This is a genomic window from Paenalcaligenes sp. DL 309, assembly GCF_057475285.1.
The window spans coordinates 518,080-568,490 of sequence record NZ_JBYBKW010000001.1; the positions used below are offsets into that span (position 1 = coordinate 518,080).

At 45.2% G+C, this 50,411-nt stretch carries 50 protein-coding genes, 2 tRNA genes, 1 rRNA gene and 1 pseudogene (1 of these 54 running past the window's edge); 30 read left to right on the top strand and 24 right to left on the bottom strand.

The window, feature by feature from the left end:
• Positions 1-849, bottom strand: the 5' portion of a protein-coding gene (gene murB, locus AC2UZJ_RS02430) for a UDP-N-acetylmuramate dehydrogenase (RefSeq protein WP_486948521.1). Its footprint begins 174 nt before the window's first position; 849 of the gene's 1,023 nt are visible here — the first part of the coding sequence; the start codon lies at positions 847-849; its stop codon lies off the left edge, out of view.
• 242 nt (positions 850-1,091) lie between these two features.
• On the opposite strand from murB, the gene AC2UZJ_RS02435 reads away from it, so the two are divergent.
• The 4 genes from AC2UZJ_RS02435 to AC2UZJ_RS02450 all read left to right on the top strand — a co-directional run bounded on the left by AC2UZJ_RS02435 (position 1,092) and on the right by AC2UZJ_RS02450 (position 3,918).
• Positions 1,092-1,167, top strand: a tRNA-Gly gene (locus AC2UZJ_RS02435).
• A gap of 171 nt (positions 1,168-1,338) precedes the next feature.
• Positions 1,339-3,105, top strand: a complete 1,767-nt coding sequence (gene ggt, locus AC2UZJ_RS02440) for a gamma-glutamyltransferase (protein ID WP_486948522.1) — start codon at positions 1,339-1,341, stop codon at positions 3,103-3,105.
• 158 nt (positions 3,106-3,263) lie between these two features.
• Positions 3,264-3,455 (top strand): YqaE/Pmp3 family membrane protein, encoded by a 192-nt coding sequence (locus tag AC2UZJ_RS02445; RefSeq protein ID WP_486948523.1) that lies wholly within the window; start codon positions 3,264-3,266, stop codon positions 3,453-3,455.
• Between the two features lie 4 nt (positions 3,456-3,459).
• On the top strand, positions 3,460-3,918 hold the full coding sequence (locus tag AC2UZJ_RS02450) for a hypothetical protein (protein WP_486948524.1): 459 nt from the start codon (positions 3,460-3,462) through the stop codon (positions 3,916-3,918).
• A gap of 13 nt (positions 3,919-3,931) precedes the next feature.
• Here the strand turns inward: AC2UZJ_RS02450 and AC2UZJ_RS02455 are convergent, their stop codons facing one another.
• Positions 3,932-4,507, bottom strand: coding sequence for a DNA-3-methyladenine glycosylase (locus AC2UZJ_RS02455; RefSeq protein WP_486948525.1), 576 nt, complete (start codon positions 4,505-4,507; stop codon positions 3,932-3,934).
• A 47-nt stretch (positions 4,508-4,554) separates the two neighbouring features.
• On the opposite strand from AC2UZJ_RS02455, the gene AC2UZJ_RS02460 reads away from it, so the two are divergent.
• The 5 genes from AC2UZJ_RS02460 (at position 4,555) to AC2UZJ_RS02480 (ending at position 7,811) form a co-directional block, all read left to right on the top strand.
• Positions 4,555-4,628: transfer RNA gene (locus tag AC2UZJ_RS02460), tRNA-Cys, on the top strand.
• A gap of 105 nt (positions 4,629-4,733) precedes the next feature.
• Complete coding sequence (locus AC2UZJ_RS02465) at positions 4,734-5,312, top strand: NUDIX hydrolase (RefSeq protein WP_486948526.1); 579 nt, start codon at positions 4,734-4,736, stop codon at positions 5,310-5,312.
• Between the two features lie 18 nt (positions 5,313-5,330).
• A complete protein-coding gene (gene aat / locus AC2UZJ_RS02470) occupies positions 5,331-6,065 on the top strand; it encodes a leucyl/phenylalanyl-tRNA--protein transferase (RefSeq protein ID WP_486948527.1) in 735 nt (244 codons plus the stop codon).
• Positions 6,059-6,763 (top strand): arginyltransferase, encoded by a 705-nt coding sequence (locus tag AC2UZJ_RS02475; RefSeq protein ID WP_486948528.1) that lies wholly within the window; start codon positions 6,059-6,061, stop codon positions 6,761-6,763. Before aat ends, AC2UZJ_RS02475 begins: the two co-directional genes overlap by 7 nt.
• A 1-nt stretch (position 6,764) precedes the next feature.
• Positions 6,765-7,811, top strand: a complete 1,047-nt coding sequence (locus tag AC2UZJ_RS02480; RefSeq protein WP_486948529.1) for a quinone-dependent dihydroorotate dehydrogenase — start codon at positions 6,765-6,767, stop codon at positions 7,809-7,811.
• 68 nt (positions 7,812-7,879) lie between these two features.
• Here AC2UZJ_RS02480 and phaP read toward each other — a convergent pair whose 3' ends face one another.
• From phaP to AC2UZJ_RS02500, 4 genes and pseudogenes are all read right to left on the bottom strand, one after another.
• On the bottom strand, positions 7,880-8,461 hold the full coding sequence (phaP, locus tag AC2UZJ_RS02485; RefSeq protein ID WP_486948530.1) for a TIGR01841 family phasin: 582 nt from the start codon (positions 8,459-8,461) through the stop codon (positions 7,880-7,882).
• Between the two features lie 194 nt (positions 8,462-8,655).
• Positions 8,656-9,462 carry an IclR family transcriptional regulator gene (locus AC2UZJ_RS02490; RefSeq protein ID WP_486948531.1) on the bottom strand — a complete coding sequence of 269 codons (807 nt, stop codon included), beginning with the start codon at positions 9,460-9,462 and terminating at the stop codon, positions 8,656-8,658.
• 118 nt (positions 9,463-9,580) lie between these two features.
• Positions 9,581-10,384 carry a competence/damage-inducible protein A gene (locus AC2UZJ_RS02495; protein ID WP_486948532.1) on the bottom strand — a complete coding sequence of 268 codons (804 nt, stop codon included), beginning with the start codon at positions 10,382-10,384 and terminating at the stop codon, positions 9,581-9,583.
• 10 nt (positions 10,385-10,394) lie between these two features.
• Positions 10,395-11,138: pseudogene (locus AC2UZJ_RS02500) on the bottom strand (EI24 domain-containing protein); the annotation flags it as partial.
• Positions 11,139-11,248: 110 nt separating this feature from the next.
• On the opposite strand from AC2UZJ_RS02500, the gene AC2UZJ_RS02505 reads away from it, so the two are divergent.
• Positions 11,249-11,635, top strand: a complete 387-nt coding sequence (locus AC2UZJ_RS02505; protein WP_486948533.1) for a thioredoxin domain-containing protein — start codon at positions 11,249-11,251, stop codon at positions 11,633-11,635.
• On the opposite strand, the gene AC2UZJ_RS02510 is transcribed toward AC2UZJ_RS02505, so the two are convergent.
• From AC2UZJ_RS02510 to AC2UZJ_RS02520, 3 genes are read right to left on the bottom strand one after another with little or no spacing between them, the layout of a single operon-like run.
• The gene (locus AC2UZJ_RS02510; RefSeq protein ID WP_486948534.1) at positions 11,615-12,994 is read right to left on the bottom strand and encodes a DEAD/DEAH box helicase; all 1,380 of its coding nucleotides are present in this window, start codon (positions 12,992-12,994) and stop codon (positions 11,615-11,617) included. The two genes, AC2UZJ_RS02505 and AC2UZJ_RS02510, sit on opposite strands and share 21 nt — an antisense overlap.
• Positions 12,995-13,032: 38 nt before the next feature.
• Positions 13,033-13,368: an AzlD domain-containing protein gene (locus AC2UZJ_RS02515; RefSeq protein ID WP_486948535.1), complete on the bottom strand. Its 336-nt coding sequence runs from the start codon at positions 13,366-13,368 to the stop codon at positions 13,033-13,035.
• Positions 13,369-14,088, bottom strand: a complete 720-nt coding sequence (locus AC2UZJ_RS02520; protein ID WP_486948590.1) for an AzlC family ABC transporter permease — start codon at positions 14,086-14,088, stop codon at positions 13,369-13,371. It lies immediately after the preceding gene.
• A 130-nt stretch (positions 14,089-14,218) separates the two neighbouring features.
• On the opposite strand from AC2UZJ_RS02520, the gene AC2UZJ_RS02525 reads away from it, so the two are divergent.
• Positions 14,219-14,422: a zinc-finger domain-containing protein gene (locus tag AC2UZJ_RS02525; protein ID WP_486948536.1), complete on the top strand. Its 204-nt coding sequence runs from the start codon at positions 14,219-14,221 to the stop codon at positions 14,420-14,422.
• A 28-nt stretch (positions 14,423-14,450) separates the two neighbouring features.
• Entirely contained in the window at positions 14,451-15,542 is a 1,092-nt protein-coding gene (locus tag AC2UZJ_RS02530) for a YheT family hydrolase (RefSeq protein WP_486948537.1), read from the top strand.
• 21 nt (positions 15,543-15,563) lie between these two features.
• On the opposite strand, the gene AC2UZJ_RS02535 is transcribed toward AC2UZJ_RS02530, so the two are convergent.
• A complete protein-coding gene (locus AC2UZJ_RS02535; RefSeq protein ID WP_486948538.1) occupies positions 15,564-17,045 on the bottom strand; it encodes a M48 family metalloprotease in 1,482 nt (493 codons plus the stop codon).
• Positions 17,042-17,890, bottom strand: coding sequence for a cytochrome c oxidase assembly protein (locus AC2UZJ_RS02540; protein WP_486948539.1), 849 nt, complete (start codon positions 17,888-17,890; stop codon positions 17,042-17,044). The genes AC2UZJ_RS02535 and AC2UZJ_RS02540 overlap by 4 nt, the downstream gene beginning before the upstream one ends.
• A 129-nt stretch (positions 17,891-18,019) precedes the next feature.
• Between AC2UZJ_RS02540 and AC2UZJ_RS02545 the strand changes: the two genes are divergently transcribed.
• From AC2UZJ_RS02545 to ruvA, 6 genes are read left to right on the top strand one after another with little or no spacing between them, the layout of a single operon-like run.
• Positions 18,020-19,165 (top strand): FAD-dependent monooxygenase, encoded by a 1,146-nt coding sequence (locus AC2UZJ_RS02545; RefSeq protein ID WP_486948540.1) that lies wholly within the window; start codon positions 18,020-18,022, stop codon positions 19,163-19,165.
• A gap of 5 nt (positions 19,166-19,170) precedes the next feature.
• The gene (gene dusB, locus AC2UZJ_RS02550) at positions 19,171-20,190 is read left to right on the top strand and encodes a tRNA dihydrouridine synthase DusB (RefSeq protein ID WP_486948591.1); all 1,020 of its coding nucleotides are present in this window, start codon (positions 19,171-19,173) and stop codon (positions 20,188-20,190) included.
• 7 nt (positions 20,191-20,197) lie between these two features.
• Positions 20,198-20,437, top strand: a complete 240-nt coding sequence (locus tag AC2UZJ_RS02555; RefSeq protein WP_486948541.1) for a helix-turn-helix domain-containing protein — start codon at positions 20,198-20,200, stop codon at positions 20,435-20,437.
• A gap of 30 nt (positions 20,438-20,467) precedes the next feature.
• On the top strand, positions 20,468-22,063 hold the full coding sequence (gene purH / locus AC2UZJ_RS02560) for a bifunctional phosphoribosylaminoimidazolecarboxamide formyltransferase/IMP cyclohydrolase (protein WP_486948542.1): 1,596 nt from the start codon (positions 20,468-20,470) through the stop codon (positions 22,061-22,063).
• Positions 22,064-22,067: 4 nt separating this feature from the next.
• The gene (ruvC, locus tag AC2UZJ_RS02565; RefSeq protein WP_486948543.1) at positions 22,068-22,613 is read left to right on the top strand and encodes a crossover junction endodeoxyribonuclease RuvC; all 546 of its coding nucleotides are present in this window, start codon (positions 22,068-22,070) and stop codon (positions 22,611-22,613) included.
• A 2-nt stretch (positions 22,614-22,615) separates the two neighbouring features.
• A complete protein-coding gene (gene ruvA, locus AC2UZJ_RS02570) occupies positions 22,616-23,191 on the top strand; it encodes a Holliday junction branch migration protein RuvA (RefSeq protein ID WP_486948544.1) in 576 nt (191 codons plus the stop codon).
• Here the strand turns inward: ruvA and AC2UZJ_RS02575 are convergent.
• A complete protein-coding gene (locus AC2UZJ_RS02575) occupies positions 23,177-24,145 on the bottom strand; it encodes a threo-3-hydroxy-L-aspartate ammonia-lyase (protein WP_486948545.1) in 969 nt (322 codons plus the stop codon). The genes ruvA and AC2UZJ_RS02575 overlap by 15 nt on opposite strands.
• 91 nt (positions 24,146-24,236) lie before the next feature.
• Between AC2UZJ_RS02575 and ruvB the strand changes: the two genes are divergently transcribed.
• Positions 24,237-25,295, top strand: a complete 1,059-nt coding sequence (gene ruvB / locus AC2UZJ_RS02580; protein ID WP_486948546.1) for a Holliday junction branch migration DNA helicase RuvB — start codon at positions 24,237-24,239, stop codon at positions 25,293-25,295.
• A gap of 29 nt (positions 25,296-25,324) precedes the next feature.
• Here the strand turns inward: ruvB and recQ are convergent, their stop codons facing one another.
• From recQ to AC2UZJ_RS02605, 5 genes are read right to left on the bottom strand one after another with little or no spacing between them, the layout of a single operon-like run.
• Positions 25,325-27,142: a DNA helicase RecQ gene (recQ, locus tag AC2UZJ_RS02585; protein WP_486948547.1), complete on the bottom strand. Its 1,818-nt coding sequence runs from the start codon at positions 27,140-27,142 to the stop codon at positions 25,325-25,327.
• Between the two features lie 2 nt (positions 27,143-27,144).
• Positions 27,145-27,747, bottom strand: coding sequence for a hypothetical protein (locus AC2UZJ_RS02590; protein ID WP_486948548.1), 603 nt, complete (start codon positions 27,745-27,747; stop codon positions 27,145-27,147).
• Between the two features lie 32 nt (positions 27,748-27,779).
• Complete coding sequence (locus tag AC2UZJ_RS02595) at positions 27,780-29,555, bottom strand: ClcB-like voltage-gated chloride channel protein (protein ID WP_486948549.1); 1,776 nt, start codon at positions 29,553-29,555, stop codon at positions 27,780-27,782.
• Positions 29,556-29,558: 3 nt separating this feature from the next.
• Positions 29,559-30,608: a cytochrome d ubiquinol oxidase subunit II gene (locus AC2UZJ_RS02600; RefSeq protein ID WP_486948550.1), complete on the bottom strand. Its 1,050-nt coding sequence runs from the start codon at positions 30,606-30,608 to the stop codon at positions 29,559-29,561.
• Positions 30,605-31,804, bottom strand: coding sequence for a cytochrome ubiquinol oxidase subunit I (locus AC2UZJ_RS02605; RefSeq protein ID WP_486948551.1), 1,200 nt, complete (start codon positions 31,802-31,804; stop codon positions 30,605-30,607). The genes AC2UZJ_RS02600 and AC2UZJ_RS02605 overlap by 4 nt, the downstream gene beginning before the upstream one ends.
• A gap of 121 nt (positions 31,805-31,925) precedes the next feature.
• On the opposite strand from AC2UZJ_RS02605, the gene AC2UZJ_RS02610 reads away from it, so the two are divergent.
• The 4 genes from AC2UZJ_RS02610 to minE all read left to right on the top strand — a co-directional run bounded on the left by AC2UZJ_RS02610 (position 31,926) and on the right by minE (position 35,661).
• Positions 31,926-33,683 (top strand): glutamine--tRNA ligase/YqeY domain fusion protein, encoded by a 1,758-nt coding sequence (locus AC2UZJ_RS02610; protein WP_486948552.1) that lies wholly within the window; start codon positions 31,926-31,928, stop codon positions 33,681-33,683.
• 3 nt (positions 33,684-33,686) lie between these two features.
• Positions 33,687-34,397: a septum site-determining protein MinC gene (gene minC, locus AC2UZJ_RS02615; protein ID WP_486948553.1), complete on the top strand. Its 711-nt coding sequence runs from the start codon at positions 33,687-33,689 to the stop codon at positions 34,395-34,397.
• 167 nt (positions 34,398-34,564) lie between these two features.
• Positions 34,565-35,380, top strand: a complete 816-nt coding sequence (gene minD, locus AC2UZJ_RS02620; RefSeq protein WP_486948554.1) for a septum site-determining protein MinD — start codon at positions 34,565-34,567, stop codon at positions 35,378-35,380.
• Between the two features lie 2 nt (positions 35,381-35,382).
• Positions 35,383-35,661 (top strand): cell division topological specificity factor MinE, encoded by a 279-nt coding sequence (gene minE / locus AC2UZJ_RS02625; RefSeq protein WP_486948555.1) that lies wholly within the window; start codon positions 35,383-35,385, stop codon positions 35,659-35,661.
• Positions 35,662-35,768: 107 nt separating this feature from the next.
• Here minE and AC2UZJ_RS02630 read toward each other — a convergent pair whose 3' ends face one another.
• Complete coding sequence (locus AC2UZJ_RS02630; RefSeq protein ID WP_486948556.1) at positions 35,769-35,996, bottom strand: glycine zipper 2TM domain-containing protein; 228 nt, start codon at positions 35,994-35,996, stop codon at positions 35,769-35,771.
• Between the two features lie 113 nt (positions 35,997-36,109).
• On the bottom strand, positions 36,110-37,783 hold the full coding sequence (gene ettA / locus AC2UZJ_RS02635) for an energy-dependent translational throttle protein EttA (RefSeq protein WP_486948557.1): 1,674 nt from the start codon (positions 37,781-37,783) through the stop codon (positions 36,110-36,112).
• 25 nt (positions 37,784-37,808) lie between these two features.
• On the opposite strand from ettA, the gene AC2UZJ_RS02640 reads away from it, so the two are divergent.
• Positions 37,809-38,228 carry a hypothetical protein gene (locus tag AC2UZJ_RS02640; protein ID WP_486948558.1) on the top strand — a complete coding sequence of 140 codons (420 nt, stop codon included), beginning with the start codon at positions 37,809-37,811 and terminating at the stop codon, positions 38,226-38,228.
• Here AC2UZJ_RS02640 and AC2UZJ_RS02645 read toward each other — a convergent pair.
• Both AC2UZJ_RS02645 and AC2UZJ_RS02650 read right to left on the bottom strand, forming a co-directional pair.
• On the bottom strand, positions 38,175-39,182 hold the full coding sequence (locus AC2UZJ_RS02645; protein ID WP_486948559.1) for a glycosyltransferase family 2 protein: 1,008 nt from the start codon (positions 39,180-39,182) through the stop codon (positions 38,175-38,177). The two genes, AC2UZJ_RS02640 and AC2UZJ_RS02645, sit on opposite strands and share 54 nt — an antisense overlap.
• 132 nt (positions 39,183-39,314) lie before the next feature.
• Complete coding sequence (locus AC2UZJ_RS02650; protein ID WP_486948560.1) at positions 39,315-39,443, bottom strand: hypothetical protein; 129 nt, start codon at positions 39,441-39,443, stop codon at positions 39,315-39,317.
• A 144-nt stretch (positions 39,444-39,587) separates the two neighbouring features.
• Here AC2UZJ_RS02650 and uvrA point away from each other — a divergent pair, with 144 nt between their 5' ends.
• The 3 genes from uvrA to AC2UZJ_RS02665 are packed head-to-tail and all read left to right on the top strand — an operon-like array spanning position 39,588 to position 46,826.
• A complete protein-coding gene (uvrA, locus tag AC2UZJ_RS02655) occupies positions 39,588-45,080 on the top strand; it encodes an excinuclease ABC subunit UvrA (RefSeq protein ID WP_486948561.1) in 5,493 nt (1,830 codons plus the stop codon).
• A gap of 5 nt (positions 45,081-45,085) precedes the next feature.
• On the top strand, positions 45,086-46,201 hold the full coding sequence (pabB, locus tag AC2UZJ_RS02660; protein WP_486948562.1) for an aminodeoxychorismate synthase component I: 1,116 nt from the start codon (positions 45,086-45,088) through the stop codon (positions 46,199-46,201).
• Positions 46,188-46,826, top strand: a complete 639-nt coding sequence (locus tag AC2UZJ_RS02665) for an aminotransferase class IV (RefSeq protein ID WP_486948563.1) — start codon at positions 46,188-46,190, stop codon at positions 46,824-46,826. Before pabB ends, AC2UZJ_RS02665 begins: the two co-directional genes overlap by 14 nt.
• Here AC2UZJ_RS02665 and AC2UZJ_RS02670 read toward each other — a convergent pair.
• A complete protein-coding gene (locus tag AC2UZJ_RS02670; RefSeq protein WP_486948564.1) occupies positions 46,804-47,610 on the bottom strand; it encodes a tRNA threonylcarbamoyladenosine dehydratase in 807 nt (268 codons plus the stop codon). The two genes, AC2UZJ_RS02665 and AC2UZJ_RS02670, sit on opposite strands and share 23 nt — an antisense overlap.
• Before the next feature lie 41 nt (positions 47,611-47,651).
• On the opposite strand from AC2UZJ_RS02670, the gene AC2UZJ_RS02675 reads away from it, so the two are divergent.
• Genes AC2UZJ_RS02675 through purU form a run of 3 tightly spaced genes read left to right on the top strand, consistent with a single transcriptional unit; the run spans position 47,652 to position 49,781 of the window.
• Positions 47,652-48,263, top strand: a complete 612-nt coding sequence (locus tag AC2UZJ_RS02675) for a gamma-glutamylcyclotransferase (RefSeq protein WP_486948565.1) — start codon at positions 47,652-47,654, stop codon at positions 48,261-48,263.
• Between the two features lie 2 nt (positions 48,264-48,265).
• On the top strand, positions 48,266-48,895 hold the full coding sequence (gene pdxH, locus AC2UZJ_RS02680) for a pyridoxamine 5'-phosphate oxidase (RefSeq protein WP_486948566.1): 630 nt from the start codon (positions 48,266-48,268) through the stop codon (positions 48,893-48,895).
• A 37-nt stretch (positions 48,896-48,932) separates the two neighbouring features.
• Complete coding sequence (purU, locus tag AC2UZJ_RS02685) at positions 48,933-49,781, top strand: formyltetrahydrofolate deformylase (protein ID WP_486948567.1); 849 nt, start codon at positions 48,933-48,935, stop codon at positions 49,779-49,781.
• 61 nt (positions 49,782-49,842) lie between these two features.
• Here purU and AC2UZJ_RS02690 read toward each other — a convergent pair whose 3' ends face one another.
• Positions 49,843-50,205, bottom strand: a complete 363-nt coding sequence (locus AC2UZJ_RS02690; RefSeq protein ID WP_486948568.1) for a DUF4870 family protein — start codon at positions 50,203-50,205, stop codon at positions 49,843-49,845.
• 104 nt (positions 50,206-50,309) lie between these two features.
• A 5S ribosomal RNA gene (rrf, locus tag AC2UZJ_RS02695) occupies positions 50,310-50,411 on the bottom strand; the annotation flags it as partial.

Here is a 50,411-nt window from a genome sequence, read left to right on the forward strand (position 1 = left end):
GCCCGCCTTATCTATGAGCCACCCCGCCGCCAGTTTAAAATGCTTAGGACCATGTTCATAAGCCACTAAATCAGGATAATCTTGTTTAAGTTGTGCATACTGAGCTGCCGTTACGATGGGGTTTTTAAAAAAGCTGCCAGCATTCGCTAACTCGCGGGGGTGGGGTAATTTTTGTTGACGTACTTGCACCACGGCATCAAAAATACCCTGAGGGGTGAGTTCACCCTGTAAGTCTGGGTGATTTTTTAAATCTGGGTAATGAGTAGTGGGCTGCCATTTTTGTGCTGTATTTAACATAAGCCAAACAGCAGTAATTAAGTAACGCCCGGGTGCACTGCGTTTGAAATAGCTATCGCGATAAGCGAATTCACACTCATCTGTGTGAAAATCACACATTTCTCCACGCTCAAAATCCCAAGCTTGCACTTTGTATATGTGCTGTTCTAGTTCTACGCCGTAAGCCCCTATATTTTGTACTGGAGCCGCCCCCACCGTACCAGGTATTAAGGCAAGATTTTCTAGACCATACCAGCCTTTTTTTAAACAATGCTGTACAAACTGATGCCAGTTCTCGCCTGCTTGAGCTTCTATAATCACTTCCCCTGCTCGTTGCTTTATTAAACGTATGCCTTTATTTTGCGCTTTAATAACTAAGGCATCAATGTTTTCAGCCATCACCACATTACTACCACCTCCTAATATCCAACGCCTTTTATGAGGCTGTTTTCGTACTAAGGTTTGTAAAGCAGGTAATTGATTAGGATCATCAAACACCACCACTCTAGCGCCACGTGCAGGCAGCGCTAAGGTATTAAAGAGGCTTAAATCATAATCACGGTAAAGCAGCATGATAGTAATAGGTATAAAGATAAAAATAACGCTAAAAACAATACATCTATTTTACCTCGTCTGAAAAAAGATGTTGACAAAGATTTGAAACAAGACTATATTTAAATCTTTGGTGCTAGCGGCATACCAGCCAAAGCCATCAAAAGCAGTAAAAAATTTATTTAAAATAAAGCTTGCAATTAATAAAAGATTAGCTTATAATTTTAAATTGTTGGGAAACAAACCCACTAAAAAATAACAATGCGGGAATAGCTCAGCTGGTAGAGCGCAACCTTGCCAAGGTTGAAGTCGCGAGTTCGAGTCTCGTTTCCCGCTCCAAATTTTTAAAAAAGCACTTGTTAATTCAAGTGCTTTTTTTGTTTGTAAGTACTGGGGGCCCGGTCATGTCCCCTTTGCCCAATGGCGACAAGCTAAACTCGTGCTTTTCTCCTTGTTGGTATAGTCTTATGATACAACTCTAAGAACATAAAACCTCAAGGAGACACCAGTATGTCTAAAAAGCTCATTCAGCTCAGCGCTGCCAGCACGGTTATTGCCTTACTTACAGTCGGCTGTGCCCATCAATCTTCTCACCCTGAATTCACCCAAACCGCCTCCACTCAAGCCGTTTCTGCGGCTTATGATCATACGCTTTCTGTTTTTCACCCAGTAACAGCAGAAAATGGCATGGTGGCTACCGAACATGAACTCGCCTCTAACATTGGATTGCAGATATTAGAACAAGGGGGCAATGCCGTTGATGCTGCCGCTGCAGTCGGATTTGCGCTAGCCGTAGTACTGCCTAATGCTGGCAATATTGGTGGCGGTGGCTTTATGATGTATCACGATGCGGCTAGCCAAGGCCAAGTGGCACTGGATTTTCGTGAAATGGCCCCAGCGGGCGCTCATCGCGATGTGTATTTAGACGAAGCCGGCAATGTGATTGACGGTAAATCACTCTTCACCCATTATGCCGTAGGCGTGCCGGGTACAGTCGCTGGCTTAGAACATGCTCTTAATAAATGGGGCAGCATGTCTTTGTCCCAAGTGATTCAACCCGCAATTGATTTAGCAGAAAACGGTTTTGAAGTTAGTGAAACCCTAGCCAAGGTATTAGAACGCTCAGCCAACAACATGGGTCAATGGCCAGCCACTACCGCTATTTTTTGGCGCAATGGCGCCCCCCTCAAAGCAGGTGATTTATTAGTACAAAAAGATTTGGCTAAATCGTTACGACTGATTGCCAATCAAGGCAGCTATGCCTTTTACAAAGGCGACATTGCTAAACGCATTGCGGCTGAAATGCAAGCTTACCCAGGCGCCATCACCATGGCAGATTTAGCGAATTACCAAGCCATTGAACGTCAACCTACACGCGGCACCTATCGGGGCTATGATATAGCCACCATGCCGCCGCCATCTTCTGGCGGACCACATTTAGTGCAAATATTAAATATTGCTGAGCGCTGGCCTCTAGGTGAATGGGGCCATAATAGTGCCAAATCGGTGCACTACATGACAGAAGCCATGAAATTAGCTTATGCCGATCGTGCTGAATACTTAGGGGATCCAGACTTTGTAGATGTACCCGTTTCAGGCTTAGTCTCTAAACACTATGCCGACAACTTAGCACAACGCATCAATGATAAAGCCACACCATCTGCCAAGATCAAGCCCGGTAATCCTTTGCCTTATGAAAGTGATCAAACCACGCACTATTCCATTATGGATAAAAACGGCAATGCCGTGGCAGTTACTTACACGCTCAATACAAACTTTGGTTCCGGTATTGTGGCAGAAGGTACAGGTATCTTATTGAATAATGAAATGGATGACTTCTCTGCCAAACCAGGGGTAGCAAATGCCTACGGCTTAGTAGGCGGGGAAGCCAATTCTGTAGCTCCCGGTAAGCGCCCACTGTCATCTATGACACCCACCATAGTACTTAAAGATAACGAGCCCTTTTTAGTCACAGGTAGTCCTGGTGGCGCCCGTATTATTACTACCGTCTTGCAAACGGTAATGAATGCTATTGATCACAACATGAATCCCGCCGAGTCTGCCGCCGCTTTGCGCGTACACCATCAGTGGACTCCTGATGAGCTGCGTGTAGAACAGGGTTTTAATAGTGATACAGCTCGTATCTTAGAGGCGCAAGGCCATGACGTTAAGGTTAAGGCATCTATGGGCCGCACCCAAACCATTCAGCGCGATGGCACCAGCCTGTGGGGCGCCTCAGACCCTCGTAATCCAGATGGACTAACATTAGGATATTAATACCCCTCACTAATAACCCCACGTCATTTTTAGCTTTACAAATCTTAGCAATCGAGTGAGGTCACTCCTGCAACAATAGCTATAGCTTTGTATCAAGGCAGCGCCCAATAATATTTTCTTTAGATTATAATTATTGCTGTTTTTTTATAAGGATTTTTATGCGTTTACTATTAGCTATATTCTTGCCTTTTGCGGCGTTCTTTACTATAGGACGTCCTTTAGCTGGCATTATTTGTTTAATTTTACAAATCACGTTAATTGGTTGGATTCCAGCGGCTATTTGGGCCACTTATGCACTTAGCCAATACCAAACAGATCAGAAAATTAAAAACTCCATGATGGGACGTTAATTACATGCCAATTATTGCCGCCGTTATTATCGCTTTCGCTGCCTTAGTTTATGCGGGCTATTTAATTTACACTTTCGTTGCCGCTCAGTTTGGCCCAGCCATGGGTGGTGGCGCAGTGGTAATAACGGCGGCGATTCTTATTACGCTAATAGTTATAGCCGTAAATCGCTACTATCGCTTACACGGCAAAACAATTAACAAACAGCGAATTTTAGAAGATGCCTTAAGTGATGGTTCTATTCAAATAGAACCCAATGATAAAAGCGGGGTTATTAAACGTACTTCTCTGCCTGATCTGCCTTTTATTTTTGCGGATATACAGCAAGTACAATCTCAAGGCGATAACACTATAGAATTACAGCTGCGCGGCACTACCGAACCCACTCAACTACGTTTTACCGAAGCCGCTACGGCTACGCTTTGGGTCAAGCGCTTACAAATGGCGGCCGAACAAAAGCTTTGAAGTTAAATTTGCCTTATTTACGAGATATATAAGCGCTGTTTCCGTCATAAAATCGTAAGGGCTTGAGTGCCCACTCCCCTGCATAGTCCACACCTACTCGTGGCTTTGCTATGATGTGCTCCGATTTTACTGAAGGGCTATCTAGTAAATAAATACGCTCGGGCACACAAAGATCCGTACCATAATCACTGCGATCTATGCCCATGGCCTTGCACAACCGCCCCGGCCCATTAGTATTGGTGCCTACGTTTAATACGGGTTCAATGGCTCGCAGTAATACGCCTGAACCACTACCTACCGGCCCAGTCACCGTATTCATGCAATGATGTATACCGTAAATCAAATAAACATACGCATGCCCCGGCTCACCAAACATGGCTTGATTACGGGGAGTAAGACCTCTAGAAGTATGGGCGGCTAAATCGTGTGGGCCTAAATAGGCTTCTGTTTCTACTATACGACCTGCACGCAGCTCACCTTCTTTATGAACAACTATGATCTTTCCTAATAACTGCTGAGCCACCGCTGCACAGTCTTCATTAGCGTAGAAGTCCCGGCTTAAAAGAGGATAATCGGGTATTTTATTCATAACTTGTAAAAAAACCTTATTTTAGCTATAATCATTTATTGCTTAAAGGCGCAATGGCAGATAGGTTATGCACCGGATTGCAAATCCGTGTAGGTCGGTTCGATTCCGGCTTGCGCCTCCATAGATTTTAAAGGCTCACGTTTTTACGTGGGCTTTTTTTATGGCTCGCTACCTAGGCGCAAACATATGTTCTACAATCACTCTATTAACACCTATATAGATGATTATGACTACGCCTTCTGAATTTTACTTCCCTAATCCTCGCACCCTGCACTACTGCACTCAGTGCGCCAATCCTTTAGCAAAAATCATCCCTCCTGATGACACCATAGTACGCGAAGTCTGCCTGCAGTGCGGCTCCGTGCATTATCAAAACCCACGTAATGTGGTGGGCGTGGTGCCTATTTGGGAAGACAAGATCCTACTTTGTAAGCGCGCCATTGAGCCGCGTTATGATACGTGGACCTTACCTGCAGGTTTTATGGAACTCAAAGAAACCACCGCTGAAGGCGCCATGCGTGAGGCTGATGAAGAGGCCGGTGCTAATCTAGAGCTAGGACAATTATTTACCCTCATCGATGTACCCAGTGCCGGCCAAGTACATGTGTATTACTTAGCCAAGGTACTCAGTCCAGAGCTTGATCCCGGTCCCGAGTCTTTAGAAGCCAGATTTTTTGAGTTTGATGAAATCCCTTGGGATAATCTTTCTTTCCGTACAGTTAGTACAACTATAGAACATTACTTAGCCGACAGGGCCAAAGGTGTTTTTTCCATACGCAACTACACGCTTAGTGAAAAAGTTTAAACCAATACTTATACCTGAATGACAGCGATTACTATCCCCTGGCTAGCTACTGAAGACCCTTTTCCCCCAGTAAGCCACGCTTTAGATCAAGGCTTACTAGCAGCGGGAGCAGATCTGAGTGTGCCTCGCCTACTCGATGCATATAGCAAAGGAATATTCCCTTGGTTTAATGAAGGGGAGCCTATACTTTGGTGGTCCCCTAACCCCCGTGCTGTACTGCAATGTAAGCAATTTAAGCTGTCTAAATCGTTAGCAAAAAAATGCAGACAAATAACACGCAAGGATTCCATCATAAAAGTCACCACAAACACCGCTTTTTTACAAGTAATTAGCCAATGCTCAACTACGCGTAAACAGCAAGAAGGCACGTGGATTTCAAATGAAATTATAGAAGCGTATTACCACTTGCATCGCTGTCAGCATGCGCACAGTGTTGAAGTCTGGCAAGGCCAGCAGCTGGTAGGTGGGCTTTATGGCGTGCAACTGGGGCAGTTTTTCTTTGGTGAGTCGATGTTTAGCTTAATGAATGACGCCAGTAAAATCGCTTTATATTATTTAACGCTTTACTTACAAAAGCATCTGAACATTCAATACATAGATTGCCAGCAAGAAACGGCTCATTTAACCATTCTAGGAGCCCAAAGCATACCCCGAAATCATTTTGAAGAACTGCTGCAGCAATACACGTCTCTAGAGACCGCTAACTGGGGTAGAGGCCAGCTGAGCGCGGATGGTGTTTTATTGCCGTGCTAAAAAACATACAATTTTATGCCACATCTACGTATAACTGCAGTTATTTGCCGCCTAAAAAAGCACGTTCTTTGGTGGCGGCACCATCGTATTTAATTGATCGCCCTGCCTATGACGCTCTTATTAACTTAGGCTTTAGGCGCAGTGGCACCTTTACGTATAGACCTCATTGTGATCACTGCAAAGCATGTACTCCTATACGAATTAATACGCAGCAATTTCAACCCAGTCGTAACCATCGTCGCACACTAAAACAATTTCAGTATTTACGTGTCATTCATAAACCCTTAGTCTGGGAAGAAGAGCACTACGCGCTGTATAGAGAGTACCAAGCGATACGCCATAGTGGTTCAGAGATGGATAATGACGATAAGTCACAATATATTGAATTTTTACTCTCTAGCAATGTGAACTCTCATCTCATTGAGTTTAGAGACGGCGAACAACTCAAAATGGTGGCTTTAGTAGATAAAGTCGCCCAAGGTTTATCTGCGGTTTATACTTTTTTTGATCCTTACACCTCAGGCTTAGGCACGTATGGTATTTTATGGCAGCTTAATTACTGTAAAGCAGCAAGCTTACCGTGGCTATACTTAGGTTATTGGATAGAGCAAAATCCTAAAATGTCATATAAAACTCGCTTTACTCCTTATCAATTATTTCTAAATAACGAATGGGTCTATCCCACTGTGGACAAATAACATGTCATTACTGCTCCATACCTACGGCTTGATGCGCCCTTTTTTATTTTATTTAGAGGCTGAAAAAGCCCATGAACTCACGTTAAAGGGCTTAGATAAAGCACACCAAATTGCCGCAACTCTTATACGTCAAGAGCTCTATTTGCCTACCACTTTAATGGGATTACATCTTAAAAACCCCGTGGGTTTAGCGGCAGGCTTGGATAAAAATGGCGCACATATTGACGCCTTAGGCGCTTTAGGTTTTGGTTTTGTAGAAGTGGGCACTGTCACTCCAGAGCCACAAGTTGGAAATCCCAAACCCCGTCTGTTTAGAATCCCTGCCAAAGAAAGTCTGATCAATAGATTTGGCTTTAATAATGACGGCTTAGGGCAGTTTATAAAAAATGTACAACAAAGTCAGTGGCGTAACGATGGCGGCATCTTAGGTTTAAATATTGGTAAAAATGCCAATACGCCCATGGAGCAAGCCACAGACGATTACCTAAAAGGTTTGGATGGCGTTTACGCACATGCGGATTACATCACCGTTAATATTTCTTCCCCCAACACGCAAAATTTGCGTGAGCTACAAGCCGAAAATGAACTATTACAACTACTAGGCGCTCTTAATACACGCCGGCAAGAACTACAGGTAGAGCACGGGCGTTATGTGCCTATAGCGGTTAAAATCGCCCCAGACATGGATGAAGCACAAATAGACAGTATTGCCACCGCTGTGCAGCAATGCAAAATTGATGGCATTATTGCCACCAACACTACCCTTAGCCGCGATTACGTGTCCATGCAGCCACACGCAAATGAACAAGGCGGCTTATCAGGCCCAGCAGTGCATGCGCTTTCTCTACGGGTCATTGAGCGTTTACGTCAGCGATTAGGGCCCGACTATCCCATTATAGGTGTAGGTGGTATTAACTCAGGCGTAGAAGCGGTAGAAAAAGTACAAGCCGGCGCCAATGCTATCCAGCTCTATACCGGTCTTATCTATCAAGGGCCATTATTAATTCGAGATTGTGTAGACGCCCTACGTAATCACCAGCAAAAATAAAAAAAGCCCTTGGATTAAATCTCCAAGGGCTTTGAATACTGTGAGCTACTTTTTAGTAGCTGCAGCTATTACTTAGCTTTACGAGCTTGAGCCATGTTTTTCTCTACAACTTCAGCAGCTTGCTCAGCTGTTTTCATTGCAGCACCACTAGCAGCGGCCATATTGGCTTCACTTAACTCAGCGGCTTGACGGCTAGCTTTTAATACCGTGTCTGTGGCGTTGCTAGCAGCAACTAAACCGGACTTAACTAACGCAACGGCGCTTTCGCTACCAGCAGGTGCGTTTTTAGCAAAGCTTTCTACAAACTCAGCGGCTTGCTGCTGATTATCAGCGATTTGTTTTTCTGTTAGCTGAGTAATTTCTTTTTGTACTTGGCTAACGATTTCAAATACGTCTTTACCGTAGTTTAATACTTGCTCAGCGGAAGGCTTGGATAAATCAGTAGCAAAATTAGCGGCTTGTTGTACGTCTTGTAGACCAGCAACTTGCTGAGACTTAGCAGCGATTTCATCTAAGGAAGATTTGAAAAGCTTAACGTTTAAGTTAATTAACTGCTCGAAACCGTTAAAAATGTGGTTTTGAGCGGCTACTAGGTTGTTAAAGCTACGCTGTTGATTAGCAACTAATTGTTTTTGAGTTTCTGTGTTCATGGTGTTGTCCTTTAAGGGTTTGATTCGAAATAAATTAATTAGCAATTACCGAAAATTACCGAAGGCCTAAACCGCTAGAACACAACGGAAAAACCTTCTATTGGTGCACTGCAACAATACATTCATTGTACCTAGTTATAGACCGGCGTCAAGTGGCGTCTATACATTTATTTGTAAGTTGTTGTTTTTTATTTTTACTTCCTATCCCGCATGGACTCAAAGCCTAGGGCGGTTGAAATCGATTTAGCCGTCTCTCGTAGTACAGGTATCCAGCTATCTTGTAATCGTTCTGCTGGGGCAGATAACGATAAACCAGCCACTAAAGTACCCGTATCATCATAGATACTTGCGGCAATGCAACGCACGCCTAGCTCTAACTCTTCATTATCACGCGCATAACCATGTCTACGCACCAAACTCAATTCATTTTCTAAACTTGCAATTTGTGTAATGCTATTACGCGTGTTCCCTGTTAAACCAGTGCGCATCACATAAGCTCGAACTTGGCGCGCATCCCATTGCGATAAAAACAGCTTACCGCTAGAGGTTAAATGCAAAGGTGCATGGCCACCTATAGCCCGTACCACTTGCATGCCTGAGTTTTCACTCCAAGAGCGCTCCACATACACAATCTCATCACCTTGTTGCAAAGCAAGGTTTACAGTTTGACCGGTAATTTTGTGCAATTCACGCATCGGCTCTACCGCTACTGTGCGTACATTTAAACGCCCTTTAACTAAGGAGCCCAGCTCTAAAAAACGCATACCTAGACTATACAAGCCGTTATCCACACGCTCCACATATCGCCCCACCACTAGATCATTTAAAATACGATGAGCCGTGGAAGTGTGCAGACCCGTAGCTTTCGCCAAGTCTTTAAGAGCCACGGGCTCGGTTTGATGTGCCAACTCATCTAATAAAATCATGGCACGTTCTAGAACTTGTATGGTGACTAAACCGGAGTTGATGCCTGGAGTTGGCATAGTTTTAGCAGCAAGCATAATAATTCGCCTAAATAGTCTTTTTCTGTGTAATAGATGTATATATTAAGTTATTGCATTGCAGCAATTCCATATTATGAAAGTATATACCACAGGGAGCACTTATTTGCGATTTTTTCTACTTCGCTAAGGGGCTTAAAGTCGCGCCTAGGGCCAATGCCTGTTGTTGCAAATACGCAATGGCTTCAGCGCATGCCGTGGGCTCACCCTTAACACCTAACTCTATATGCGGATTATGACCTGTTTCCCCCATGCTGGGTAAGCTAAAAGCTTGTACAGCAGGCCAACGCTGCTCCACCGCCAATAAAGCAGGCACAATGCGTGACTCCGGTATAGAAAAAACCACAAAGGAGTGCTCAGTGTGTTGTTCTTTATGCTGAAATTGCCGGTATTTATTATCCAGCACCCATTCAATCATGGGCCAAGCCATAACAGGAAACCCAGGCGTAAAGGTATGATTATTAATAAAAAAACCTGGGATCTTATTATAAGGATTGGGTACAATTTCAGCACCTACCGGGAATACGCCCATTTCTAAACGTTGTTGATTTTCTGGTGTAGACATATCGACTTTGTCATTGGGCCCAGCTTGATCTTGGGTGCGCTCTGTAATGAGGGCTTTCGCCTCCGGGTGTAAGGCCAACTCCACACCTAAAGCAGCTGCAGCCGCTTGACGAGTGCGGTCATCTGGCGTGGCGCCTATGCCGCCACAGCTAAATACAATATCGTTCGTAGCAAAACTTGCGGCTAAAGTACGCTCAATATCTGCCGGAGCATCAGAAATAATTTGTGCACTCTTTAATTTAAGGCCGCGCACTTTTAAAAGTTCAACCACACGTGAAAAGTGTTTATCTTGGCGACGCCCAGATAAAATCTCATCACCAATAATAATTAGCCGTATAGCAGGTTTTTGCATCGTCATCTCTCAGTCTTCAAAGTGTGAGCTCATTAGCATTTAAAGTAGTTTCTGCCCGCAGCTCAGCTAAAGCAGCTAAATTAAAATGCGCAAAAGCCAGGGCTGAAAAAACGGGTAAAATAAACCAAGCAGGTGGTAATAAATTAAGTAAAGCCATACATAAACCTAGGAGCCAATACGCTTTATTGTAGCGTTTTAATAAAATACTACGCTCTGCTTTGCTGGCATGCTCAACCATAGAGTCCACCCGTAGCAAGCGGGTAAAAGCAAAGGTCCACCAAAACACGGGCAAAATTAAAGCTAGCGGCGCAATAAGCCAAAACGGTAAGGTTAAAAACCAGCCTAAAATAAATAATAACCCCACCCACAGCGCATTGCCTACACTATAGCTAAATGCATTCGTACCCTGTTTTTTTAATTGTGGGTAATGTTTAACTTGCACAAAAGATAAAGCCAAAGGCATCACCATCACAGCAGACACAATTAAACCTGCAATACCGGCCAAAGGTAATAATGCCCCCGCTGCTAACAATGGCACCACAAACACTTTTAAAGCAAATAAACCCGCTCCCACTAGCCAAAGATCTGACTGTGCATTTAATACTCCCCACTGCTCTAGCCATAAGGCAATATGTTCCTTAAGAGGCGTCCAAAACAGCCATAGCAGCACCACGGCCCCCACTAAAGCCACCATAAAAGGTAATAGCAACGCTCCTAACATTTTAGGGCTAAACTGTGAAACAACAGCTTGGCTTAACGCTTGCTGAATTCGTTTTATAGAGCTTTGAGAGCTAAAATAAACGGTAGATTCATTAGGAAGTTGATTCATAAATTCATAGATTTCATAAATTAAATCATTAGGAGTGGACGATGTTTTATCCAGAAAAAAAACTAGAACAATTACAACACAAACTGTCTACGCTTAGCGATGATGAGTATGTAATTGTATGCTTTTGCGCTGCTTGGTGCAGAACCTGCAATGGCTTCAAAGCACAATTCGAAGCCTTAGCGCCTAAACACCCTCAACATGCTTTTGTATGGGTAGATGTAGAGGAGCACGAAGACTTACTTATAGACGAAGACATAGAAGACTTCCCTACTATTTTGATTCAAAATAAAAAAGGGACCTTATTTTATGGTCCCTTATTGCCATTTGCTGAACACATTGAACGTTTATTACAACAAGCTCAAACTAAGGCACAATACATAGATCCGGTGACAAGTTTTGAACAACTGTTAATTACCGCCGCCCAATAACACCCCTACATCACGTTTTTTATTCGTATTGCCATTACCGTTTTTATTGCTCTTTTCTGTAGCAGCTTGTTTTTGAGCGCTAGGAGCAGTAGTTGGCTGATAGGGTTTATAAAAAATCTCATCTTGCGGCTTGTTATGTCGATGACGGCCGCGAGCAGGTCTGGCTACAGATGGCTTAGGTGCTGCAGTATTAGGTAAATCTAATTTTTGTAAGCTCAGTTTGGTACCAATAAGCTTTTGAATATCTACCCACAGATGATTTTCTTCTGCACTCACCAAAGCAATGGCTTCACCCTTGGCTCCAGCACGGCCGGTACGTCCAATGCGGTGTACGTAGTCTTCCGCATTAAAGGGTAAATCATAATTAATTACGCAAGGTACTCCTGCCACATCTAAACCACGTGCCGCTACGTCCGTGGCCACTAAGATTTCAAGCTCATCAGCTTTAAAGGCCTCTAACACCTTCATACGTTCTAGCTGACTTTTATCCCCATGTATGGACTCAGCTTTAAGGCCTTCACGCTCTAATTGGCGCGCTAAGCGTGCAGCTGTCAACTTCCTATTGGTAAATACAATCACTTGGCTGAGTTTTTTACTGCGTACTATGTGGGCTACCGCAATACGTTTTTCATCCCCTTCCGCCGCGTAAGCACTTTGGGCTACGGTGTCTGCCGTGGTGTTACGGCCAGCCACTTCAATACTAACGGGATTATTTAGGAAATTATTGCCTAGTTTACGAATCTCTGGACTAAAGGTGGCAGAAAACAGCAAGCTTTGACGCTGCTTTGGTAGCTGGCGCACAATACGGTCTAAGTCTGGTAAAAAGCCCATATCAAGCATACGGTCTGCCTCATCTAGCACCAAAATACCCACTTGACTTAGATTCACATTTTTTTGCTCTATGTGATCAAGCAAACGGCCAGGGGTGGCAATAAGAATTTCGCATCCTTGGCGTAGTTCATCACGTTGCACTCGTATATCCACCCCACCAAACACAATGGCTGAACGCAGTGGGGTATTTTTACAATAGAGCTTAACGCTCTCACCCACTTGATTCGCTAGCTCACGTGTGGGCGTTAAGATTAACGCCCGCACAGGGTGACGTGCAGGCGAAGCACTGGTAGTAGCAAACGCCATTAATCGATGCAAAATGGGTAATGAAAAAGCAGCTGTTTTACCCGTACCCGTTTGTGCAGCACCCATCACATCTCGGCCTTCCATCACTACAGGTAAGGCTTGCGCTTGAATGGGAGTGGGGGTGGTGTAGCCCGTAGCTACAATGGATGAGAGTAAATCAGGGTGTAATCCAAAACTAGAAAAGCTAAGATCTGTATTTGTATCTGTATTTTTTTCTTTCATTGATGAATTTATATTGCGTTGCGGCGCGAGTCTAGTGGTTAAAACAAGGCTCTAGACAGCCAATACGCCATCATGCCAGCCACCATTAACCACACAGAACTGCCTGTGCGCAGGTAAACCAGCACGGCAACCAAGGCCGCAACCAGTTTATGAGGGTCTAAGCGCGGCATTTCCTGCGCTGACCACGGGAGAATTTCGGGCAATATAATAGCAGTTAGTGCTGCTACCGGTGCATAGCGTAAGGCGCGTCGTACGCTATCAGGTAAAGGTAAATAATCACCAAAGAGAAAATAGCCCGCCCTAGTTAAAAAACTCACTAAAGTTAAACACGCCACTACCCCTAGGATATACCAATCATACTGTGTAAAGGACATTTAGGTGCTCCTTTTGTGCTGTAGTTGCTCAGTCACCACGCCTGCCGCCACGCCTGCTAGTACCGCGGCCACTAAACCTAGACGTAAGGGCAGCAACTGCCCTACCCATGCCACCACGCCAGCAACCACAAGGCACATCAAAAAAGGACGTGTTTTTAGTAAAGGCATTACCACTGCCATCAAAGCTAAAATAGCCGCGTACTCAATTCCCCAGGACTCAGGAATAAATCCGCCTAAAAAAATGCCGCTAAAAGAAGAAAGCTGCCACACAATCCAATTGGGAATAATTAAGCCTAAAAAGTACCAAAGGTGTTGTGTTCTACCTACAGGTTTTTTCTCTTCTTTATGATTACCAAATCGCGACATAAACAACACAAAAGCGATATCTGTAGTGAAGTAACCTAGGAAAAAGCGTTTGCCCCATGAATAATGACGAAAATAAGGCTGCAAAGCGGCCCCAAAAATAATAAAACGTATATTCACCACCAGAGCCGCCGCGGAAATAAGCCATAGTGGTGCCCCGGACTCAATTAAAGGTAAAGCAGTAAGCTGAGCCGACCCGGCATACACAAAAAAAGTCATTAACCCCGCGTAGGTTTCAGACAAGCCCGACTTCAGCATAGCAATACCCGTCACAAAACCCCAAATGCCAGTGGCTATTAATGTGGGTGCAGCATCACGTAATGCCAAGCTAAAATAATGCCGTTGTCGATTAGACAATGCTTTTAAGCGTAGTTTATTTTGTAAAGACACCTTCTACCTTTGTGTTTTGAGATCAATCACGCCAAGTACAGCCTGAGCTTGCTACAATTATGATCTTAGTTACTTATTTGCTCAATAAGGAGTCACCATGAGTGCAACGTCTAGCCACAGTCAAAATATTGAAACCATTACGGTTACCGAAGCCGATTTACCCGTCTATTGTCCAGGACCTAAAGCACCTCTATGGAGCATGCACCCTCGAGTTTACATAGAAATCGAGAAAGAAGGTGTAGCTATCTGTCCTTATTGTAGCGCCACCTATGAGTTGAAAAAGTCCGCCGCCCCCGAATAATTAATTAACTCTACCTACGGCTTTTTTTGTGACCGCTACCATCGATCTTTCTGACTGCCCCACCCCGTTTTGGTTACCGGGTGGTCACCTACAAACCATTTACAGTGCTTACTTGGCCAAAAAGCAGCCTATTGCCTTTGTACGTCAACGCATTGATACCCCTGATGGTGACTTTTTAGATCTGGATTTCAGTGGCCCAGGTTTATTTGCTGATACCTTTGCTTCGGGTACCAAGGCTGCTCGTGAGCCAAAGCTCTCTAAAACCGCAGCTAGGCGCTGGATGCAAGACGAAGATTTAAAAAATCTAACTCAACTACCGCCTCTTAAAGCCATGGTACTTTTTCACGGCCTAGAAGGCAGTAGTTATAGCCATTACGCCCAAGCCACAGCCCAATATTTTCGGGCTCGCGGCTGGCTAGTGGTTATTGCTCACTTTAGAGGCTGCTCGGGTTTTTCTAACCGCATGGCGCGTGCTTACTATTCAGGTGATAGTGAAGAAATTGCTTTCATTTTAAACTGGTTGCATACCTGCTTACCTCAAGCCAATTGGCACGCCGTAGGCGTATCATTAGGAGGCAATGCGCTTTTAAAGTATTTAGGTGAAGCGGCTGAAAAAGCCAATTGGCTTGAGGCGGCAGCGGCCATTTCTGTGCCTATGGATTTAGTGAGCTGTGGTGAGCACTTATCCGACAGTTTGGCGGGTAAGTATATATATAGTCCGCATTTTCTTAAAAGCATGAAACGTAAGACTTTCGAAAAGTCACGACGTTTTCCTGGCATGATTGATACCCTAGGTCTAGGACGAGTAAAGACCTTACGTGACTTTGATGATATATATACCGCCCCCATGCATGGTTACCGTGATGCGCTGGACTACTGGACCAAAGCCTCTAGCCGGCCATTATTAAAACACATCACACTGCCCACCCTCATTTTGAACGCTAAAAATGACCCCTTTGTACCGACTTACTCGCTGCCACAACCTCAGCATGTTTCAGAGAGTGTATTATTACACCAACCTAAAAAAGGCGGTCACGTAGGGTTTACCACCGGTACTTTCCCTGGTAATTTAGAATGGCTACCTAGCCGTATTAATACTTTTTTCAAAACCAAAAAGTAATTTAAAACCTTAAGCCGTTTTTTAACTTTTGAAGCGTTCTAATAATAATCGGTCGCGTTCTAAGCGCTCGCGTAAATCGCGTATTTGCACATCTAAAGTAGATTGCTGGTAAAAATCGGTACTTTGGCTGCGAGCTTGCTGTAATTGATCCACGGCACTCGGCAAAGCTCCCACTAATATATAATATTGCGCCATGGCTTCACGGGCTTCTATAGGCTTATTCGTTTTTTCTAAGCCCTGTGCTAAGAGTTGAAAAAACCGTGGTTCTTTAGGCCATTTTTTAACTAACTGTTCTAATAGCGGAATAGCTTGGTTAGTTTGATTTTGCTTATTGAATGCCTCCACTAAGGCCAAAGCTACTGCCTGATTTTGTGGCCACCTCTGCCATGCAGCTTGTGCTTTTTGTAAAGCTTGGGCATTTTGATTTTGTGACCATAAATTTTCTACTTGCAACACATCCAAGGCCGCTGAGGGCACCCCTACTTGTAAGGCTTTTTGCAAATAATCCTGTGCGATCTTATTATCACGGCGCTTTTGTGCCGCATATGCCAAACCATAATAGGCGGCAGCCTGGGCCACGCCCGTACGACTATGGGCACGACTTTGCAAACGTTGCTGTACCGTTTCTGCCGCTGCTCCGCCTTGCGCCTGCAGCACCATCACTGCGGCTTGCACAAACCAAAACTCATCATTTTCAGTAAATTGGACATTTTTATTGGAATAAGCCCGATTTTCAGCGTCTGCTAAACGCTGCGCTGACAAAGGGTGAGTGGTGGCATAAGAATCCGACGACTCGTTAAGACGGGATTTTTTTTGTAAGAGCCTAAACATCTGTGACATACCCGCCGGATCAAACTTCGCTCCTTGCAGCATCTGATACCCCACCCTATCTGCCTCTTGCTCTGCTTGACGTGAAAACCCCAACTGTCTATCTACGGCAGCGGCTTGCCCAAAAGCAGCCACTCCCATTGCTAAGTCTGCACTGCCTGCTAAACCAGCCAATAAAGAACCCACCAGAGAAGCAATCATTAAGTGGTTTGATTGTGAACCTTGCGTCATCCCTCGTGCCACATGACGCAGAGCCACGTGAGCAATTTCATGCGCTACCACCGACGCCAACTCAGCCTCAGTATCTGCCTCAGCAATTAAGCCCGTATGAATACCTATATAGCCACCTGGCAAAGCAAATGCATTAATACTACGATCTTGTAATGCAAATACCGAAATATCATAATTTAACGGCACAGGGGAATGCTTAGCCAACTGCTCTCCAAGCTGTGTTAAGTACTGAGTCACTACCGCCTCTGAAACATATTGGGGATCTCTACGCCCTTGCTCCATAATGGCATCACCCAAAGTACGCTCTAGATTAGGCGTCAACTCCGCCCCCGAGGCCGCCCCCATGCTGGGTATACCCGTGGGCTGCGCTACTACCGCGGGTAACATCGCGATCTGCAAACTTAATGCCACCGCTATAACGGTGGTTAATCGACGTTTTTTCATAACACTAAGCCCCGTATTTTATGCAAGCGCTCAGAGCGCAGACGCCCTTTAGCCGATAAACGTACAACAGTGGCTAAGGCATAAACTACGCCAAAAGTTTCTACTAAGCCTGCCGCTACCCACATGACTAAGCCCCCTACCGCCTGATCTTTAAGTGCGTCAAAACTCGGTAAAGCACGGCCACACAAATCAAAAATGGGATAGAGGTCTATGCTTGCAAAAGTAATGTAAGCCCCTGCAGCGATTTGTGGTGCCATAGTAATTAATGGGGAAATCACCCGTGCCCAAGGTCGCATAGCAGCAGGCGGTGCCGGGCGGCGATCTACAATTAAATTCCAATACATAAAACCACTAATAACCACCGACCAATTCATCAACCGATAAAGGCGCCAGTCAATCATGGAGTAAAACTGGGGAATAGGTAACAACCAAATCAACACAAAGAAAACAAACAAAAACGGCACAAAGATACGATGCGTAAATACAGATTGAATAGCGTGCCCTGTGCGTGTCTTTAGCGCATCACGCCATTTACGCCGCCATTTTAATGGTAATCCCGCCCGCATCACCTGGCCCGGATAGGACAGCATAATTATGAGGGGTAATAAATGGTGTAAAAACAAATGCTGTATACGGTGGATAAAGAACATCCGTTCTGAATAGTAATCCACCATAGTGTGTAGATTTAAATACAACGCCACCACACCTATCCAAAACAACCACTGCCTATGTTTTTGCACCGCATGCACACGCGTTCCGCGCCAAAACAACACGCTACAAATAAAAAACGCGAGTAATAATGTAGGAGACAACTCCCAAGGCCTCAGCCATTCCAACCAAGTCATAAAATTAAAGTAGCTAAATTAATTAAAAACAAAATAAAAACAAAAAGCAAAAGGAGGGGATAGAAAGAGGATATCTATTACAATAGTCTTATTTGATTCATTTCGCACCTCTTGCTGCTTGATCTCTCTATGACGCGTCTCAATTTTGATATAGCCATCTGTGGCGCCGGCCCAGTGGGCTGTGTATTGGCTTTACAATTACAACAGCAAAGCCCTTCTGCTCGCATTGCTTTATTTGGCCAAAAGCCGCCACCTCAAGGAGCTGCCCTAGATCCCCGTACGCTTGCCATGAATTACGGCAGCCGGCAGCTGTTACAGCAATTAGGCGTGTGGCCGCAAAAGCATGCGCCCATGAGTACAGTGCATGTTTCGCAACAGGGTCGTTTAGGGCGCACGCTTATTACCCCTACTGAACTAGATGTAGATGTATTAGGTAGCGTGGTAAATTACGATGACCTAGTGCAAGGTTTACGCCATACCGTACAAAACCGTAATATTCATTATATAGAAGTTGAGCAGCCCGTCACCGCCTTATCCAGAGAAAGTGCACAAATAAAAACCTCTGAAAAAACGTATACAGCAGCTATGGCCGTGTTATCCGATGGCACTCGTCCCAGTCAGTTACAGCGCACCTATAATCAATATGCTCTTTTAGCCACCGTACAAAGCAGTCATCCGAAAAAAGACTGGGCTTTTGAGCGTTTTACTCCTCATGGTCCTTTGGCGTTATTACCCCATCCAAACCAACCCGATTGTTATGCCCTAGTTTGGTGTAATTCGCCCGCTCGCACCGCGCACTTAGAAGAACTTAGCACCACTGATTTTGAAGCAGAGTTAATGCAAGCTTTTGGCGCGCGTTTGGGGCAATTGCGTTTAGTAAGCCAGCGATTTAGCTTTGAACTGAGCTTATCGGCGGGCAGCTCTTTACCTTCACCTCAGGTAGTGGCTATTGGCAATGCAGCTCAAACCTTACACCCTGTAGCTGGCCAAGGGTTAAACTTAGGCTTAAGAGATACGGCACAGTTGGTGCTATCTTTGCGTCCCTGGCTGGCAGATACCAGCTTATCGCCTACACCTTATCTACAGCACTATGCTCAGCAGCGTAAACCTGATCGTTGGTTAACGGGTATGGTTACCGATTTTTTACCGCGTGTTTTTGCGACTAAAAACCCTCTGGTAGAGCACGCATGTGGACTGGGGCTACTTACTATGGATTTATTGGCACCAGCCCGTATGCCGTTAGCTAGACAGTTGCTGCAAGGGTTACGGGTGTAATCATGATGCGTATTGGTTCTTGGCAATTTAACAGCCCGGCTTTTGTGGCTCCTATGGCAGGGGTTACAGACCGCCCTTACAGGCGGCTTTGTAAAGCGTTGGGCGCAGAATATGCCGTCACTGAAATGGCCGCAAGCAATCCGCGTCTTTGGAATAGCGTCAAGACCGCGCGCCGCTTAGATCACACGGGTGAACCGAACCCCATTGCCGTACAAATTACGGGCTCTGACCCCGACATGATGGCGGAAGCCGCTTTGTTTAATATAGATAAAGGCGCGCACATTATTGACATCAATATGGGCTGCCCTGTAAAAAAAGTGTGTAATGTGCTGTCAGGCTCTGCTTTACTAAAAGATGAAGACTTAGTGGCACGCATTGTAGAAAAAGTGGTGGAAGCTTGCCTCCCCCATAATATTCCCGTCACACTTAAAACCCGCACGGGCTGGGATCACAGCTGTAAAAACGCCTTACAAGTAGCCAAACGAGCCGAAGATGCTGGTATTGCTGCCTTTACCCTGCATGGACGTACGCGTTGTGACCTGTACCGAGGTCAAGCTGAATACGATACAATCCGAGAGGTTAAAGCCGCCCTACGTATACCCGTTATCGCGAATGGTGATGTGGACTCGCCCGAAAAGGCCAAATTTGTCTTGGACTATACCGGTGCTGATGCCGTAATGGTGGGCCGCGCTGCTCAAGGGCGCCCGTGGATCTTTAGAGAAATAAATTACTTTTTGCAGCACCAGCGCTTCATGGATCCACCCACTTATGGCGAAATGAAACAAGTATTACTAGAACACCTTGAAGATCATTATGACTTTTATGGTGAATTTATTGGGGTACGTTCAGCACGTAAACATATTGGCTGGTACTTGGCTAACACACCCAATGCAGAAAACTGGCTTGCTTCAATTAATAAAATTGAATGCACCACCCAACAACTTCAAGCGGTAGCACTCTGGTTTGACCAGCACGACCCACAAGACTTTCTTGTACCAGTCGCCTCCGCAGCTACAACAAATTAAAAACATCATGTCTAATTCCAATCCTCTAGAGCAATCAGTACGAGACAGTCTTGAGCGTTACTTTGCCGACTTGGGTGACTCTCCCCCTCGTAATATTTTAGCGATGGTCATTAATTATGTAGAACGTCCTGTTTTAGAAATCGCTCTAGAAAAAACCAATGGAAATCAATCTAAAGCCGCAGAAATGTTAGGCATTACGCGTAGTACTTTGCGTAAAAAACTGCTAGCCCATCATATACAACCTTAATTTTTTACCTTTTATACGGTTCATTACATTATGAAGATACAAACCGCCCTTTTATCAGTGTCTGATAAAACAGGAATTGTTGAATTTGCTCAAGCTCTCGCCAAACGTGGCGTACGTTTATTATCCACTGGCGGCACGGCTAAGCTGCTGCAAGAGTCAGGGTTAGAAGTCACGGAAGTGGCTGAGCATACAGGCTCACCTGAAATATTAGATGGCCGAGTTAAAACACTACACCCTAAAATTCATGGTGGTTTGTTAGCGCGCCGTGATGACGCCAAACATCTCAATACCTTAGAAGAACACGGCATTGACCGTATTGATATGTTGGTAGTGAACCTCTATCCTTTTCGCGAAGCCATTGCTAAAGAGGATTGCAGCTTTGCCAATGCCATAGAAAATATTGATATTGGTGGCCCCGCCATGCTGCGCGCTGCCGCAAAAAACCACGGCACGCAAGCTGGTGGGGTAACCGTGGTGATAGATCCTAGCGATTACGAACAGGTGCTCAGTGAGATAGATGCTAAAGGTAATACCTCTTATGGTTTACGTTTGGCTCTGGCCACTAAGGTATATGCTCATACGGCAGCTTACGATGGTGCTATTGCCAATTACCTCAGCAGCTTAAATACGGCCGAACCGGCGCAAACCGAAACACCTGCACAGGCTGAGTGGCCTCAAACTCTCACCCTACAAGTGCAACAGCAACAAATCATGCGTTATGGTGAAAACCCCCATCAAAGTGCGGCTTTTTATCGTGATGCGCATGTAGGGACTGGCCTACTTGCCAATTACGAGCAGCTGCAAGGCAAAGAATTATCCTATAACAATATTGCCGATGCCGATGCGGCCTGGGAGTGCGTACGTAGCTTTGAGTCGGGCGCCTGTGTCATTGTAAAACATGCTAATCCTTGCGGTGTGGCGCTAGGTGAAACAGCCGCATTGGCTTACGACAAAGCGTTTAAAACCGACCCCACCTCCGCTTTTGGGGGCATTATTGCCTTTAACCAAATTGTAGATGCCGCCGCAGCCAATGCGGTGTCTGCTCAATTTGTAGAAGTGCTCTTGGCGCCTGACTATACCGAAGAGGCTTTAGCTATTTTTGCCGCCAAGAAAAATGTACGGGTATTGAAGATCGCCACGGACTCCGAGAAATCCCATAACCCCTTCGACATGAAACGCGTAGGGGGTGGCTGGTTAGTACAAACTCCCGACACGTATAGCGATAATAGCGATAACTTTACCGTGGTAAGTAAAAAACAACCCACCCCTGAGCAAATGCAAGACCTACTCTTTGCGTGGAATGTGGCTAAATACGTGAAATCAAACGCTATTGTTTTTTGCGCAGACGGTATGACCATGGGTGTGGGTGCTGGCCAAATGAGCCGAGTGGACTCCGCTCGCATTGCCTCCATTAAAGCGGAAAATGCCGGCTTAAGCTTAAACAACTCCGCGGTAGCCTCCGATGCTTTCTTTCCTTTCCGAGACGGGCTAGATGTGGTCGCTGAAGCGGGTGCCACCTGTGTAATTCAACCTGGTGGTAGCATTCGGGATGATGAAGTGATTGCTGCAGCTGATGAGCGTGGCATAGTGATGGTATTTACCGGCACGCGCCATTTCCGTCACTAAACGCATGCGCATCTTAGGCATAGACCCCGGCCTGCGTAAAACGGGCTTTGGGGTCATTGATGTACGCGGGCAGCATTTTGACTATGTGGCTAGTGGCACCATTGTGGTGCCTACTGAGCAACCTTTAGCGGCACGTTTAAAAGTAATTTTAACGCACATCCGAGAAATTGCTGCGCTACACCAACCGACTCACAGTGCCGTAGAGCAGGTTTTTGTCAGCAGTAACCCGCATACTACATTGCTTTTAGGTCAAGCTCGGGGTGCGGCCTTATGCGCCTTAGCCGATAGTAATTTAGACGTATATGAATACACGGCGCTGCAAATTAAAAAAACCGTGACCGGCCAAGGTCATGCTCAAAAAGAGCAAGTACAACTTATGGTACAGCATTTGTTACGCTTAAACGGTACTCCCGCCCCCGATGCGGCGGATGCCCTAGCATGCGCTATTTGCCATGCGCATCATGCCCCGCTGCAGCAGCAATTAGAAAACAACAGCAGCTTAAGCGCCCACACTTTACGCTCACGCGGTGGTCGTTATCTAGGAAAATAATCATGATTGGACGTATTACCGGCACCTTACTGGAAAAAAACCCGCCTACTATTTGTGTGGATGTACAAGGCATAGGCTATGAAATTGATGTGCCTATGAGCACGCTCTACGACTTACCCGACGTAGGCGGAACCGTTACGCTACACACGCATTTAAGTATTCGTGATGATGCCCATGTGTTATTTGGTTTTGGCAAAGCTTCTGAACGAGTGGCCTTTCGCACCCTGATTAAAGTGAGTGGCATTGGGCCTAAAACGGCATTAGGAATTTTATCGGGATTATCAGTCGATGATTTAGCCTCAGCTATACAAGCACAAGATATTGCCCTCTTAACCCGAGCCCCAGGTATAGGTAAAAAAACCGCTGAACGTATGATCTTAGAGCTACGTGATAAATTTGATGAGGTAATAAGCACCAGCACCACCACCCCTACCTCAGACCGCAGTGATATCTTAAATGCCTTACTGGCACTAGGTTACAACAATAACGAAGCCAATAAAGCAGTAAAAAAAGTGCCTACAGAGGTCTCTGTATCGGAAGGCATCAGACAGGCACTACAGATTTTATCTGGCAGATAATAACTGGCCATATTGCTGAATATCTACATTGCCTCCGCTAATAATCACACCCACTCGCCGCCCCCGCACGGGTAAAACCGCTTGCATAGCGGCGGCGGCCCCTAAACAGCCTGTGGGCTCCACCACAAGTTTCATGCGCTCAGCCAAAAAATGCAGTGCCGTTATTAAAGCGCTATCGGGTACTGTCACTATGCCGGCCACATATTGCTGAATTAATGCGAAAGTAATAGGCGCTAAAGCCGGAGTCAACGCCCCATCGGCTATAGATTGTGGATAGTCCAGCCGCATAATTTCTCCTCTGGCTAGTGATTGTTGTGCATCATTGCCTCCTTCAGGTTCCACCCCGTATACCTCACAATTTGGACTCAAGGCATTTGCTGCTAATAAAGAGCCCGATAGCAGCCCCCCACCCCCTAAAGGTACAAGCAATACATCTAATGTCCCCACCTCTTCAAATAACTCCTTAGCTGCTGTACCTTGCCCCGCTATTACCTCTGCATTCGCAAAAGGAGGAATTAGCCTCATACCATGATTCGTCACAAAGTCTTGTGCCATCTGTTCTCGGTCCTGAGTGAGGCGGTCATATTCAATAATGGTGGCCCCATAAGCTAAAGCGGCGGCTTTTTTTGCTGCAGGAGCCGTATTAGGCATGATCACGGTGGCCCTAGTATTAAAAAGCCGTGCGGCTAAAGCCACCGCTTGCGCATGATTACCGGATGAAAACGCCACTACGCCACGCTGTAATTCAACAGCACTCATCTGAGCTAAGGCGTTGTATGCGCCTCTAAACTTAAAGGCGCCCATACGCTGTAAATTTTCACATTTAAAGAATATTTCTGCCCCCAGCTGTTGATTCAGCGTGCGAGAGTGCAGCACCGGTGTTTTATGGGCGATGCCTTCTAAATTTTGCGCGGCTTGTACTACGTTTTCATAGGTGGGTAATTTCACATGCATCTCCTTTGTCTACATTACAATGTATATATACACGTAATGGTGTATTATTAATGTTCACCACTTATTACTGGATAAAAAAACAGTTTAATTCATGGCCATTCAATCCGATTCACTTAGCTCTTCCCCTTTGCCAGAACGCGTTATTACCTCCGCGCCTCTATCACCTAATGAGGAATCTGTAGAACGTGCTTTACGCCCTAAAAGTCTTAAAGACTATGTAGGGCAGCCACGAGTGTGTGAGCAACTTGATATTTTTATCACAGCCGCTACGCGCCGTGATGAATCATTAGATCATGTATTACTTTTTGGCCCACCCGGCTTAGGAAAAACCACCCTCGCGCATATTGTGGCCCAAGAAATGGGCGTGCAATTACGACAAACCTCAGGCCCTGTATTAGAACGTCCCGGTGATTTAGCCGCCATTTTAACCAGTCTTGAGCCAAACGATGTGTTGTTTATTGATGAAATTCATCGTTTATCCCCTATAGTAGAAGAGATTTTATATCCGGCTTTGGAGGATTTTCAGATTGATATTCTCATAGGTGAAGGCCCTGCTGCACGCAGTGTGAAAATTGATTTACAGCCCTTCACCCTAATAGGTGCCACAACTCGCGCCGGTATGCTGAGTAACCCCTTACGTGATCGCTTTGGTATTGTGTCGCGTTTGGAGTTTTACAGCATTGCCGATTTACAGCATATTGTGCACCGTAGTGCGGGGTTGTTAAAAGTAGACTGTGTAGACGAAGGCGCCTTAGAAATTGCTCGTCGTGCCCGCGGCACGCCCCGTATTGCCAACCGTTTGCTCAGGCGCGTACGTGATTATGCTGATGTGAAAAATAATGGTGTGATTGATGCCACCTGCGCCACGCAGGCCTTATCTATGCTAGAGGTAGACCCTTTGGGCTTAGACTTAATGGATAGAAAGCTGTTGGAGACCATTGTGCATAAGTTTAATGGCGGCCCCGTGGGCGTAGATAGCTTAGCGGCTGCCATCAGCGAAGAGCGCGATACCATCGAAGATGTAATCGAGCCTTATCTTATACAGCATGGCTTCTTACACCGTACCCCTAGGGGGCGGGTGGCTATGCCATTGACGTGGACGCATTTGGGATTGGCGGCGCCAAAGACTACGCCAGATTTGTTTGATTGATGGCCGTGGATGCTGGGCCATGCCCAATATCACTCCCCTTCATATTCATATAAACACGCCAACACCTCCGTCCCATACGCCGCTAATTTGTGTGCGCCTATGCCGGAGATATGGCTTAGTTCATCTAAGCTGCTAGGGCGCTGCAAGGCAATTTCTCTGAGGGTGGCGTTGTTAAAGATGATGTAAGGAGGAACCTCATGCGCTTTGGCCACTTCGGCGCGCCATAGACGTAAATGCTCAAAGCAGGCTTGTGCCTCAGCAGGAAGCTGCTCTTCTTGGGGTCTGGCTCGAGTTTTAGGCGTCGTAGATTTAGCAGACTCTTTACGCAGCATCACGGTGCGTTCACCCTTCAATACCTCGCGGCTATTTTCCGTTAATGCTAAGGTGCCATAGTTCTCATGCTGCACTGCAATAATCTTATAAGCAATAAGCTGGCGTAAAATACTACGCCATTCTTTAATTGTTAAATCCGCCCCCACGCCAAACACCGAAAGCGCTTGATGGTTATTACTCAGCACTCTATCGGTTTGGGTACCGCGTAAAATATCAATAATATGAGCAGCACCGTAAGCTTGAGCGCACTCTCGCCATAAGCGATAAATAGCCGATAAAAACTTTTGTGCTGGCACGGTACCGTCCCAGGTTTCTGGTGGCTCTAAACACGTATCACAATTACCGCAAGGTGGTATGAATTGACCAAAATAATCCAGTAGCAACTGTCTTCTACACGCCACCGTTTCACACAAACCCAACATGGCATCAATTTTACGTGTTTGATTACGTTGATGGGCGAGATCGCCACTGGAGTCATTTACCATGCGATTAAGCTGAACCACATCTTGTAACCCATACGCCAACCAAGCCGTGGCAGGTTCTCCGTCACGCCCCGCTCGGCCTGTTTCTTGGTAATAGCCTTCAATGGATTTGGGCAAATCTATATGCGCCACAAAACGCACATCTGGCTTATCTATGCCCATACCAAAGGCAATGGTAGCTACCATCACTACCCCTTCTTCTCGCAAGAAACGTTTTTGATTTTGCATGCGAATTTCTGCTGACAAACCGGCATGATAAGGCAAAGCATGAACTCCATGACTTTGTAAAAAAGCTGCAGTATCTTCCACACGTTTACGCGATAAACAATACACAATGCCACTATCACCCTGATGGTACAGCTGTATAAACTGCAACAGCTGTTTACGCACCTCAGTCTTAGTAACTATGTGATAACTAATGTTTGGCCTATCAAAACTGGCCACAAAATGCGGGGCATTTTCAAGACTCAAGCGCTGCGCGATTTCTACTTGCGTTTCTGCCGTAGCCGTAGCCGTTAAGGCAATGCGCGGAATATCTGGCCAACGCTGGGCTAAAAAAGACAAACCTAAATACTCAGGCCTAAAATCATGCCCCCACTGCGATACACAATGTGCCTCATCTATAGCAAACAGCGCAATGCGCCCCCTCGCCAGCATATCTAAGCAATTATCGGTTAATAGCCGTTCAGGCGCCACATATAATAAATCCAGCTCCCCTGCTATAAAAGCACGTTCTACCTCACGTGCCGTCTGCCAATCTTGGGAAGAGTTTAAGTAAGCCGCTTTTACGCCTAATTCAGTCAGTGCAGCTACCTGATCTTGCATGAGGGCAATTAGCGGCGACACCACAATACCGGTGCCCTCACGCACTAAAGAAGGTATCTGATAACAGAGCGATTTGCCGCCGCCGGTGGGCATCAACACCAGTGCATCGCCCCCGTCTATGAGAGTTTGAATCACAGTATGTTGGTCACCACGAAAGGCCTCGTAACCAAAGACCTTTTGTAGTATGGAGAGAGCTGATGAAGACATAATCAAAACACAGGTAGGGAAAAGCGTAATCCCATATTATAGTCACCGCTATGAGTTTGACGTTGCGCTTCTACATCAATGCGTAAGTTGGGGCTGTACCAAAACTGTTGATTGAAACCAAAGGTGTGCTGTTTTTGTCCTTGATCTGGTTGTTTACCCACATAATTAGCCCCTAATAATCCCCATCGACCTAAATCCCAATGCATATCCATACTGTGCGTAGAAGGCGTTAAATTAACGCTAACATCAACTAAGGAATTAAAGTCATAACGGCCACCTATACCCACCTGCTCATAACCTTCGGCGTGTTGATATAAACCTTCTAAAGCTAAAGAAGGAGATAGTTGAGTGCTAATCCACGCATTGGCCGCATCGGGTCCATAATGCAAATCTGTAATAGTGGTATTTTTATTTATTTTGCCCACGGCAGCGCCATAACGCCAACTACTCGACTCATCAGCCAAACTTAAACCACCTAAAGGTACCGTACTCAGACCAGAAACCAGCTTAGGCGTCTGGCTACTACCCAGCACAAAACGTACATGACTTTGTTTAAGCTCTAACTGTAAAGGGGCTTCTGCTTGATTAGAAGCAGATATAGCCATACCTAAAAGTAAAAGACAATATCTAAGGTATTTCAACGATGTAAACTCACCAAAGCTTCACTACTCACATCTAGAGAGCGCTTCAGAGCAGAATACTTTTCCAATAGAGCGGATTTATACACCACTCCAATTAAGCGTGGCTCAAGCTTGCTGCGAATCACTGGTAAGCGTTCGCCTTCAAAATCCACAAACTGCTCTTGAGCATGATCTAAACTCATATTAGGCGTCAAGGTTTTCACGTAATCCAGCTTTAACACCTCACCAATAGGTTGCTCTTGGGCATCATTATGATTGATTAATAAGCGCATCAATTCGGGCTGCGCAATAACGCCTAAATAATTATTATCTTCATCCACCACATAAATAAATCGTACTGGATAATCTAAGAACATATTTAAGGCGTCTCCTACAGTGGCATCCGTAGTGAGTACGGTATCTGTAGGACGCACCAGCTCACTAAGCCGGGTATTACGTAAAGTAAAGCGTAATAGCTGATCGCGCTCCCGCACTAAGGTGACGTCATACATAGCCACCTCAGCCAAGGTACGGGAAAAGAAATACGCAATCACACTTGCAATAATCAGCGGTAAAACCAGCTGATAGCTTAGTGTCATTTCAAACAACATGAGAATGGCCATCAGGGGTGCACTAGTGGCAGCACCTAAAAATGCTCCCATGCCCACTAAAGTATAAATATAGGTTTCCACGCCATGAGCAGGTAATATCATGTGCACCACCTGCCCAAACAAGGTGCCAAAGGCTGCCCCCACAAATAAGGCGGGGGTAAACACCCCGCCTACAGCACCAGAGCCTACGGTAATACTCACCGCTAACACCTTAGCAAAAAGAATAGCGACTACAGCATACCAAGCCCAGTATTCATGCAAAAACGAATACACCACACTATATCCATTACCTGCCACCTCAGGCACCATAATCAACAAAATACCAAGGATAAAACCCCCTACAGCTAAACGGGCGATTAAGGGCAAGCCACTGCGTACAAACAGTTGTTTTACTTGGCTAAGCAATTTTAAAAAACCCGGTGCCACCACGCCTATTAATAAGCCTAATAATACAAAACTGATAAGATCTAGGCCTTCTACTGCTGGTAAGTCCAACATTTCATACGGCGCTTGATAGTGCCCCGTCATCCGCATAGTGATGTTCGATGTGGCGGCTGCTACCAATAAAGGGCCTAAAGTTTGAATACTCATTACTCCTAAAACAATTTCTGCCACAAAGATGGCCCCCGCTAAGGGCGCACCATACGCCGCCGCCACACCGGCGGCTGCACCACAGGCCACTAATAAACGAAGTCGCTCAGGTTTAACGTATATAAAACGTCCGAATAAAGAGGCGGCTAATGAGGAAATATGGATCATGGCCCCTTCTCGCCCTATGGCTCCGCCTGAGGCCACGGTAAATAAAGAAGAGGTAGAACGCAGTAACCCTTGCCGTAATGACATACGACCATCACCAATGGCCACCGCCTCCATGTAATCCGACGCGGTAGAGGCTTTTTTGCGCCCAGCTAGCCACAGTAGTAAGCCTGCGACTAAGCCGCCTACGGTAGGAAATAGCAGGCGCATAGGCCAAGATAAAGAACGGGTTACTTCCGTAATACTGCCGGAATGCCCGGTAATAGTGCGCTGTATTAAATGAATGCTTTCATAAAACAGCATCACTACCACCGCCCCCAATACCCCCATCACTACCGCCCAACATAGCATGGCAGGCGTATCAGATAGCCAATGCCATTTACGTATGCGTTGACGGGTAAAGCGGAGGTATTTTTTATACGACATGCTTTAAACTTTAAAATTCGGTGGAGTGGGTGGACGAGATAAACCAAACATACGCCAATACACCCAAAAAGTAAAAATCACTAAAACAGGTAAGCTAAATAAGCTGATTTTCCAAAGCAGCTGTAAGGTTTCTTTATCTGCAGCAGCATCCCAAATTGTCATGTAATCAAGAATAAGAAAAGGGAAAAAACTAAATGCTAACCCCACCAACACAGCCACAAAAATAGCTAAGGTTAGTATAAAAGGCAGCACCGTACCACGTACACTACTATTTACTAAGCGCTGCAAATTCATTTCAATCAGTACAAAACCAAGCAGTATTAACACCCATAGGCTTAAAACCGCCAAACGCGGTGTGCCGTCACTCCATTTCAAAAGTACGCCAGGATTTGCTAAAGCTAAAACGACTGAGGCAGCAACAGCCCCGGCAGCAAACCAGCGCACAGCCCTACGCCCCCAAATAACTGCCCGTATACGTAACTCACCCTCCTCACGCATGACTAGCCAAGCGGCGCCTAACAATACATACGCTGCCACCGCACAAAAGCCCATAAACCAAAAAAACCAGCTGTACCCCGTGCCGGTTTCATAATTCACAATCACTTTTGCCAAGAGATATCCATGGGCAAAGGCCGTCATCACTGAACCAATAGCAAAACCTAATTGCCACCAAGGTTGCGCTTCGGCAGCCGCTCGTAACCGTAGTTCGAAACAAATAGAACGTGTCATTACCCCTAAAGCTAAAAGCATGAGTGGGAAATAGAGCTTACCCATGACCTCACCCCAGCCGGATGGGAATGCCACAGCAAATACCGCTATGCCTAAAAACAACCAGAACTCATTAGCATCACGCCAAGGACTTAGTAAAGACATCATGCGAGGACGTAAGGCTTCGGGAGCCACTAATGACAAACAACCTACCCCTAAATCAAATCCATCTAAAATGGTGCCTGCTAAAAGGGTAATAAAAAGAAGGCCTAAAAAAACCAAGGGCAACCAAAAAATAGGATCTGTAGGTATAAAGCCCAGCGCAGCTGCTAAGGATTGAATCATGCCTTCCCCCTACGTCTGGCTACAGACACCACACCATAGCGAGCCACTTGACGCACCAATGCAATAAAGCCAAAAATAAAAGCGGTGTAAATCATGCCATAGGCAAAAAAACTAAAAATGCTAAATAAAAATGGCGTGGGAGCATATACTTCACTCAAGGTAATAGTTTGATTCACTACAAAAGGTAAACTGCCAAAAAGCTGGTAGGCTACACCACTTATCAGTAAGACGGGCCCTAGAAAACCCGCTACAATAAATAAACGCCGATTAACTAAAGCCAAGGCACTGGGATCGTAGTGCCGTAATAAGCCCACACGCCAGCCTTGGAGCAAAATAAAAAACACCAAAACACCACTGAGCATGGCCGTGCGTAATGACCAATACACTAATGTTAATGGTGGACTCATACCCGCCACTAAATCTATACCCATCGCCGCTGCCGCCTTAGCTGGCTGATGGCTCTCAATCATATGACCATTTCCCACAAACGCCATAAGCAAGAGCACCCAAGCCACACTACCCACATAAACGGCCAAAGCAAATACACGGCGCTCTCCTTCGCCTAAAGGACGGCGTATGGCTTGTAAAGCTAAAATCGCCATCATCAATAAGGCAGCGAGCACAAAACTCACACTAAAAAATAAAGCCACATACCAAACCACACTGGGATTAGAAAATAACGCGCTCCAGCTTTGCACCACATACTGCCCTTCTACCCATTCAGTACCACTAGGTGTATGCATCCACGACACTAAAACCAAGAGAAAAAACGCCACTAAGCTATTACCTAAGGCCACAAAAAATACAATAACCGCATGCACCCACTCCACCATCTGCCGCTGACCATACAGCATCAGCCCCATAAAAGCTGCCTTAAACACCACGGCACTTAAGATAGTGACGGTTAATAAGGGACTACTGACAGCTTGTATTTTTGGTAATAATTGCGGCCAAAGGCTGCCAAGCTGCAGTAAGACTGGCATACTAGAAGCAAAGCTGAGTACAAAGCTAAGCGCAAATATGCGCACCCAAAAACGGTACACTGGCAGCCATAGTAAATGCTGCTCACCTAAAGACCGTAACCGAAGGTAAAAGAGCAGCCAAGATAATGCTAAACTCAAGGCAAAAAACACAGCCATAAAACTCAAGCTGCCAAAAAACTGCATTTGTGAAAACCAAAGTGCGGAATAGGTCATAATGTGTTCTAGTTAATATACCTTTTATTTTTATTGCTATAACAACTGTTATTACTCTTAAGTCTACCCACATTACGTGGCAAAATAGACTTTTCTCTAATTATTTATTCAATTTTTGTGTATGAGCACTGCATCGACTCCGACCCCTGTATCTAATTTCTTGCGCAATATCATTGACCAAGACTTAAAAAACCAACGCCATGCGTCTAAATTGTGGGCGGGTCGTCCCGGTCCTGCTGCTATTCAAGCCACGGGTGAGGTTGACCCAGCACGTATACGTACGCGCTTTCCACCAGAGCCAAACGGCTATTTACACATAGGGCATGCTAAAAGCATCTGTTTAAACTTTGGTTTAGCCAATGATTACAATGGCGCTTGCCACCTCCGCTTTGATGATACGAATCCTGAAAAAGAAGAACAAGAGTACGTAGATGCCATTATTGATATGGTGCAATGGTTAGGATTTGATTGGAAGTTTCAAAACGAAGACAATCTCTATTTTGCCAGTGATTACTTTGGCTTTATGTATGAATTTGCTGAAGCCCTTGTACAAGCGGGCTTTGCGTATGTGGATGAACAGTCCCCCGAGGAAATACGGGAAAACCGTGGCACCTTAACAGAAAAAGGCAAAAACTCACCGTGGCGTGATCGACCCGTAGAGGAATCTTTGCGTCTATTACGTGAAATGCGTGACGGTAAACACCCGGATGGCAGTATCTGCTTACGAGCTAAAATTGATATGAGCTCACCGAATATCAATATGCGTGATCCCGTTATGTATAGAATTCGTCACGCAGAACATCACCGCACAGGTAATGACTGGTGCATTTACCCCATGTATAGTTGGGCGCACCCGGTTGAAGATGCCTTAGAAATGATCACGCATAGTATTTGCACACTAGAGTTTGAGGACCAACGTCCTTATTATAATTGGATACTCGAGCATTTACGTGACCTAGGCTTCTTTACTGATCCATTGCCACAACAATACGAATTTGCCCGCCTGTACTTGAGTTATGTGGTCACCAGTAAGCGTAAGCTACGGGAACTGGTAGAAGGTAATTACGTAGAAGGCTGGGATGACCCACGTTTACCCACTCTGGCCGGTTTACGCAGACGGGGTTATACACCGGAAGCCATTCGTTTATTTTGTGACCGTATTGGTGTCTCTAAAGCGGATTCCCGTATTGATTACAGCACCTTAGAGCAAGCACTACGTGACGATTTAGACCCTAAAGCCCCACGCAGTGTAGCGGTACTTGATCCTATTAAGCTGGTCTTAACGAATTACCCTGAAGATCAAGAAGAGCTGTGTAGTGCACCTGTGCATCCGCATCAGCCCGAAGCCGGCAGACGTGAATTCCCGCTGACCCGTGAGCTGTGGATAGAGCGCGATGATTTCCGAGCTGAACCCATTAAAAAATACTTCCGCCTGTTTCCAGGTAATACCGTACGTTTAAAGTATGGTTATATTATTACCTGTACCGGCTTTGATGCGGATGAAAACGGCAAAGTGACTACTGTGTATGCTGAATATTTACCCGATACTAAAAGTGGTACGCCTGGCGCTGATTCGGTACGCGTACGTGGCAATATCACCTGGGTAAGCGTGAAACACGCTATTTCTGCAAAGGTACGTCTCTATGACCGCCTGTTTACTGACCCGCACCCCGATGTAGGCGATAAAGATTTTTTACAGCTGATTAACCCTAACTCCATGCAAACGGTACAAGCTTGGGTAGAGCCTGGTTTAGTAGCCGCCCCAGAGGCTGCATGGCAGTTTGAACGTTTAGGTTATTTTGTAGCAGATCGTGAGCTATCAACCCCAGAAAAACCCGTATTAAATCGTACTGCTACACTTAGAGATAACTGGAGCTAAACCATGACTCGTAAGGGCCCCCAAGCCTTAGACATCAAAAGTGCCACTATTCATACCGTACGATTAGTTTTGCATAGCCCTGATATGACTGAGCTACTAGCTGCTTTAGATCTTCGTATGCAAGAGGCGGGTTCTTTTTTTCAAGATGAACCCGTTGTGATTGATAGTAGTGCGGTTTTTTATCCCATAGACTGGGAAGCATTGATTACGGCTTTAGCACAGCATCAGTTACACCCTATTGGCATGATGGGGTCAGCTGAGCACGAAGCAGAAGCTGCGCAATATAAACTGCCGGCAGTGGAGCTGTCTAATTCCAAAGTCATCATAGATATACCTGAAGCACCTGAGCCCACTCCAGAAGCGGCGATGGCCGCTATCACCGCCCCTCCTCAAATCTTAAATCAACCTTTACGATCGGGGCAGCGTTGTTTTGCTCCCGAGGGTGATCTAATTGTGATGGGCATGGTGGCACATGGTGCGGAGATTATTGCAGCAGGTAATATTTATGTGCATGGGCCTTTACGAGGCAAAGCCATTGCCGGCGCTAAAGGCAATACCAACGCTTTTATACTGGCTACGGAATTTGATGCTGAGCTCATTGCTATTGCAGGGGTTTATAGTGTTATAGAAGATCCAACTGCTAGCCCTCATCACAAACAAAGTGTGCTGATACAACTCGAAGGCGATTCTTTAAAGTTTGATCCATTGAGTTAGTAAGTGTTAATAGCACTTGCGTTGCTTTTTACTTCATGCGACGGTTATAACTGCTTTATACTTTATCTTTTATACTTTATATACTTTTATACTTTATATAATTAAATAAAATAATTAGCTTAATTTTAATTAACTGAACGAATTAACGAATAAGGACATTACCCATCATGGCACGAATTATTGTGGTGACATCTGGCAAAGGTGGCGTGGGGAAAACCACAACCAGTGCAAGCTTTGCTTCTGGCCTCGCTTTACGAGGCCACAAAACTGTGGTCATCGATTTTGACGTAGGGCTACGAAACTTAGATTTAATTATGGGTTGTGAACGCCGAGTGGTTTACGACTTCGTTAATGTAATTAATGAAGAAGCTTCTCTAAACCAAGCGTTAATTCGTGACAAGCAACTTGAGAATCTGTTTATTTTACCCGCATCCCAAACTAGAGATAAAGACGCGCTCACCAAAGAGGGGGTGAGTAAGGTGTTTGATGACCTCAAAGATATGGGCTTTGAGTATATTGTTTGTGACTCACCTGCAGGCATAGAAACGGGCGCTTTAATGGCCTCTTACTTTGCAGATGACGCCATTGTGGTCACCAACCCTGAAGTCTCCTCGGTACGTGACTCAGATCGTATTTTGGGTATTTTATCTGCCAAATCCCAACGTGCAGAAAACTCAGACACTCCCATTAAAGAATATTTACTAATTAGTCGCTATAGCGCAAAACGTGTGGCAGATGGGGAAATGCTTTCTTTGCAAGACATAGAAGATATTTTGCGCATCCCTCTTATTGGCGTCGTTCCTGAGTCTGAAGATGTGCTGCACGCCTCTAACCAAGGCTCCCCTGTTATTCATCTCTCAGAAAGTCCCGCTGCTCAAGCTTACGATGATGTGGTGGCTAGATATTTAGGTGAAGAGTTACCTTTACGTTTTGTTGATTATGAAAAGCCTAGCTTTTTGAAACGCCTCTTCGGAGGTAAATAATTATGTCTTTTTTCTCTTTTCTTACCGGTAATAAGAAAACCAAAAACCCACCCGCTCCCACGGCAAACGTAGCCAAAGATAGACTGCAGCTTATACTGATTAATGAGCGCGGAATAGATGGTGTAAGTCCGGACTATTTACCACGCTTACAAAAAGAATTGATTGAGGTTATTTCACGTTATGTGCAAATCGATGCGGATGATATTCAAGTTAATTTAGATCGCCAAGATGCTTTGGAAGTTTTAGAAGTAAAAATTGAATTACCGCATTTGGAAAAATAAATGTTGAAAGCCAAACAAAAAGTCAGCGTATAACGAGTTATACGCTGACTTTTTTGTTTTCTATTTTCTAGATAAAACTAACTTAGATCGAACTAAGTGATAATAGCTTATTGACGCTTACCAATTTGATCACCTACTACACCACCTATAGCTGCTCCACCTACAGTTCCTAAAACACTACCACCGGTAACTGCAGCACCAGCCACACCGCCAACACCTGCCCCTGCTACCCCGCCTTTTTGGCGAGAACTCATGCCATCCCAAGTTGAACAACCGGCAAGTAAAGTAATTAAGGCAGCCGCTGCCGCTGTTTTCATCATTGTTGTGCGTTTCATAGTTAACTCCTTGGGTTATTTTGTATACCCTTAACGTTAACCCTAGCCCAATAATTACTCAAGACGACAGACACACTATTCTGTTAGTAAGGGCAAGAATTGTAACAGCGCTATTATTTCAAGGCTTTATAGCGAATACGTTTAGGTTTAGCCCCTTCCTCACCTAAACGGCGGCGTTTATCTTCCTCGTACTCTTGGTAGTTACCGCTGAAGAACTCCACGTGAGAATCGCCTTCAAAAGCTAATATATGCGTGGCTATACGGTCCAAGAACCATCTGTCATGGCTAATTACCATCACCGAACCGGCGTACTCTAACAGGGCGTCTTCTAAAGCTCGTAACGTTTCTACGTCTAAATCGTTTGAGGGTTCATCAAGTAGCAATACATTACCACCCGTTACCAAAGTTTTAGCCAAGTGTAAGCGGCCACGCTCTCCACCCGATAAATCACCTACAATTTTATTTTGATCTGAACCGCGGAAATTGAAGCGACCAATATAAGCCCTAGCGGGTAATTCAAAACGCCCCACTTGTAAAATATCAGAGCCATCAGCTATGGCTTCAAATACCGTTTTCTCATCGGGTAGTGACGATCTAGACTGATCCACATACGCTAATTGTACGGTTTGGCCTAATTTGATTTCACCGCTATCGGGCTGTTCTTGGCCTGCGATCATCCGAAACAAGGTGGATTTACCGGCACCGTTAGGTCCAATAATCCCTACAATCGCGCCTGGAGGCATAATAAAACTAAGATCATCAATCAGCAGACGATCGCCATAGGCTTTAGAGACATTTTTAAACTCAATCACGTCATTACCTAAACGTTCGGCCACCGGAATAAAAATCTCTTGCGTTTCATTACGGCGCTGGTACTCGTGAGAAGACAGCTCCTCAAAACGATTCAAACGCGCTTTGGATTTAGCTTGACGGCCCTTGGCATTTTGGCGTACCCATTCTAATTCTTTAGCTATGGTGCGTTGACGGGCTGATTCAGAAGCTTCTTCTTGTTTTAAACGATTCTCTTTTTGTTCTAACCAAGAAGAGTAATTGCCTTTCCATGGAATACCATGACCTCGGTCTAATTCTAAGATCCAATCTGCGGCATTATCTAAAAAATACCTATCGTGAGTAACGGCGACCACCGTACCGGGAAATTTACTCAGAAATTGCTCTAACCAATCCACACTTTCCGCATCCAAGTGGTTCGTGGGCTCATCGAGCAGTAGCATATCGGGTTTAGCCAGCAATAATTGACACAAAGCCACACGGCGCTTTTCACCCCCAGATAAATTACCAATTACGGCATCCCAGGGCGGTAAGCGCAGCGCATCAGCAGCAATTTCCATCTGCGTTTCAGTATCATCACTACCGCTGGTTGCCGCAGCCGCTATAATGGCTTCTAATTCGCCTTGTTCGGCAGCTAAGGCATCAAAATCGGCATCGGGGTCGGCATAGGCTGCGTAAACCTCATCTAAGCGCTGGCGCGCCTCAAACACTTCCCCTAAGCCAGCTTCTACTGCTTCACGTACGGTTTGTGTAGCATCTAACTCTGGCTCTTGGGCTAAATAACCAATATTTAATCCAGGCATAGGAATGGCTTCGCCCTCGATCTCTTTATCTATCCCTGCCATAATACGTAGCAAGGTAGACTTACCGGAGCCATTAAGACCAAGCACCCCAATTTTGGCACCTGGAAAGAAAGAAAGAGAAATATCGCGTAGAATTTGACGCTTGGGTGGCACTATTTTGCCTACCCTATTCATTGTAAAAACGTATTGGGCCATAGAAACCTATAAAAGACTTATTAAAATGACAGACACCTCTGCACTTATATTTAGCACAGAAGATATCGAATTATTAGCACGCACCTCAGACGCGCTCAGCGCCTACTTGGGTAAACCGGTTTTGGTTGAAGTGATCCCTGCGGGCGAAACCGGCTTTGAGTGGGCTGTATTTGCTATCCCCCTTGATCTTAACGAAGATGATAGCGATATTCCAGTAGTACAAATAGGGGGGCCTAATGCGCGTATCCTGGGCAGCCAAGGCGGAGTGCAGTTAAAAGAAAATGAAAGCTACACGTGCAGGCTAATGTGGGCCGTACAACGCGCTGATGAAGATGAGGTTAAATACATAAAAGTAAACCACGAAGGCGATGAAAACGCCTGGGGTGAGCATTTACAAGATATCTTGCCCTTCAACTTGGCTACTGACCCCCTCGCTGACGAATAAGCTGGCTCGTATTTTGTCGCGTAAAAACAGCACCAACCCCATTGGGGCCATACTGTACACCAAGGCCACAGCGGTGGCACCATGGAGGGTATAACCCACAGGCCTTTTGATGGCCTGTTGACGCATATGAAGCCCAAACCGAGTGTATCGTGCCGCGGCTTTGAAAAACTCACTAGGCTTGTAATGCAGCCATGGTATACAGTTTACCACGGTGTCATGAGCCAACAACCAAAGCCCCAATGCATGCTGAGCGGCGTTGCTGCGACCCTGCTCAGAAAGCGAGTCAGCGCTCTCATAATACACTCTATAGACCTGATTCACGAAACGTGTTTTATAACCAGCCCGAGCGATGCTACGCCACACCAAACTCTCAGGCACAAAACCTGGTATATTTTCTGGAAAAGGGAAACGCTGCATTACTGCGGTACTTAAGCAACCAAACTTTTCACCTTTAATGGCGAATTTAAACTGTAAATCTAACGGATTGGCATCAAACTGATCATAGGGATAGATATCCCCCACCACCGCACCACCCGGGGTTTTACATAAACCGGTAATAGCGGCGTATTGATCACGTTCTGACACAGGAATATCACGCCAAGTACGGGCCATATCATTTAAGGCATTCGGCTCTAGAGCATCATCACTGTCTAAGGCTACAATCAATTCACCCTGTGCTATGCGGACTCCTTGATTAAAGGCTGTTTTTTTATGTTGATTGGGCTGCCAGATATAACGAATGGGAAAATCTGCTTCTTGTTGCCACTGCGCTACTACGGTTTTGGTATTATCAGTAGAGCCATCATCAATGATGATCCATTCAAAATCTTGTAAATCTTGCTCAGACAATGATTCATAAACTCGGTTTAACGTGTGGGCTCGATTATATGTAGGGGTAAGTACCGTAAACTGATAGCGCCACTCCGGCTGCAGTGAGGCTGTTTTTATAGGCATGGCACGTCTCCTGATTAGTCTTTTGGCTTTGTGGCTAATGATACTTCATAGTAGACGAAAAAAAACCACAGATCATAAATCTGTGGTTTTACTTGCTTTAATTACAATTAGATATCCTGCTTGTAATAGGAATTAAGCACGTTTTACTTTTTCTAGCATTTTAAAAACACTTCTGGGCGAACGTGCATATAGACGTTTAGAAGCCTTACCCAAGCAACGACGCTCTAGGGTGTTACGTCTGGTGCGTTTAATTTCCGCCATAATTTTCTCCGATACACTTACATAAACAAAGCTAAGAATTATACAAGCATACTTAGCCATAGATACAGTAGATTTTAACGCATTGCGCCCCCATATACAAAATACACCTCAACTAAACCTCTTTTATTGCACTTTCACTGCTTTATGACCTCTCAAATTCGCATTTTTGGTGCTAGACAAAACAATCTAAAAAATCTTGATGTTAGTTTTGACACAGAAAAAATCACCGTGCTTACAGGCGTCTCAGGTTCAGGCAAATCCTCTTTAGCCTTTGATACCTTATATGCAGAAGGCCAGCGCCGTTATGTAGAAACCTTTTCCCCTTATGCTCGCCAGTTTTTAGACCGTATGGATAAGCCACAGGTAGATAAGATTGAGGGCATATTACCGGCTATTGCCATTGATCAAGTGAATCCAGTGCGTAACTCTCGTAGCTCAGTGGGCACCATGACAGAGCTTAATGATTACTTAAAACTGTTGTATGCACGCTTAAGTCATTTGCATTGCAGACAATGCGGTCAAATAGTACATCATGAAGATGCACAACGTATTGCCGCAACCTTGCAAGAACGTTGTGCCGAGGATGATCCTCGCTTAGTGATTACGTTTGCGGTGGATATCCCCCAAAACTTTAGTGCTGAAGAGGTACAGCAGTTTTTGGAGCAACAAGGCTATACGCGCCTGCACGAACCGCAAGAAAAAACAACCCGTCTGTATGTGATTCAAGACCGCTTTCGTCTTAGCCGTGCCGAGCCAGCCCGTCTCATGGAAGCCCTAGATGCTGCGTTGCAATATGGCAATGGGCATATCTCCGTCTTTGCCATAGATGAAGAAAAAAATCAAACACAATGGGATTTCAGTGCAGGCTTGCATTGTGCCACCTGTGATATTGATTACAGTGCACCACAACCCAGTACCTTTTCCTTTAATTCGCCCTTAGGCGCATGTGAAAGCTGCAAAGGTTTTGGGCGGGTGATGGGGATTGATTACGGTTTAGTGATTCCGGATGAAAGTAAAAGCCTACAAGAAGGCGCCATACGTCCTTGGCAAACCAAATCCAATGAAATTCATCAAAAAGAGCTAGAACGCTATGCCAAAGCTGAAGGCATACGTTTAGCGGCACCATGGAACACATTAACCAAAGCAGAAAAAGAGTGGGTCATCTATGGCGCTCCTGATTTCAAAGGCGGCGCACGCGCTTGGAAATCACAATGGTATGGGGTGCAACGGTATTTTGATTGGCAAGAGAGCCGGGCTTACCGCATGCATGTGCGGGTGATGTTAGCTAAATATCGCAGCTATACCACTTGCCCTACCTGCAAAGGTTCTAGGCTAAAAGCAGATGCTTTACTGTGGCGTTTAAATAACTATCACATCCACGATTTAATGCTCATGCCCATTACTGAAGTACGTGATTTTTTTACCACACTACAGTTTGAGGGCGAACTAAATACTGCCACGCAGTTATTACGCGATGAGGTGAACACCCGTTTACACTTCTTATGTGAAGTGGGTTTAGGTTATTTATCCTTAGACAGACAAAGCCGTACTTTATCCGGTGGGGAAGTACAACGCATTAACCTCACTACGGCTTTAGGTACCTCTTTGGTAAATACTTTATTTGTATTAGATGAGCCTTCCATAGGCCTGCACCCGCATGATATGCATCGTATTGTGCATATTATGCAACGTTTACGTCGCAATGGTAATACGCTGGTGGTGGTTGAACACGACCCATTAGTAATGCTGGCGGCTGACCGTATTTTAGATATAGGTCCAGGACCGGGTGAACGCGGCGGTCAAATCATGTTTGACGGTGCACCGCAGCAATTGCGTGACGCTCCCACATTAACAGGTGATTACCTTAGTGGTCGTAAAACCATTGCGGCGCCTATGCCCCAAGCGGTAACTCAGGATACCCCTACGCTGCAGCTGCAAGGAGTACGTGCTAACAATCTGAAGAACATTGATGTGACTTTCCCGTTGCAGCGACTCGTTTGCGTCACCGGTGTGTCCGGCTCAGGAAAATCCACGCTTATACAAGATGTGCTCTACCCCGCTCTACTCAAACACTTTGGTCAAGCCACTGAGGCGCCAGGTGAGTTTGACAATCTCATAGGTGCTGAACAACTTGCTGAAGTGGTAATGGTAGATCAATCGCCCATAGGTCGCACTGCACGCTCAAATCCGGCCAGTTATGTAGGGGCGTTTGATGCCATTCGTAAATTATTTGCTCGTGCTCCCTTAGCCGTAGAGCGTGGATATAAGCCGGGCACCTTTAGTTTTAATAGTGGTGATGGCCGTTGTCCTACCTGCGGAGGCACCGGTTTTGAACACATAGAAATGCAGTTTTTATCTGATGTGTATTTACGTTGTCCTGATTGCGAGGGTAAACGTTTCAGACCAGAAATCTTAGAAATACGCGTAGAACACTTGGGCCGTAGCGCTTCTATAGATGAAGTTTTAGCCATGACGGTGAATGAAGCTTTGACATTCTTTACTGGCTTAAACGACGTGCAACGTGTCTTAGCTCCCTTAGCCGATGTGGGCTTAGATTATTTAGCCTTAGGCCAGCCAGTGCCAACCTTATCGGGTGGAGAAGCTCAACGACTTAAATTAGCTGGTTATTTAGCAGAGAGTGCTAAAAGTCGTTTATCAATGGCTAAAGTGGCTAAAAAAGGTCGATTGTTCTTATTTGACGAGCCCACCACTGGGTTGCACTTCGATGATATTGCTAAGCTCATGCAAGCCTTCAGAAAGCTACTAGCTGCAGGCCACTCTCTCATCGTGATCGAACATAATGTGGATGTGGTGCGTACGGCAGACTGGGTGATTGATTTAGGCCCAGCAGGAGGCAATGCGGGCGGAGAACTCATTGCAGCCGGCAGTCCCACTGAGCTCATGGAGCACAGTAACTCTTTAACGGGCCAAGCCCTAGTGGAATACGAGCAGCACATAGTGGGTGATACCGCCACCTTATTGTTAGCGGCTGAACCTACAGCTAAATATACAACACAGGCTGAGCCAGCACCCGATAATGCTATTCACATATTAAATGCCCGTGAAAATAACCTGAAAAATATCCAAGTAACTATTCCACGTAACATTTTTACTGTAATTACCGGCGTCTCAGGCTCAGGAAAGTCTACTTTAGCCTTTGATATATTATTTAATGAAGGCCAGCGCCGCTATCTAGAATCTCTGAATGCCTATGCGCGATCTATAGTACAGCCTGCAGGTCAACCGGATGTAGATGCCATTTATGGTATACCTCCTACCGTAGCTATTGAACAGCGTACTAGTCGTGGCGGCTATAAATCCACCGTGGCCACCATGACAGAAATCCATCACTTCTTACGGCTACTGTATGTGAAACTAGGCACGCAAATGTGCCCAGAATGTGAGGTACCAGTAAAACCACAAAGTGCTGAGCAGATTACGGCACAATTATTACGTGATTATAAAGATCAACGCATACAAATCTTGGCACCTCTGATTGTAGGACGTAAAGGTTATTACACCGATTTAGCTAAATGGGCCCACGCTCGTAGCCATTCTCACTTGCGGGTAGATGGTAAGCTGATTCCTACCGATAACTGGCCACGTTTAAATCGATACCAAGAACACAATATTGAACTGCCTATAGCTGATATTACCGTTTCCGCGAATGCGAATTCCCCCGTACGAGCAGCGGTAGAAGAGGCCTTAGCCCAGGGACAGCAAACCTTGCTGCTGGTGGCTGATGAAAAGGAAATACGCCTCTCTACGGCACGGGCTTGTCCTTGTTGTGGCAGCAGCTTTCCAGAACCTGATCCACGTCTGTTTTCTTATAATTCCAAACATGGTTGGTGCACCACATGTTTTGGTACCGGTGCAGTCATTCCCGGTTTTGATGCGGAGCAAAGTGGTGAAGAAAGTAAATGGTTAAACCAGGAAGAAGAACGCCAAGAAAAAGAACAACTGCCTATTACTTGCCCTAGCTGTGAAGGCCAGCGTTTAAACCCAGTAGCTTTAGCTTTCAGGTGGCATGAAATAGGCATCGCGCAGCTGTCGGCTTTATCGATTAATGATGCCAAAGACTTTTTCCTAGAACTCACTCCTAACCAACGTGAAAAAGACATAGGGCGCGATATTTTTTCAGAACTGCATAATCGTCTCAATTTTATGCAAGAAGTGGGCTTAGGCTATTTAGGTTTAGACCGTGCGGCCCCTACGCTTTCAGGGGGTGAGGCGCAACGCATTCGTTTAGCCGCACAGTTAGGGTCAAACTTACAAGGGGTGTGTTATATACTTGATGAACCCACCATTGGGCTGCACCCGCGTGACAATCAAATATTGCTACGTGCTTTGCAACGCTTAGAAGAAAATGGCAACACCTTAGTCGTGGTAGAACACGATGAAGACACCATACGCCAAGCCAAACACATTATTGATATAGGCCCTGGTGCGGGTACTCGGGGCGGTCAAGTAGTGGCTAAGGGAACAGTAAAAGAGGTGATGGCAAACCCAGACTCCTTAACGGGGTATTACTTAAAAAATCCCATTTCCCATCCTATGCAACCTTATAGAGCCATCGATAAAAACACGCAACAACTGCACATTAAAAACGCCAAACTGCATAATTTACAAGGTGTAGATGCCCATATACCGCTGCAACGTTTTAGTGTGGTTACTGGTGTATCTGGCTCAGGAAAATCCACCTTAGCGCGTGACGTATTACTCGCAAATCTCAAGAAAAAAATCAATGAACCAGATAGCTATCAATGGCAACATTGTGATGACATTCTAGGTTGGGAACAGGTAGAACGAGTCTTAGAAGTAGACCAAACCCCTATTGGTAAAACACCGCGCTCTTGCCCTGCCACCTATGTGGGTTTTTGGGATGATATACGTAAATTATTTGCCCAAACTCGAGATGCGAAGATACGTGGCTGGAATGCTTCACGTTTTTCCTTTAACACAGGTGATGGACGCTGTGCTGAATGTGGTGGTCAAGGTATGGTTACTTTTGAGATGAGTTTTTTACCTGATATTAAAATCCCCTGTGAGGTTTGTAATGGTCAACGGTTTAATAACGACACCTTATCTTTATATTGGCAAGGCAAAAACATCGGTGATGTATTACAAATGGAAGTCGATGAAGCGGTAGAATACTTCACCTCACATCCTCGTATTTTACGTCCTTTAAAATTGCTTCAAGATGTGGGTTTAGGCTACTTAACCTTAGGGCAGCCTTCACCCACCCTATCTGGTGGCGAAGCGCAACGCATTAAACTGGTCTCTGAACTTAGCAAAGTACGCTTAGATGAAGGCGTTATCAGCACGGGACGCGCCTCTAGGCAACCCCATACGTTATACGTTTTAGACGAACCCACAGTAGGTTTAGCCATTGCTGACGTAGAAAAATTACTACGGGTATTACATAGGCTTACCGATGTGGGGCAAAGTGTGATGGTAATTGAACACAACTTAGATTTAATTGCGGAGGCCGATTGGGTGGTGGATTTAGGTCCCGAAGGTGGCATAGATGGTGGCCGGTTGGTAGTAGAAGGCGATGTTCATACCGTTAAAAACACCGCTGCCTCACACACTGGGCAAGCCTTAAAGCATTTTTTAGATAGCTCTATAAGGTCATAAGTTACATGTATTGTCGATTTGAAAACCGTATCACCCAGCAGGCTTTAGTGCTAGAAGAGTTAGTAGAAAAAATCATTGTTTATGATGCTTCTCAACTAACTGCAGCCTGGGCGCGTATTGAAGCGGCCCAAACCCAAGGCTATTGGGTGGCTTTAGTTTTAAACTATGAATTAGGAGCCCATTTATTAGACCTGTCTTTTGCTACACGTGATAGTAATCACCCCTTATTGAGCGCCTATATTATGCGTCAAGCTAGGCACTCAACGCCTTGGGAAACGCCTATCCACCAACCCACTTTAAAGGCCAAAGCTTTAGTATCACGTCAGCAATATTTACAAGATATAGCGCATATACAACAAGGCATAAAAAATGGCGAGTATTACCAAATCAATTACTCTATTCCCTTAGAAATAAGCTCCTCTGCTACGCCGCAGCATCTTTATCAATACTTAGCGCATGCGCATCCCGTGCCGTATGGAGCGTATATTTCTGATGCAGAAAATCAGCGTCATCTATTATCTTTTTCACCGGAACTGTTTGTAAGGAAAAAGGGCAATAACGTCACGGTAAAACCCATGAAAGGCACCACTGCGCGCCACACTGACCCCACTGCAGATCAGGCCGCCGCTCAAGCACTTAGAAAAAGTGAAAAAGATGTAGCAGAAAATATTATGATTGTGGATTTACTGCGTAATGATTTGGGACGCATAGCCACCACCGGCTCAGTTCAGGTGAATCGTCTTTTGGAGGTGGAAGCCTATCCGTCGGTTTGGACCATGACCTCCACCATAGAAGCAGAAGTCAAAGAAAAAGAACTGGCCACGTTAATGCAAGCACTCTTTCCCTGTGGCTCTATTACAGGTACTCCTAAAATTGCTGCTATGCGCTGCATACAAGCTTTAGAGCAACGTCAGCGAGGGGTTTATTGCGGTAGCATAGGCTGGCTAGCCCCGAATGGCGACTTACAACTCAACGTGGCAATTCGTACCATTGAATATAATAAAAATACGGCACAGTTTGGTGTAGGCGGTGCAATTGTTATTGACTCTGAACCAGAAAAAGAATGGCAAGAATGCCTTTGGAAAGCTCGGGTACTAGGAGTGGAAATTGAAACTCATTGAAACCATGCGGTTAAATCGCTGTGGTGAAGTGTTATTACTGCCTTGGCATTTAAAACGTTTACGCAGCTCGGCACGGCAATGTGATTTTTTTTATGATGAAAACGCCTTGCTACAGCAGTTGGCCATTTATCTACATAAAAATTATTCACAGACTCAGCGTCTACGGCTCACCTTAGCGCAAAATGGCCATCTAGAAATTACCTGTACTCCTTTAGCCCACACGGTAACACCGGTATGGTTAAAACTACAGTCAAAAACAATCGATCTGCCTGCAGACTCCTCTTTACTACTTCATAAAACTACCCAACGCCAGCATTGGTCTGCCGGTGAACAATGGTTACAGCAACATCCGGCATTTTTTGATGTTATTTATGCCTCCACTGAGGGCTTCATTACCGAAGGCGGGCGCAGCAATATCTATATTTGGCAACAAAATCGCTGGATTACACCACCCACCCAGCTAGGATTGCTCAATGGAGTATTACGCCGCTCTTTGCTGCATAGAGGTGAGGTGCATGAGCAGCCTTTCACTATCTCTGAGCTGCTCACTGCTCCCAAAGTGCGGGTATCTAATGCTTTACGTGGCTGGATGGATGCCAAGATTATGCCAACACATAATCAATAGCCGCTTGCGCTGCCGCAAAACCCATAGGGGCTGTTACCGTAACACTAGAACCATAACCCGCGCAGGATAAACCTTGAGGGGCATCAATACTCACCGTACCAGCGGCAGCTTGATTTTGCCAAGCGGATGGCATCACCGCTTGCTCTTGCACCCAAAACACTTCCACCCCCATACGAGGAATACGGGGATTTTTCCTATCGGTTTGCGGACGTGGAAAAGTATGCTCTTTACGTAAACGGGCCCGTAGCCGACTAAGCATAGCATCATGAGTACTTTGGGATAAATCCCCGCGCTTTAATGCCAAAGGATTACGTTTACCACCTGCAGCTCCGCAAACATATAATTTAATTTTGGCGCGCTTGGTGGCCAGTATCATCGCAATTTTGGCATCCGCTTGATCGGTACAATCAATTAATACATCAGGCTTATAAGTTAATATTGTTTGTATATTATCAGCACTGATAAAATCATCTATGGTATGTACTTTACAATAAGGATTAATATCTAAGATGCGTTGTCGCATGGCTTCAATCTTTGCTTGCCCTAATGTGGAACCCAAAGCCGGCAGCTGTCTATTGATATTGGATTCACTTATATGGTCCATATCAATCAATGTGATATGGCCTATGCCACTACGAGCCAACGCTTCTGTACACCAGCTACCAACGCCGCCAATACCGGCCACCATAATGTGCGCAGCCTGTAATGTACTGACACTATTATCACCATATAATCGATTAAGCCCACCAAAACGGCGTTCGGCATTTATTTGCTGCTCAACCATGAATATCCTTGTTTCTATACTGTTTATCTATTAATGTCATTATGAATGCTTTTATTCCTACTCCAGCTGCCCAACAATTTAAAACGCTGAGCGCCTCTGAGCTGGAGCAATCCATGCTAAGTAGTTTAAACCACTGGGATCAACAAAGTGATCTTTGGCTTTTCGCTTATGGGTCATTAATTTGGCGTCCCGAGTTTGATTTTATAGAACAACGCCCTGCCACCTTACACGGCTACCATCGCTCTTTATGTTTATGGTCACGCATTAACCGTGGCACGCCGGAAACCCCCGGTGTGGTTTTTGCCCTAGATCAAGGCGGAAAATGTGAAGGCGTTGCTTATAAAGTTGCGGCAGATCAGGTAAAGCGTATATTCCCCCCTTTATGGCAACGAGAAATGCCTAGTGGGGCGTACAATCCAGAATGGGTAGAATGCCATAGCAGCGCCAGCTCTATTTCTGCTTTAACTTTCGTTATTAACCCCAACACCGATGCCTATGTACCTACCATGCCTATAGAGCAACTGCGTCAAGTAATACACAGCGCACATGGCATTAATGGGCCTTGCATTGATTATGTACTGCAAACGGCTTCTGCCTTAAAGCAAGCCAAAATTGCCGATCCTAAACTCGAATTTTTAGTGCAACATTTATAATTATGAGCCTAGCTGATTTTCGTAATGAATACGATAAGTTTGACCTTCCTGAGCACCAGCTCACCACTAACCCACGTGATATGTTCGAACGCTGGCTAGATGAAGCCATTCGTTTAGAAGCACCTGAACCTACGGCTATGAGTTTATCTACCGTAAACGCTGAAGGCATGCCCAGCTCACGCATTGTATTGTTAAAGGGCTTTGATGAGAAGGGAGTGCAATTCTACACCAACTACGAATCACATAAAGGGCAGGATCTGGCGCAGAATCCAAAAGCCTGCTTATTGTTTTTCTGGCCTACCTTACAGCGTCAAATTCGTATTGAAGGCGTTGTAACAAAAATGAGTGCAGAAAAATCAGCTCAATATTTTCATAGCCGCCCTCTACCTTCAAGAATTAGCGCTCTTGCTTCACCCCAAAGTCAACCCACCACTCGCGCAGAACTAGAACAGCGCAGTGATGAGCTCACAGAAAAATTTGGTAATCATCCGCCTTACCCAGATTTCTGGGGTGGCTATTATTTGCAACCTGAGCGTATAGAGTTTTGGCAAGGACGCACATGCCGATTACATGATCGTTATCTTTATAAAATACAAGATGGCGTGTGGCATATACAACGTCTAGCACCCTAATAAACTGCCCTTAGGTATTAGGCTTTAAAATAGCTTCATGAACGATTATATTCTTACCCTTTCTTGCCCGGATACCACGGGCATTGTACATACTGTTTCTGGTTGGCTCTTAAATCAGCAAGGTAATATTGTAGAAGCCGAACAATTTGGTGATGCTCAAACTAATACCTTCTTTTTGCGTATTCATTTTAGCCTGCCAACAGCAAGTGATCCCGAAACGCTAAGCGCTAACTTTGCACCTATTGCGGATAAATACCATATGGATGCTCATATTTTTGATCCGCAGAAAAAAGCGCGTGTTTTATTATTAGTGAGTCGCCAAGGGCATTGCTTAAACGATTTACTTTTTCGTACTCGGGCTGGTCAGTTGCCTATAGAAATAGTAGGCGTGATTTCTAATCATACTGATCATGCTGCTTTAACGGCGTCTTACCATACGCCTTTCCATCATTTACCTGTAACACCAGCAACCAAGGCTGAACAAGAAAAACAAATTCTCAAATTTGTTGATGATCTAGATGTAGACCTAGTGGTCTTAGCTCGCTATATGCAGATTTTATCGCCTGAGCTGTGCAAAGCTCTTTCAGGGCGAGCTATTAATATTCATCATAGCTTCTTACCTAGCTTTAAAGGCGCACGCCCCTATCATCAAGCTCATGAGCGTGGGGTAAAAATTATTGGTGCCACTGCACATTATGTAACCGAAGATTTAGATGAAGGCCCAATCATTGAACAAGATATTGAACGTGTAAGCCACGATATGAGCCCAAATGAATTAACTCAAGTGGGCAGCGACGTAGAATCCTTAGTGTTATCTAGAGCTGTTAAAGCGCACGTAGAACACCGTATCTTTTTAAATGGTCAACGCACTGTGGTTTTTAAATAATTTTTAAATAATTATGTAATTATAAAAAAAAGGCATCGTTATCAGTACGATGCCTTTTTATTTAATCTAGGGTTGGTTGTTGATTCTCAAACAAAGCAAACCAACCTTTAGCCACACGATAAATAAGCCATACAAAAGCCACTATCCCTGTTAGCCAACCTATAAAAATTAATGACAGCAGTGCACTTAACCCCATCCACAACACACCCCACCAAAACGTTTTGATGATCCAATCAAAGTGGCTTGCATACACAGTGCCAGCTACATCGCTACGCTTATAATAAGCGATGATTACAGCAGCAAGTGTAGCAGCTCCTAAGATAGGGGCCGCAATTAAACCTACTAAAAACAGCGCATATAAACCATGGGTTAACTGACGCACAGATAAACCTGACTGCGGTTCAGGCATTGTCGGTTGAGACATGCAATCCTCCAAATATTAGTTTAGCTACTTATTTTACCTTGTTTGCGATTATTAAGCATAAAAAAACCCCCGTTAGATCACTAACGGGGGTTTTTGGTATAAGAGCTTGACAATGACCTACTTTCACAGGCGTTCGCCCACTATCATCGGCGCTAAGGCGTTTCACTGTCCTGTTCGGAATGGAAAAGGAGTGGTGCCACCTTGCT

Coding starts and splice junctions, on each gene's coding strand:
- ggt (WP_486948522.1), top strand. CDS start 1,339: ATGTCTAAAAAGCTCATTCAGCTCAGCGCTGCCAGCACGGTTATTGCC.
- AC2UZJ_RS02445 (WP_486948523.1), top strand. CDS start 3,264: ATGCGTTTACTATTAGCTATATTCTTGCCTTTTGCGGCGTTCTTTACT.
- AC2UZJ_RS02450 (WP_486948524.1), top strand. CDS start 3,460: ATGCCAATTATTGCCGCCGTTATTATCGCTTTCGCTGCCTTAGTTTAT.
- AC2UZJ_RS02455 (WP_486948525.1), bottom strand. CDS start 4,507: ATGAATAAAATACCCGATTATCCTCTTTTAAGCCGGGACTTCTACGCT.
- AC2UZJ_RS02465 (WP_486948526.1), top strand. CDS start 4,734: ATGACTACGCCTTCTGAATTTTACTTCCCTAATCCTCGCACCCTGCAC.
- aat (WP_486948527.1), top strand. CDS start 5,331: ATGACAGCGATTACTATCCCCTGGCTAGCTACTGAAGACCCTTTTCCC.
- AC2UZJ_RS02480 (WP_486948529.1), top strand. CDS start 6,765: ATGTCATTACTGCTCCATACCTACGGCTTGATGCGCCCTTTTTTATTT.
- phaP (WP_486948530.1), bottom strand. CDS start 8,461: ATGAACACAGAAACTCAAAAACAATTAGTTGCTAATCAACAGCGTAGC.
- AC2UZJ_RS02490 (WP_486948531.1), bottom strand. CDS start 9,462: ATGCTTGCTGCTAAAACTATGCCAACTCCAGGCATCAACTCCGGTTTA.
- AC2UZJ_RS02495 (WP_486948532.1), bottom strand. CDS start 10,384: ATGACGATGCAAAAACCTGCTATACGGCTAATTATTATTGGTGATGAG.
- AC2UZJ_RS02505 (WP_486948533.1), top strand. CDS start 11,249: ATGTTTTATCCAGAAAAAAAACTAGAACAATTACAACACAAACTGTCT.
- AC2UZJ_RS02510 (WP_486948534.1), bottom strand. CDS start 12,994: ATGAAAGAAAAAAATACAGATACAAATACAGATCTTAGCTTTTCTAGT.
- AC2UZJ_RS02515 (WP_486948535.1), bottom strand. CDS start 13,368: ATGTCCTTTACACAGTATGATTGGTATATCCTAGGGGTAGTGGCGTGT.
- AC2UZJ_RS02525 (WP_486948536.1), top strand. CDS start 14,219: ATGAGTGCAACGTCTAGCCACAGTCAAAATATTGAAACCATTACGGTT.
- AC2UZJ_RS02535 (WP_486948538.1), bottom strand. CDS start 17,045: ATGAAAAAACGTCGATTAACCACCGTTATAGCGGTGGCATTAAGTTTG.
- AC2UZJ_RS02540 (WP_486948539.1), bottom strand. CDS start 17,890: ATGACTTGGTTGGAATGGCTGAGGCCTTGGGAGTTGTCTCCTACATTA.
- AC2UZJ_RS02545 (WP_486948540.1), top strand. CDS start 18,020: ATGACGCGTCTCAATTTTGATATAGCCATCTGTGGCGCCGGCCCAGTG.
- dusB (WP_486948591.1), top strand. CDS start 19,171: ATGCGTATTGGTTCTTGGCAATTTAACAGCCCGGCTTTTGTGGCTCCT.
- AC2UZJ_RS02555 (WP_486948541.1), top strand. CDS start 20,198: ATGTCTAATTCCAATCCTCTAGAGCAATCAGTACGAGACAGTCTTGAG.
- purH (WP_486948542.1), top strand. CDS start 20,468: ATGAAGATACAAACCGCCCTTTTATCAGTGTCTGATAAAACAGGAATT.
- ruvC (WP_486948543.1), top strand. CDS start 22,068: ATGCGCATCTTAGGCATAGACCCCGGCCTGCGTAAAACGGGCTTTGGG.
- ruvA (WP_486948544.1), top strand. CDS start 22,616: ATGATTGGACGTATTACCGGCACCTTACTGGAAAAAAACCCGCCTACT.
- AC2UZJ_RS02575 (WP_486948545.1), bottom strand. CDS start 24,145: ATGCATGTGAAATTACCCACCTATGAAAACGTAGTACAAGCCGCGCAA.
- ruvB (WP_486948546.1), top strand. CDS start 24,237: ATGGCCATTCAATCCGATTCACTTAGCTCTTCCCCTTTGCCAGAACGC.
- recQ (WP_486948547.1), bottom strand. CDS start 27,142: ATGTCTTCATCAGCTCTCTCCATACTACAAAAGGTCTTTGGTTACGAG.
- AC2UZJ_RS02590 (WP_486948548.1), bottom strand. CDS start 27,747: ATGGCTATATCTGCTTCTAATCAAGCAGAAGCCCCTTTACAGTTAGAG.
- AC2UZJ_RS02595 (WP_486948549.1), bottom strand. CDS start 29,555: ATGTCGTATAAAAAATACCTCCGCTTTACCCGTCAACGCATACGTAAA.
- AC2UZJ_RS02600 (WP_486948550.1), bottom strand. CDS start 30,608: ATGATTCAATCCTTAGCAGCTGCGCTGGGCTTTATACCTACAGATCCT.
- AC2UZJ_RS02605 (WP_486948551.1), bottom strand. CDS start 31,804: ATGACCTATTCCGCACTTTGGTTTTCACAAATGCAGTTTTTTGGCAGC.
- AC2UZJ_RS02610 (WP_486948552.1), top strand. CDS start 31,926: ATGAGCACTGCATCGACTCCGACCCCTGTATCTAATTTCTTGCGCAAT.
- minC (WP_486948553.1), top strand. CDS start 33,687: ATGACTCGTAAGGGCCCCCAAGCCTTAGACATCAAAAGTGCCACTATT.
- minD (WP_486948554.1), top strand. CDS start 34,565: ATGGCACGAATTATTGTGGTGACATCTGGCAAAGGTGGCGTGGGGAAA.
- minE (WP_486948555.1), top strand. CDS start 35,383: ATGTCTTTTTTCTCTTTTCTTACCGGTAATAAGAAAACCAAAAACCCA.
- AC2UZJ_RS02630 (WP_486948556.1), bottom strand. CDS start 35,996: ATGAAACGCACAACAATGATGAAAACAGCGGCAGCGGCTGCCTTAATT.
- ettA (WP_486948557.1), bottom strand. CDS start 37,783: ATGGCCCAATACGTTTTTACAATGAATAGGGTAGGCAAAATAGTGCCA.
- AC2UZJ_RS02640 (WP_486948558.1), top strand. CDS start 37,809: ATGACAGACACCTCTGCACTTATATTTAGCACAGAAGATATCGAATTA.
- AC2UZJ_RS02645 (WP_486948559.1), bottom strand. CDS start 39,182: ATGCCTATAAAAACAGCCTCACTGCAGCCGGAGTGGCGCTATCAGTTT.
- AC2UZJ_RS02650 (WP_486948560.1), bottom strand. CDS start 39,443: ATGGCGGAAATTAAACGCACCAGACGTAACACCCTAGAGCGTCGTTGC.
- uvrA (WP_486948561.1), top strand. CDS start 39,588: ATGACCTCTCAAATTCGCATTTTTGGTGCTAGACAAAACAATCTAAAA.
- pabB (WP_486948562.1), top strand. CDS start 45,086: ATGTATTGTCGATTTGAAAACCGTATCACCCAGCAGGCTTTAGTGCTA.
- AC2UZJ_RS02670 (WP_486948564.1), bottom strand. CDS start 47,610: ATGGTTGAGCAGCAAATAAATGCCGAACGCCGTTTTGGTGGGCTTAAT.
- AC2UZJ_RS02675 (WP_486948565.1), top strand. CDS start 47,652: ATGAATGCTTTTATTCCTACTCCAGCTGCCCAACAATTTAAAACGCTG.
- pdxH (WP_486948566.1), top strand. CDS start 48,266: ATGAGCCTAGCTGATTTTCGTAATGAATACGATAAGTTTGACCTTCCT.
- purU (WP_486948567.1), top strand. CDS start 48,933: ATGAACGATTATATTCTTACCCTTTCTTGCCCGGATACCACGGGCATT.
- AC2UZJ_RS02690 (WP_486948568.1), bottom strand. CDS start 50,205: ATGTCTCAACCGACAATGCCTGAACCGCAGTCAGGTTTATCTGTGCGT.